Raw genomic sequence first — 56,735 nt, forward strand, 5'->3', positions numbered from 1 at the left:
AGAGGTCCTTAGACCGGGGAGAATCTGTCTGGTCCGAGCGGTACAGAATCCAGATTGGATTTACACCGTGGGTAGAAAAAACCCAAGCGGAAAGTTCCACGATATTGGGGACTACGCTTGGGCTATTTATTTTAGTGGATGCCGGTGATTTAGTTGATGGGCAAGAAACCGGAGATGGAGTTCCCGGAGAAGTGTTAAAAGGCAACAGGCAGATGAGTTTGGAAGGGAAAATGAGTATGAGTGAAGAAAAAAAAGGATTAAAAGGGGCAACGGTCTTATTAAATGCCTTACAGCAAGAAGGTGTTGACGTTCTTTTCGGTTATCCGGGTGGCGTGTTACTTCCATTGTACGATGCCCTTCTGGATAGTCCCATTCGACACGTATTGGCACGTCATGAACAAGGAGTGGTGTTTGCGGCGGATGGTTATGCTCGAGTTAGTGGAAAGGTAGGGGTTTGTTTAGCAACATCCGGCCCGGGGGCGACGAATCTCGTAACGGGTATTGCCAATGCCTATGCAGATTCTATCCCTTTAGTCGTTTTAACGGGGCAGGTTCCTACGGGTCTGCTCGGATGTGACTCTTTTCAAGAAGCGGATATTATCGGGATTACGATACCCATAACCAAACACTCTTATTTGGTTAAAGATCCGAGGGAGCTGCCGCGGATTGTTAAAGAGGCTTTTTATCTTGCTCGAACAGGCCGACCTGGGCCTGTGCTCATCGATCTCCCGAAGGACGTTTTAGCACAGGAAAATGTTGAACCCTTTCCTGCGGATATGAAATTGAAGGGGTACAAAGTGTTTGGCAGGGGAAATAACGATGAAATCGATGAAGTGGCGAAGGCACTTTCGGAATGTCGAAAACCTGTACTTTATGCCGGGGGCGGTGTGGTTACGGCAGGAGCAGAAGGAGTTCTGAGGCAGTTAGCCGAAACAGCAGATTTACCGGTAGTCACGACTTTGATGGGCATTGGAAGCCTGCCTTTCGGGCATCCTAATTTATTAGGAATGGTTGGCATGCATGGAACGGTGACGGCGAATTATGCCGTGGATGATTGTGATTTGCTGATTGCGGTGGGGGTACGCTTTGATGACCGGGTGACCAGCGGTTTAGGCCATCGTTTTGCCACTAAAGCAAAAGTCGTTCATATCGACATCGATCCCGTGGAGATAAGCAAAGTGGTAAAAACGCATATTCAAATTGTTGGGAATGCCCGCTCTGTCCTGGAAGAATTATTGGACATCTTACCGGGGTTCACTGTTCCTCAGGTTGCCGACTGGTGGAACCAATTACGTGTTTGGAAGAAAGATCATCCTTTGAGCTATGATTTGGACAGACTTACACCCCAAATGGTAATCGAATGTCTGGGAGAGCTTACTGATGAGCATACGATCATCACAACTGATGTAGGCCAGCATCAAATGTGGGCCGCTCAGTATTATCCGACAGTGAACCCACGCAATTATGCGACCAGTTGTGGACTGGGAGCTATGGGTTATGGACTTCCTGCCGCTGTAGGGGCGCAAGTTGCCCGTCCTGAAGCTTTGGTGGTTTTGATAACGGGAGACGGTTCCTTACAGATGTCGCTCCAGGAGTTAGGAACTATTGCTCAGAACAAACTTCCGATTAAAATTATCTTACTGAACAATGGCGTCCTTGGCCTGGTTCGCCAATGGCAGAAGAGTTTTTATGGGGGGCGGTATAGTCAAACACAGCTCGATGGCAATCCGGATTTTGTCAAAGTAGCGGAGGCCTATGGGATGCTGGGAATTAATGTCGATTCCACTGAGCAGGTTCAAAGTGCCATAGCGGAGGCAATCAAACATTCCGGGCCGGTGCTGGTGAATTTTACGATCTCCCCGGACGAAGCTGTATTGCCCTTAATTCCGCCGGGTAAAGATATTACTGAAATGATTGTGAGGTAATAACATGTTGCATACACTTGCAGTCCTAGTGGAGAACCACCCCGGAGTTTTAATCCGGGTAGCGGGCTTGTTCGCTCGCAGGGGGTATAACATCGATAGCCTGACAGTCTGTCAGACGGAAGATCCTGATATTTCGAGGATGACGATTGTCGTAGACGGTGATGATCAGGTCATTGAGCAGGTGAGAAATCAACTCAGTAAACTGGTGGTTGTGCATACAGTTTCGGATCTGACGGGGGAAAGTGTTGTTGAGCGAGAGCTGGCGTTAATCCGGGTTGAAGTCAGCCCGGAAACTCGAGCAGTGGTTTTCCAGACAGTCGAAGTTTTCCGGGGACGAATTGTAGATATGGGTAGAAGCACTATTACTGTTGAGTTGACCGGGGATATTGCCAAAATTGATGCGTTTGTTAACGCGATTAGTCCCTATGGGTTATTAGAACTGGTCAGAACAGGCAAGATAGCCATGTTGCGATCTGAATTATAAGGATTCTGGATGGTGTGGTATAGTATATATGATATCTGGTCTGTTTGAGGGAAAGACTCATAATTGAAAGGAAGTAAGCAAAAATGGCAAAAATGTATTATGAGGTAGATGCGAATCTGGAGTTGTTAAAAGGGAAAGTCATTGCGGTTATGGGATTTGGGAGCCAAGGGCATGCCCAGGCCCAAAATCTCAAAGATTCAGGACTTAAGGTACTGGTTGCGGACTTACCGGGAAGTGTCAACTGGAAGCGGGCGGTTGAGGCAGGCATGGAGGTTATGACGGTTCCCGAGGCAGCGGCACAAGCGGATATTATTCAAATTTTGCTTCCTGATGAGCTGCAAAGCAGGGTCTATCATGCAGAAATAGAAGAACATCTTACAGCCGGGAAAGCGCTCGTCTTTTCGCACGGCTTTAATATTCACTTTGGGCAAATTGTTCCTCCCGGAGACGTCGACGTCTTTATGGTAGCGCCTAAAAGCCCCGGTCACTTAGTACGCCGCACTTACACGGAAGGTGCGGGAGTACCGTCTTTGATTGCGGTCTTTCAAGATGCCACAGGTCAAGCCAAAGAATTAGCCCTGGCCTATGCCAAGGGAATTGGTTCAACGAAGGCCGGCGTGCTGGAAACAACCTTCAGAGAGGAAACAGAGACAGACTTGTTCGGGGAACAGGCAGTCCTTTGCGGAGGGGTTACCGAACTGATCAAAGCCGGTTTTGATACGTTGGTTGGAGCAGGTTATCAGCCCGAAATTGCTTATTTCGAGTGCTGTCATGAACTTAAGCTGATCGTTGATTTGATTTATGAAGGCGGCTTACAATGGATGCGTTATTCTATCTCGGATACCGCGCAGTATGGGGATCTGATAACCGGAAAACGGATTATTAATCAAGCAACTCGCCAGGAAATGGGAAAAGTTCTGGAAGAAATTCAAGATGGAAGCTTTGCCAAAGCGTGGTTACTCGAAAACCAGGTTAATCGACCGGCTTTTAACGCTATGAATCGCAAAGAAGAAAATCATCTGATTGAAAAGGTTGGGGGAGAATTAAGAGGCATGATGAGCTGGCTTCAAAAACACGAGTAAGTAGAGGTTTATTCACTATTGAAGCAAGCGTGTTAGGTTATCTCCCGGCCGTATACCGGGCGTTCGGACGGGGCTGGATTAAAATAAAAGCGGAAAATGCAGCTAAAGGGAGGGAGGAAGAGCAATGTCCATGACCATTACAGAAAAGATTCTGGCGCAACATGCCGGACTGGATAACGTCGTTCCGGGGCAATTGATCACGGCGAAGTTGGATTTTGTCTTGGCAAATGATGTTACAGCGCCTGTGGCGATCCAGGAGTTTGCCAAGTTAGAAACGAAAAATGTCTTCGATCGCAATAAGGTTGCTCTTGTTCCGGACCATTTTGCGCCCAATAAAGATATTGCTTCGGCGGAACAATGCAAATTGATGCGTGACTTTGCAAGAGAACAGCAGATTGAACATTATTTTGAAGTGGGACAGATGGGTATTGAACATTGTCTGTTGCCGGAACAAGGACTAACTTTGCCCGGAGACCTGATTATTGGCGCTGACTCCCATACCTGCACCTATGGAGCTGTTGGAGCGTTTGCCACAGGGGTCGGGAGCACAGATTTAGCAGCAGGGTTGGCGACCGGCGAAGCTTGGTTTCGGGTTCCGGAATCCATGAAGTTTATCTTCCATGGAACCCGGTTTCAAAAATGGGTCGGCGGGAAAGACCTGATCCTTTATCTGATCGGGAAATTGGGTGTCGATGGGGCTCGCTACCGAGCAATGGAGTTCACTGGCGAAGGAATAGCGGCCTTATCCATGGATAATCGTTTTACGATCTGCAATATGGCGATTGAAGCCGGCGCTAAAAATGGTATTATCGCGCCGGATGACAAAACGTTTGCTTATCTTGAAGGACGAGCATGTCGCTCGTATCCTTTGTACTATAGTGATCAAGACGCTCATTACAGGGAAGTCCAGGAATTTAAAGTATCCGAGATCCCTTTGCAAGTGTCCTTCCCTCATTCCCCGGAAAACGCTAAATCAGTAAGGGAAGCCAGTGGGATTAAAATTGACCAGGTTGTGATCGGCTCCTGCACGAATGGTCGCCTGGAAGATCTGCGGATCGCGGCGGACATTCTGCGCGGTAAGAAAGTGCACCCGGAAATCCGTTGTTTGGTTTTCCCTGGAACACAAACTATTCTACGGGATGCAATGCGTGAGGGAATTATTGACACCTTGATTGAGGCGGGAGCTGCCGTCAGCACGCCGACCTGTGGTCCTTGTTTGGGTGGTCACATGGGAATCTTGGCCAAAGGGGAGCGGGCCGTATCCACCACAAACCGGAATTTTGTGGGACGCATGGGGCACGTGGAAAGTGAAGTTTACTTAGCCAATCCTGCGGTCGCAGCGGCCTCTGCTCTCAAGGGTCAAATAGCCCATCCAGAGGAGGTGTCTTAGATTGGGAAGAGCGTGGAAGTTTGGGGATGACATAGATACGGATATCATTTTGCCGGCACGTTATTTAAATAAATCCACTCCTGAACATCTGGCGGCGCATTGCATGGAAGATGCGGGTACGTCTTTTGCTCAGGACGTTAAAGCTGGGGACATTATGGTAGGTGGGAAAAACTTTGGCTGCGGTTCCTCGCGCGAGCATGCCCCGATAGCCATTAAGGTTTGTGGTATAAAAGTGGTGATTGCTGAGTCGTTTGCCCGAATTTTTTATCGTAATGCGTTAAATATTGGGTTGCCGATTATGGAATGCCCGGAAGCTGTGGCGGGAATTTCTGAAGGCAATGAGATAGAAGTTGATATTGAGTCGGGTACGATTGAGAATCTCACGACCCATCACAAATATCAGGCAGTTTCCTTTCCTCCCTTTATGCAGGAATTAATTCGCAGCGGTGGGCTTGTTCCCTACGTGAAAGGGAGGAACAAAAATGCCTGATGTTTTGGTTCTCCCGGGTGACGGCATAGGAACAGAGATTACCCCGGAAGCGGTTAAGGTTTTACAAGCGGTGGTCAAAGGTCGCTCGACGAGCCTGAATTTTAATTACGGTTTAATCGGCGGAGCAGCTATTGACGAAGCGGGCAAGGCTTTGCCTGATGAAACGTTAGCGGCGGCACAGGCGGCGGATGCGATTCTCATGGGTTCAGTGGGTGGTCCTAAATGGGATACTCTGCCGGCTGGGGAACGTCCGGAATTGGGAGGGCTGCTTAAAATAAGAAAGGCCCTTGGTCTTTACGCGAATATCCGGCCAGTAAAAATGAGCCCCATGTTGGTAGATGCCTCAACGCTGCGGCCTGAGGTGGTCAAGGACGTTGATCTCGTCGTTTTGCGGGAACTGACCGGCGGACTCTATTTCGGGGAGAAGGGCAGAAAAACCGACCCGGCGAGTGCTTATGACATATTGATCTATTCTGAGGAAGAGATCCGGCGCATTGTCGAACTCGGCTTTCAAATGGCCGGAAAACGACGGGGGAAACTTTGTTCAGTCGATAAAGCGAATGTGCTGGAATCATCCCGTTTCTGGCGGGAAATCAGCAGTGAAATGGCTAAGGATTATCCCGACGTTGAGTTAACGCATATGTATGTGGACAATGCGGCCATGCAATTAATCCGTCAGCCGAATCAATTTGATGTGATTGTGACGGAGAACATGTTCGGTGATATCCTCACAGATTTAGCTTCAATGCTGGGCGGGTCGATCGGGATGATGCCTTCGGCCAGCTTAAATGGCACAAAAGGGCTCTATGAGCCGTCCCATGGCTCGGCACCGGATATTGCCGGGCAAAATATTGCCAATCCTTTAGCGACAATCCTCTCAGGAGCCTTAATGCTGCGCTATTCGTTTGATATGGAGGAAGAGGCTCAAATGATTGAGCGAGCGGTTGAAGCCGTCTTGGCAGACGGTTACCGGACGCCGGATTTAGCAAAACCTGGCGATAAAGTGTTAGGAACACGGGAAATGGGAAATGCTGTCGTTGAGGCACTTGGATCATAGACAAAGTCAAAGAAGCACCCTGTCGGGTGCTTCTTACTTTGAGTAAGAGTCCATATCCTCTCCATTTGAATTAAGTCTCCATGTTGAGTTATTAATGTTCGGGCGGATATGATATACTTTGTGAGGGAGGGAAAGATATGGAAGAAATCCTCAAAGAAATTCTCGCGGTACTCAAAGAGCATTCTACAATAATAAAAGAGAATTCAACAATACTAAATGAACATTCAACAATATTAAGAGAGCATACAACAATACTAAGAGAGCATTCGACAATATTAAGAGAGCATTCCACAATACTCAAAGAGCATTCAACAGAAATAAGGGACATTAAACGATCAGTTAAAACTTTGGAAATGGACATGACCGAAGTCAAAGACACGATTAACAAATATGTTTTTACAGACATCGCCAAACTGGAAAAACGATTGGAAATATTAGAAAAGAAAGTCGGTTAAGGAATAGGGTCGGAAAGGGCCTTCGAAGTGAGACTGTATGATGAGAGAGACCGTATGATGAAAAAAAATACTTCCTATAACGCTACAAACACTACAAACGCTACAAACTCCACAAACACTTCCCATAACGCTGAAGCGGGTCTTAAAATACTTGAAATTGACCCTTGGTTAGAGCCCTATAAGAAGGATATAATGCTTCGTATGAATTGTTACACACAGGTTAAAAAATCGCTTCTTGGCGAGGCCGGCAAATTCAGAGACTTCGCCAACGGTCATAACTTTTTCGGCTTTCACCAGAATGGGGGCGGCTGGTATTATCGCGAGTGGGCTCCCGCTGCGGAGGCATTGTTTCTAATCGGAGATTTTAACAACTGGAACCGGGCATCACACCCGCTCACCAAAAAAGAGGAAGGGCACTGGGAGATATTTCTTCCCGGAAAAGAAGCTCTCGCCCACAAATCACGCGTCAAGGTTCGCATCGTGTTCAAGGGTACCGACCGCGACCGCATTCCCCTGTATATTAGAAAAGTAATCCAGGATTCCAGGAATAACGATTTCAGCGGGCAGATTTGGGCTCCGGAGGAAGCGTACAAGTGGAGCGATGAAAACTTCCGTGTAGATGGCGAAAAACCACCGCTGATTTACGAGACACATATTGGCATGGCCCAGGAAAAAGAAGCCATTGGAACGTACAAGGAGTTCGAGGATAATATTCTGCCGCGCGTACAAGCGCTGGGCTATAATACCATACAGATAATGGCTATAATGGAGCATCCGTACTATGCGTCTTTTGGATATCACGTTTCCAATTATTTTGCTGCTTCATCCTGGTATGGAACGCCAGAGGAGCTGAAGTCTCTTGTTGATAAGGCGCACAGTTTGGGAATCGCCGTCCTGATGGATATAGTGCAGTCCCATGCGGTTAAAAACTTCGCCGAAGGCATCAACGAGTTTGACGGTACCGCGCATCAGTTTTTCCATTCCGGCAGTCGCGGCTGCCATCTTGCCTGGGACTCGAAGCTTTTTAACTATGGGAAACATGAAGTAATACACTTTCTGCTCTCCTGTATTAAATTCTGGTTAGAAGAATATCATTTTGACGGGTTCAGGTTCGACGGCGTAACATCGATGATTTACCGTGACCATGGTCTGGGAACTGCTTTTAATGAATATGGTAAGTACTTCAGCCTGAATACGGATATTGAAGCCATCACATATCTCCAGTTCGCAAATGAGCTGATCAAGGAAATCAGACCGGATGCGCTAAGCATCGCGGAAGACATGAGCGGTATGCCGGGTATGTGCCTTCCTGTAACAGATGGAGGAATTGGATTTGATTATCGCCTGGCAATGGGGATGCCGGACTTTTGGATTAATATTCTGAAGACTAATGATGACAATTGGGATCTATATCAGCTATGGCATGAGCTTACCACAAGTCGTCCGGGAGAAAAACGGATAGGCTATGTCGAATCCCATGATCAGGCCATGGTTGGGGATAAGACCCTTATTTTCAGGATGGCGGACAAGGAAATGTACTGGCATATGAATAAGGAAGGCCGGAGCTTAGGGGTGGAACGTGCAATTGCGCTGCATAAGATGGCGCGGTTAATCACAATATCTCTAGGCGCGGAAGGGTATCTTAATTTTATGGGCAATGAGTTTGGACATCCGGAGTGGATTGACTTTCCAAGAGAGGGCAACGGCTGGAGCTTCAAACATTGCCGTAGACTCTGGAGCCTGGCGGACAGTCCCTTCTTAAGATATGAAGACCTTAAGAACTTTGACAGCACTATGATAAAGCTTATGTCTGAAGAGGGTCTTATGGGAAGCGGAGTTCCCCAGCAGCTTTGGCTAGATCAGAATAAGAAGGTCCTGGCCTACAGGAAGCAAGATTTTATTTTCATATTTAACTTCCATCCAGCCAATTCATACGAAGACCTGGAAATCCCTATTCAAGAAAACAGCAGTTTTAAGGTTACGCTGGATACAGATGAAGAGCGGTTTGGAGGGTACAAGCGCATATCCCATGCTATCACATACGAAACCCATAAGCTGAAAATGAACCGGAACTTTACGGGCATTTCCATATATTCGCCCTGCCGCACAGCTTTGGTATTAAAAAAGCTTACTGATTATCATTCTTCACTGGAAATAAGGTAGCCTTCTCGCCCAAAAGGAACGAGGAGGCCGTTTATGTAGGATGAGCTAACTAAAGAAAGGGTGCGGTTTATGAACCAAAGTATTGGCTTTATCGGTGGGGGAAATATGGCGGAGGCCATCATCGGCGGAATCAAGAAAACGGATAGAGAGCTCCAAATTAGAGTTAACGAACGATTGGAGAAACGACTTCAATATTTGGTTGATAAGTATGGTATTAGAGCTTCCGGAGTTCAGGAACTTGCGGAAAACTCGGCTGTTGTTATTCTCGCGGTGAAGCCAAAAGACGTTCATGAAGTGCTTAAGGAACTGGAAAGTTATTCATTAAAAGATAAATTGATCATTAGTATTGCAGCGGGTATTCCCTTAAAGCTATTTTACAAGAATCTTCCCGGCGTTGCGGTTATCCGGGCCATGCCGAATACTTCAACAGCGGTGTTGCACTCTATGACGGGATTGGTTCGCGGAGAAAATGTAACGCAGGAACAGGCCGAGGCGGCTCAACAAATATTTGCGGCCATTGGTCGCATTCTGTGGATTCCGGAAGAAAAAATGAATGCTCTCATTGCCCTAAGCGGAAGTGGGCCGGCTTATTATTACCTTTTTACCGAAAGTTTAATCCAAGCAGGGGTTCAATTAGGCTTAAGTGAAGAGGAAGCTGAGCTGTTAGCCTGCGAAACCCTCGTTGGGGCAGCTAAAATGGTGACTGAAAGTAAGAAGACACCCGGAGAATTGCGGGAGCAAGTAACCTCCCCGAATGGGACGACTTTTGCAGCGTTAGGTGTTTTTAAAGACGATGACTTGCCTCGGATTGTGATGAAAGCAGCACAGGCCTGTGCCCGGCGCGCAGAGGATATGGAAGGAGAGTATTCCGTGTGACATTGCTTGACGTTCGGAGAGTAGTTATTAAAATCGGAAGCAGCAGCTTAAATCATCCTCAAGGCGGGTTGGACGATCATGCCATCGCCGAAATAGTGGCTGTGATCGCCGCACTAAAGGAAAAACGGGTCGAGTGCGTTATCGTTACCTCCGGGGCAGTAGCAGCTGGTATGGGGCAACTGGGACTACAAGTGCGTCCTCAGGATCTTGCGGGCAAACAAGCGGTTGCAGCCGTCGGACAAGGTGTGCTTATCGAAAGGTATGCCCGAAATCTGGAACTGTATGGTTTAGTGGGGGCTCAAGTTTTATTGTCTCGTATCGATTTAGCGGAAGCGTCTCGCTATCGAAACGCCCAAAATACGCTGGAAAAATTAATCCGCTTACAAGTCGTTCCTATTATTAATGAAAACGACACAGTTGCGGTGGATGAACTCTGTTTTGGGGACAATGATACCCTTTCCGCCTTGGTGGCAGGGCTCATTAGAGCGGATTTATTAGTAATTCTGACAGATGTTGATGGCTTGTATTCGACTAATCCGAAAATAGATCCTTTGGCTCAACTGATTAAAGAAGTTGCTGAAGTATCCGCGGTAGAGTGTATGGCGAGCGGGGCAGGAACGACCATGGGTACCGGAGGAATGGTCACAAAACTCAGAGCGGCAAAAATTGCCACACGTTTTGGGATTGGGATGCTCCTTTTGAATTTTACGCGGATCAGAGAACTTCTGAACCTTACTGAGGGTCAGGAGACAAAGGGGACTTATTTTCCGCCGGCAAAGCATCGTCTTACGGGGCGGAAACGTTGGATCGCTTATGCAGGTTTATCTGAAGGTAGCATACAAGTTGATGACGGTGCAGCTAAGGCTCTTGTGGAAGAGGGTAAGAGTTTACTGGCCAAAGGGATTATAACGACTGATGGGACCTGGGAGCGTAAAGAAATCGTGCGTATTGTCAACCTGCTGGGGGAAGAAATTGCCAGGGGAGTCGTTGAGTTGAGCAGTGATGAGGTGCAGCAGGTTAAAGGGTGGCATTCTGAAATAATACTCCAACTTATTCCTGATTTTGAAGGAGAAGAAGTGGTTCATCGTGATAATATGACTCTCATGGGGGACGCATGATCTTTATTCACTGTGTATTCTTCTTTATAAGCCCCGTCTTAGGACAGGGCTTAATTCTTTTTGAGATATAGGTTGTAATAAAGCAATAAGTGATCTGAGTATCTCAATCGTTTGTGAGAAAGCAGGGGGTATGATATAGTAAAATACAGAAGATCGGGGGATTCACGATGCTGCGGATGGCGATGAAATTAGAAGGTGTTAGCAGTTAGAGAAATATTAGTAGGGCAGAAAGCTTGGAGGGGGTAGAGATAATGAAATATATAGTAGTTTTAGCCGACGGAATGGCTGACTATCCAATTGATAAACTAGATCATAAAACCCCATTAGAATATGCAAAAACTCCCAATTTTGATTTCTTTGCCGCTAATGGAAAAATGGGAATGGTCAAGACCATTCCGGATACCCTTTTACCGGGAAGTGATACTGCAAATCTCTCAGTTTTAGGCTATGACCCGGAAAAATATTATAGTGGAAGATCTCCTTTTGAGGCTGCAAGTATTGGGATTCCACTGGAACTAACAGATATTACTTTTAGGTGTAATGTAGTTACCCTTACGGAAGAGGAACCTTATGAAGAAAAAGTCATCTTAGACCACAGCGCAGATGAAATAACTACGGTGGAAGCTACTGAATTAATAATAGCTGTTAATGAACATTTTAAAACTAAAGCTTTGGAATTTTATCCAGGAATAAGCTATCGACATATTTTAGTGTGGCACAATGCACCTAAGGATTATAAACTCATTCCGCCGCATGATATTTTAACCAGAAAGATCAGCGAATACCTGCCAACTGGGGGAGACAGCGCCGTACTTTTGGATATGATGAAGAAAAGCTACGAGTTTTTAAAGGATCATCCTATAAATATTAACAGAAAAGAAAGAGGGCTTAGGCCTGCAAATTCAATCTGGCTGTGGGGTGAAGGTCATAAACCTGCCCTATCAAGTTTTCTGGAAAAGTACAATACCAAAGGCTCAATTATTTCGGCAGTGGATTTAATTAAGGGAATTGGTATATGTTCGGGAATGAATATAATTGAGGTTGAAGGTGCAACAGGTAACGTGCATACAAATTATGTGGGGAAAGCAAAAGCTGCGCTTGAAGAGTTAGAGAAGGGACAGGATTTTGTTTATATTCATATAGAAGCGCCAGATGAATGTGGGCATAGAGCTGAGCTCGAAAATAAAGTACTATCCATCGAACTAATAGATAAGGAAATTGTAGGCACATTATTAGAAGGGCTAAAGGGGCAGGACTTCAAATTAATGGTTTTACCAGACCATCCAACACCGATATGTCTTAGAACTCATACTTTAGACCCGGTACCATTTGTCATATATGACAGTACAAAACATACGGGAAAACAAGCTGTTTTTAATGAAAAAAGTGCTTCTCAAACAGGGATATATGTTGAAAAAGGTTACAAGCTAATGGATACATTTATTCTTGATGAAGCAATTAGATAGGAATGAAATAATTTTAAAGGCTTTGAGGAGGTTTGCCATTCCTGTCAACATCTCATGTTATAATGAGATGTTAAGAAGTATCACCAGTAAGATGATGGAAGGAGGAGGTATTAGGATGGGAAGTTTGAAGGATAGAGTTGGCAAGGTATTTGACTCTGCTATGGAAACACTCGATGAAACTAAGAAAAAGACGGAAAAACTGATAGATAAGGCCGAAGAGAAAGCCAAAGAGCTGAAAGACAAAGCTGAGGATATGAAGGACATGGCTGAAGAGAAAGCCAAAGAACTGAAAGACAAGGCTGAGGATATGAAGGACATGGCTGAAGAGAAAGCCAAAGAACTGATAGACAAAGCTGAGGATATGAAGGACATGGCTGAAGAGAAAGCCAAAGAACTGAAAGACAAGGCTGAGGATATGAAGGACATGGCTGAAGAGAAAGCCAAAGAACTGAAAGACAAGGCCACAAAACTGATAGATTAATTGAAATCCCGCACCCTTCTTTTTAGGATGCGGGATACTTTTTTACAATTAACTCATTATGTCTATTGCATCTTCGACGCTGAGTAACAATCGCACCATTTTCAGATAAACTCATGATAACCATAGTAATGTATGCTAATGAGGGCGGAATGGGATTTTACGGTGTTGGTATGGCCTTAGATATCAGGCGTGATATTGTAGCCAGGTTTATTAAACTCATTATAGAGATTGGCAAATATGGGGCTGACGGTATTAAAATCAATATCAAGAATGGTTGGTTAGAGCAGCCACCCCAAGCAATAATTCACTCTATTTAAGAAAACCATTGAGGATTGTATCCTCTGCTTCCTTCTCCGAAAATCCCATGGACATTAGTTTAATTAACTGCTCAGATTCAATTCTCCCAATAGCAGCCTCATGAACAAGTTGTGCTTCACTATGATAGGCAGAAATCCTCGGGGTGGAAAGAACGACGGCATTATGCATAATAATAGCGTCGCATTGGATATGCCCCCGGCATTTGTTTTTCCCGGCTAAATCAAAATAGAATACTTGCTTGGAATTGTCCTGAGCAACGGACCGTGAAATAATCTGGGCTGAAGAAGCTGCACCAAATAGTTCAACATTGATCCTGGATTCCGCTTCTTGATCCAGGTTGGTTAAGAGACGTTCTGTGACCACAAGCTTGGCATTATCCATAAGTCGGATGTCAGTCTCTCTTTTAGTGCGGTCAACTCCCTTGATTTGAATCAGTTCGAGTTCGATAACTGCCCCTGCTTCCGCCTCAATAACCGTCTTGGGATTTAATACCCGATGTCCTGTTCCTTCACCCTGACCATAGTGTTTTTCGACATACTTGACTTTGGCACCTTTTCTAACATAAAAGGTGTGTATTCCGTCATGCTGGGATTTGTGGCTTCCGCAATTATGGATGCCACATCCCGCTATGATTTCCACGTCTGAGTATTCTCCAACTTCAAACGTATTATAGACAACGTCATTGAGGTTTTCTTCCGTCAGAATAACTGGAATATGAACGCTTTCGCCTTTGGTATAGGGCTTAATAATCACATCAATACCCGACTTATGCTGTTTGGCGACGATATCGATATTGGCGGTCGTATTTCGCTGTACCCCCCGGCCATTTTTTCGGATATTGAAAGCTCCTTGGGGTATTTCATGAAGATCGGCCACTTTCTCCAGCATCAGTTTATCCAACGCATTCAACATTTTGACCAACCCCCTTCTCACATTTTGTACTACACAAACAAGAATCGTTATTCAAGATTCCAGCAAGAATGATATCCCTTTCGGATTGTGCGCTGATCATCCCGTTGGACATTAAAATAATTTCATCCGCCAGTTCCATAATGCGTTCTTGATGGGAAATGATGACGATCGTGGTATCATATTGCATGTGGATATTGATAAATGTTTCCGCAAGCTTTTGAAAGCTCCATAAATCAATTCCTGCTTCCGGTTCATCAAAAATTGCAATCCTTAGATTCCGGGCAAGCACGGTTGCAATCTCGATCCTCTTCATTTCTCCCCCTGAGAGACTGGAATCAACGTCCCGTTCGAGATAGTCTTGGGCACACAATCCGACATGATAAAGGAGATCGCAAATATTAACTTTTTCAGGATTATGTGAGGCAGCCATATTGAGAAGATCCTTGACTTTGATGCCTTTAAAGCGTGGAGGACTCTGAAAAGCATACCCTATGCCCAGGCGAGCTCGCTCAGCAATTGTCATTTGCGTAATATCTTGTCCGTCGAGCAGGATTTTACCGCGGGTAGGATTATAGGCTCCCATGATGATTTTAGCCAGAGACGATTTTCCTCCGCCATTAGGACCCGTGACAACATAGATCTTTTTATCATAAAAGGTTAAATTTATGTTCTTTAGAATCTCAACACCTTTTTTTCCTTCCAGTTCCAGAGACACATTCTGCAAATCAAGCATGTCGATTCCTCCTTCGTACTTATACATATTAAAGAATACCATAGTCAGGACAAGTTCACCAGTGATGAGGTACTACATAAACAGAAAGGTTATTCGCCCTTGCAAAAAATAGCTCCATAATAAAAGAAAAATGTCATAGGAATGGTATATCTTTCCGTTATCATCTATAACAGAGGAAATTAATATCTAAAATAGAAGAGGGGGACAAATCATATGGAAGACGTCGAAATAAAAGGATTTGCCATTTCATGGGATATTACCGCCGACTATTTTGGTCAAACCGAAGGGGGCAAACCTAATGGCTGGGGCAAAGCTACTTTCCCCTCCGGAAAGACGTATAACGGTGAATGGAAAGATGGGAAAATGCACGGCATGGGCCAAGAGTTTTATAATAACGGCATTCTCAGATTCGAAGGCGAGTATAAGAATGGCTACAGGGACGGTTTTGGCAAGGCTTATTTGCGGGATGGCAAGTTATTTTACGAAGGAAATTGGAAAAATGGTGAACAAGCAAGAGACTAAACTAATTAGACTTATATATTTTATCTATTTTACCGCCTCAGGCGGGTTTTTTTTCTAAAGAATTAGTGTCATTGCAACTTGGCATAGTATTTGACCAGAGAATCCCAGAGGTTTGTTTTGAGTCTTGTATCCTCTTGACAAATCCCAAGCGTTTTTATAAGATATAAACAAAAAATAAGTATAAACATATAAATAGTAGGGTATAACCTTGGAAAAGAGGAGGTGAGGGTAATGAAACTCTCAACCAAAGGTCGGTATGGGGTTAGAGCCATGTTCGATTTAGCCCAGCATATGGATGAAGGCCCGACTTCTTTGAAAAGTATAGCAGAGAGACAGGGCATTTCTGAACATTATCTGGAGCAACTTGTTTCCGGTTTACGTAAAGCCGGTCTCGTCAAGAGTGTTCGTGGGGCGCAGGGCGGCTATTTATTGGGCCGAGAACCGGGTATGATAAGAATTGGGGATATCATTCGCGTGTTGGAAGGGCCCATAGCTCCTGCCGATTGTGTATCCGAGGAGAACCCTGAATGTTGCGCTAAAGCAGAATATTGCATGACCCGGACAATCTGGGAGAAAGTCCGCGACTCCATCGCCGAAGTTCTCGATGCCATCACACTTGAAACGCTGCTTGAAGATGCCAATAAGCGCGAAACGGACGAAAATTTTAATATGTACTATATAGACTAATTATTTTCATTTAAATGGGTACTGGGGAGGGAGTCCAATGAGGCGTATTTATTTAGACCACAGTGCAACGACTCCAGTTGATCAGGAAGTTGCTGCTATAATGACTACATATTATACCGAAAAATATGGTAATCCTTCAAGTGTTCACGGTTTCGGCAGAGAGGCTAAACAAGCTTTGGAGGAAGCCAGGCGCCAAGTGGCGGAGCTGATCGGAGCTACCCCTCCGGAAGTAACCTTTACCAGCGGCGGAACGGAAGCGGATAATCTTGCAATTCTGGGCATAGCCGAAGCGATGCGTAAAAAGGGGAAGCATCTTATCACATCCGCCATTGAACACCATGCAGTTCTCGAAACCTGTGAATACTTAGCGAAAAACGGATTTGAGCTGACCGTTATCCCGGTTGACTCAGAGGGGATTGTCTCGGTGGATGACATTCGCCAGGCCGTGCGGCCGGATACGATCTTAATTAGTGTGATGCATGCCAATAACGAAGTTGGAGCAATCCAACCGATTGTTGAGATAGGTAACTTGGCGAAGGAACTTGGCATTACATTTCATGTTGATGCAGTTCAGTCCCTTGGAAAAATACCTATTAATCTCCAGGAAATGAATATTGACCTGCTGACGGTGTCCAGTCATAAAATTTACGGACCAAAAGGGATTGGTGCTCTTTATATTCGCAAAGGGGTACGCCTTGTGCCTTTGGTTCATGGGGGAAGCCAAGAAAAGAGGCGCCGTTCGGGGACGGAAAACACGCCGGGAATCATCGGGTTTGGTAAAGCCTGCGAACTGATCGGCAAGCGGATGGTCGAAGAAGCCAAGCCGCAAACGAAACTGCGCGACAAACTTATGAACGGAATCCTTGAGCGCATTGAATACGTGAAAGTCAATGGACCCCTCGGAGAAAAGCGCTTGTCCAACAATGTCAATGTCAGTATTCGGTTTATCGAAGGGGAGTCCTTGTTACTTTCCCTGGATATGCTGGGGATTGCCGCTTCCAGCGGATCAGCTTGCACATCCGGTTCGCTTGATCCCTCTCATGTTTTGCTTGCTATGGGACTGGCCCATGAGATCGCCCACGGTTCCCTGCGCTTTACGTTAGGTCGGCAAAACACGGAAGAAGAGATTGACTATGTTCTGGAACAATTACCGAAGATAGTAGAGCGTTTGCGCATGATGTCCCCGCTTTATGATCAAATTATTCAGCTTAATCAAGTGCAATAAAAGGGAGTGGACTATAAGATGTATACAGAAAAAGTGATGGATCATTTTACAAATCCGCGTAATGTGGGTGAAATTGCAAATGCAGATGGCATTGGTGAAGTAGGAAATGCCAAGTGCGGAGACATTATGCGTATTTATTTAGATATTGAGGGAGACACCATTAAAGATGTCAAGTTCAAAACGTTTGGCTGCGGTGCAGCCGTCGCCACCAGCAGTATGGTCACGGAAATGGTCAAAGGAAAAACCATCGAGGAAGCTCTGGTAATCTCAAATGCGGCAGTAGCCGAGGCTTTAGGAGGGCTTCCGCCGGAGAAAATGCACTGTTCCAACTTGGCTGCGGATGCACTTCATAAGGCTATTGAGAATTATCGTAATAAACTGTTAACAAAGGAATAGCTGAATGTGATATTCATAAAGTAATTATTCCCAGGTTAAGGAATTTGGATAAATTAAAAGCTGCTACGATCATTACAAGAAAGTAGCTGCAAGCCCGCTGGTCGGAGTCGGCCCTGGGTATGGGCAAAAACTCCCGCTATTGGTCCAATCAACAGCAATTAGAAGATATTTAACATATTGAGGCAACCTTGAACAAATACAATAGCCCCGCGGCTTAGAAGCCCCGGGGCATTATTTTGATCAGTTATTATGCTGTTATGAATCATTTCATTTATGAATGTCTTCCGAGAGTGTCTGCTATGAATATGGCTTTTTGGGTTCTCAAATTTATCTTTCCGGTATAATCTAATATCCCTTTGCTCATAATAAATTAACGATAAAATGCTGGCGGGGGTTATACAATATGCAGACAACTCAAGATAATGCCCAAGCTAATACATTAAATCCTATTGCACAGGGGTTTCAAGAGGAAAACGCCCCTGCTCCAATTTTAAGCAAAAGCGTTCCTTACGACGAGAGGCTTTCCTCCTGGGAAATGAGCCAACTGAGGTTGATCATCAAGCTAATAGTTCTATGAAATGTATTCTTCAATACTTTGTGGCAAAAGCCCAAGATCCTGAGATTAAAGCTATGATGAACGACGCTCTTAATATAATACTTCCACAGCAGAGTACCATAACTACCCTTTTTAATTCCGTCGGCTTTCCCGTTCCCCATGGGTTTACGGATGAGGATGTAAAAATAAATGCGAAACGTTTGTATTCGGATAGCTTAATGTTATCATTTCACAGAGCAATAATTAGATTTAGATTGGTTCAATTAGCTCATGCCTTACCGTTAGCCACCAGACCCGATGTGAGAGACTTTTTTAACGATGCTTTAGTGCAGGAACAGAACCTTTTAAATAAAGCAGAAGACCTTTTGACAAAAAAAGGCATTAACGTAAGGCCTCCTTATACTCCAGTACCGGACAGGGTGAAGTATATTGCTGATAATTCATGGTATGGAAATTTATTTGGGAGTGAACGTCCAATAAATATATTGGAACTTACACAAGTGTTTAAACGTCTTGAAAATAAGCTTGTTGAAAATGCCATCCAACTGGGATTTACCCAAGTTGTTAAAGATCCAAAAATCAAGGCCTATTTTTCAAGAGGACTGAACATCTTTGACAAAGAGATAGAAAAATGGAGTAAAGTCCTGAACAAGGAAGATATGATACTTCCAATGAGTTGGAAAAGTGAGGTAACGGATTCCTCGGAGTCTCCCTTCTCAGATAAGTTAATGCTATTTCGAACGGTGTTAAATATTGCCTATTCAGTATACGCCAATGGTTTTGCTCTGGCCAATTGTAATAGAACAGACCTGGTTACTGCTTTTGCCAAGGTTGAATTAAACCTGTCGTCATACGGAAAGGACGGACTTGACTTAATGATAGCCAACGGTTGGATGGAAGAGATACCACTTGCCGTTGATCGTAAAGGCTTAAAACACTAACCTAAACAGTATACCACTATTACTCTTAGTTCTTTGATTTGGTAAAAAAGCAAGAACTACTATAAAAACCAGAACTGGCTGTAGTAAATATTCAGCTCCCACGCATATGATATGCGTGGGGGCTGACAATAGAGCTGAATAGCCTGATATCAAAGGCTTTGAGGCAGTAGCCCCTTTTTCCTTTTGCCCTTATATGTTTTAGTGCGTCCGAAAATAACCAAATCTTGCATCTTGCTTAATGGGACTTGAGTTTGTAGGAAAGGTCGATAAATAGCCGCGCTTATTCGGTTGCCGCCGGAATTAATCATTAAACTAATGACTTTGATTGATGATTTCCAGCCTATCGGCAGCTTGGGGGATCTTTTCCAGCCAGCCGCTGCTAATCATAAGATCCAGAGCGTCTTTGGCATAGGCCTGGAGAGCGATAATTGTACCAGCAAATGCGGTTACTATATCCGCCCGTACGCAATTGGCCAGGGAAATCCCCAGCATGGTCACACTGTTTCGCATCATCGTCAGAATGGCAAACATTATTAACTTATCGGTAAATGGAGATTCCGCACAATCTGTGATCTCATGTTCCCAGGTGACAGGGAGCGGTAAGTCTTCATCTTGCAGAATTTTACTCCATCCCTCAACTTGCTTGTCGACAAGCTGTTTTCCTTCGGACAAGAAAGCGAGCACTTTTTGGGACTGCACTACCTGGGAAAAGCCCAAAATTAATGCTCTCTCAATCATTTTGGTTTGCAGCCTGGTATGAACGTGAAAGATTTCCAAGGCATTCATTGGCCGTTTGTCCCCGATTAACCCGGCAAAAAAGGTGTCTTGATGAATATATTCCACCCGATCCGGCACCGGGATATTGGGTGGTTTAAACCATAAACCCTTACGTAATAGCGTTTCGCCGGCTCTGTTAAATAGGTCTTGAGTCTCATCGATACAAGCATTGTAGTATTCTTTTACATCTGTTCGAACTGCCCTGGTTGAGCCCATCAAGGATTCGACCAATTCAAAATTAACTAATCCCTGGATATAGACTAACATGAACCCATCGGAAAAAAGCCGCCTGGCGTTCGGTTCCACATCCTCATCATTGAAGGCTTGGGGAATAGGGAAGCCAACCGTGTTAAAAATCTGAGTAAGCTTATTTAAACGGGTATTCATTATTTGCAGGGCAAAGTCTAATACGCCATAAATTTCGGGGTCTTGGGTTTTGGCTGTAAAATATTGCAACTGGCATTTGGCGGCTGCATTATATAAATACATCTCCCACAGGTGCCCCATCTCGGCAGCGCTTAACCGTTCATCATTCGGACTGTCTTTAATGGCATTAAAAGGGATGGGTTGTTCAGTGATATGAGGAGTTCCAGGTTGAACGTTTTCCATGTTAACCTCCATTTAAATTATTTCCTTAGTTAGAACCCAGGCTAGTGCTTAAATCCTCGAATCTCTTTGCGATCGGCGGCATGAGGAATTTTTTCCATCCAGCCATTATGCATCATCAATTCCATAACGTCTTTCGCCCAGGCGGCATTTTCGGCAAGAGACTTGTGCATGGCGGTTACAATATCGGCGCGCGTGCAACTGGCAATAGCTATGCCATAATCGGTAAGCGTATAACCGATAACTGTCAGGACATGAAACGTCATTAATTTATCGGAAAAGGGTGATTCTGAGGAATCCGTCAACTCATGAATTAAGCTCAGCGGCAGGGGTAAATCTTCATCACGTAATATTTGCGTCCAACGGTGGATTTGCTTGTCCATGGTTTTCTTACATTGGTTTAATAAATCCTTGACTTTCTGGGATTGGACTGCCTGCATAAATCCAATTACTATGGGTCTTTCCAGCAGCTTAGCTTCCAGGCTGTTGAATACCTGGGCGATTTCCAAACCGTTGATCGCTCGTTTATCACCAAATAGACCCTTGTATAAGCTTCGGTCTGAATGAATATAATCGATTCTATCCGGTATAGGGATATGGGCCTCCTCAGAGAAGAAGCCTTTCTTAAGGAGAATTTCGTCTGTCTTTTTATGCAAATCCTGAACCTCATCAATACATTGAGTGGCAAATTGCCGCACATCCGGGCGGGTCGAGCCGACAAATGTATTAAAGTATTTTATGGCTCCGTACCTGTTGATGTATCTAAGATAGGCGAGCATAAATTGATCGGAAAACAACCTTTTGGCATTTGGCTCAACATCTGCATCGGTAAAACCATGGGGAATCGGGAAACCTACGGAATTAAACATTTGCGTATATGCGTTAAGATGATTTAGCGATAAACTTAAAGCATATTCCAGGACAGCGCGGATTTCCGGATCCTGGGCGGAAGAGACAAAATATTGGAGCAGACATTTGGCGGAACTGTCCGCCATATACCCTTCCCAGAGCTGGCCTTGTTCAAAAGCGGAGAGTCTCTCGTCACTGGGAGCTTGGGCAGGGCCATAAGGAATGGGCTGCTGTTTAATCTGATTAAAGTCCTGTTGCTGAGTTTCCATATTTACCTCCAATATAAGTTTTTTCAAAAACTACTAGTATAATTATTTTAACCACGCTTTGTGATATTATCAGTCGTTATGTAAATGGTGCGCTTATATTAAGCTAATATGGTGCAGGCAGCTTAAAGTAAAAGGTTATGCCAACTCCTATAAAGCCGGCCAACAACCATGCCACCGGGGCTCGTTTCTGATGGATAATCAGCAGAGGGAATAACAGACAGTCAAAGATAAGAGAATACCCCAGGTTCCAGCCATTATAGTGCTGCATATAGTCATATTTGAGCGCAAGCAACTCTAAGCCAAAATAAAGACCCACCCAGATCACGATGTAAACGATCTTCTTCCCCCAAGACCTTAATTGATTGAAAGTCGGAATAAATAGCAGAACTGTGCAAGGGTAGATTATCAGCGCAACTATCAAAGTAGTTAGAGTGCTGGAAAATAATTTTGCGGTATAGTGCCATAGTGGTTTTGCAGAAGAGACATAAAGATAGAGAAGATCACCAGCGATTAGAAAGAGCATTGTCGGATAATAAGACCGCCAATTTTTACAGTCTCCCCATTTGTAGCAGGCGAGAACAAAAAGGCACGCTAACAGCAAAATCATTAGAATTACCCTTTCAGGATTATTTTCACTTCACTGGCAACGCTGATGTACTTTCCGGGGCGTATAAACCCCCTAATAGGCGTATAATCCCTCTATAATAATTGTGAGTTTAATATATCCTTTGTCAGAGAATTTCATTCAATAGGTGTTGCTGCTTGCCGTTTACAATCTTCCAAAGTTCGACATTATCCCTAAAGACAGATAGTAAAGACTGTGGCATAATTAGATATGCAGATATGGAGAAAACTGGGAATATTAAGCATGTTTCACCTAAAGATGGCAGTTGGAGGTGTCCCTTGATGCAAACAGACAACCAGAAAGAGCAAATCCTCGACACAATGGAAGACGGCTTTTTCACTATAGATCATAAATGGCGTTTTCGCTGCATTAACCGGAAGGCTGCGCATATCTTCGGCTTGGAACCCAAGGAATTGGTGGACAAGGTTATCTGGGAAGTATCACCTGAAATTATCGGTACCAATCTGGAAAAAGTCTACCGTCAAGCCATGGAACTCCAAGCGGCGCAGCGTATCGAGATGCAAGGCCTGCTTACCGGCAGCTGGTATAATATCATCGCCTTTCCTTCGGCGGAAGGCATCTCTGTCTATTGGCAGGATATCAGTGAGCAGAAGGAAGCCGAAAACAAGCTTGCTTTTCAGGGGCAGCTGCTAGCTCAAGTAAATGACGCCATTATTGTCAGAGATGAACATAAAGTTATAACCTATTGGAATAAAACGGCCGAAAGGATTTTAGGCTGGGCTGCTTATGAGGTAATAGGGCAGCCGACGCAAGCGCTGTTCGAAAAAATTATCGAAAATCCAAAATGGGATAAAATATCAGGCGAAATACTTCAGGAAGAAATATACACAGGCGAATTAATATTAAAATGTAAAGACGGGTCTAAAAAAATCGTTAATATCCAGTCAAAGGCTATAAAAAATTTACAGGGGGAATTCAAGGGGACGGTTACTTCCTTTTGGGATATTACTGAGCGGAAGAAAACGGAAGCAGCGCTGGTGGAAAGCGAAAGGAAATACCGGGAACTGGTAAAATATGCCCCGGCAGGCATTAGCGAAGTAGATTTTCGAAGTAAACGATTATTATCTGTCAATGATGCGATGTGCCAATTAACAGGATATAGCAAGGAAAAATTGCTGGAGATGAGTCCCTTTGATATTTTGAATGACCAAAGCAAGGTAACTTTTCAGGGCAGGATTAGTCAATGGTTAAAGGGAGAAAAACCGGACCGATTTGTCGAATATATTGTTAAGGCCAAAGACGGACGGGAAATCTACGCCTCTTTGGATGTAACATTTACATTTGATGAAAATGGAAAACCACAGGGAGCGACGGTCATTAGCCATGATATTACCGGGCGCAAGCAGATCGAGGAGGCGCTGCGCGTAAGCGAGGAGCGGCAGGCGTTCCTGTTGAAACTCAGCGACGCGCTGCGTCCGCTGGCAGACCCGCTCGAAATCCAGGAAACAGCCATGCGAATCCTTGGCGAGCATCTGGGTGCCAGCCGCGCTTACTATTGGGAATCGGATCGCGACGACCTCGACTATATGACAACCGGCTGCGGCTATTCGGTCGATCCCATCGGGATGCTGCCCCGCTTCCGCGTGACCGAATATAGCCCGGCTTTCCTCGAAGCATATAGGAGGGCACAAACCGTTGCCGTAGACGACGCGGAGAATGATCCGCGCATCGACGAAACCCGGAAAGCTGCGTTCAGAGCGTTAGGACCGCCCGCCTTCGTGGGCGTTCCGCTGCTCAAGAACGGGATTCTTGCCGCTGTTCTCAGCATTCACCGGCGGCAAAATACTGATCTGCAACTCGGCTACGGCAGCCGTCACCGGCAAGACGGTCGAGGAGATGATCGGTCAGGACGACTATTCCCATTATTCCGATTCTGAAACTGCCCGGGCAATAATCGAGAACGACAGGCGAATAATGGATTCGGACAGGGCCGAGGTGGTAGAAGAGAGCGTATTTTTAAATGGGGATACGAAAATATATCTTTCCACCAAAACACCGTGGTACGATGCGCAAGGAAATGTTAAAGGTATCATAGGCGTGGCGCGCGACATCACCGCGAGCAAACGGACTGAGGAGGCACTGAAAGAAAGCGAAGAAAAGGCGCGGGCGCTTGTCATGGTACTAAAAAAAGCTGATCAAAACAAAAACGTTTTCCTGAACATGCTTTCTCACGAGCTCAGGAATCCTCTGGCCTCGATTATAATGAGTCTTACTCTTTTGGACCGCGTACCTCCCGCTGGGGAACAGGCCCGAAAGGCCCGGGAAATTGCTATGCGCCAAGGGGAACAGCTAACCCGCCTGGTAGATGATCTTTTGGATGTTACCCGCATTACGCAAAACAAGATTATCCTCAAGAAAGAAAATATTGAACTCAATCAGCTGGTGCAAAAGGCTCTGGAGGATTATCAGGAGCAATTTGCGGAAAAAGAAGTTGCGCTGGAAAGAAAAATAGGCTCAGACCCCATATATCTTGAAGCCGACCGGGCACGCCTGATCCAGGTCATAGGTAACCTGTTGCATAATGCCGTCAAGTTTACGGAAAAAGGCGACAAAACCCTGGTAACAGTGTCCATGGATCAGAAAACGCAGGAAGCGGTAGTTACGATAATGGATACCGGCCTTGGCATTAAAACTGAACTGCTGTCTGATTTGTTCGAACCTTTTATACAGATAGACAGTTCTCTCGTCCGAACACAGGGTGGTCTTGGCTTGGGTTTGGCTATTGTCAAAGGAATGGTGGAACTGCATGGCGGTAATGTGACCGGCCATAGTAAAGGATTAGGCAGTGGGACAAAATTCACCATTCGTCTGCCTGTCATAAGCTCAGATAAAGAGAAACAGGAGGATAAGCGAAAAGGAAAAACTGCATGTTCATTCAAAATCCTGGTTATTGATGATATCCCGGATATTGCCGAGATCTTATCTTCATTGCTTAGCTATTTTGGACATAAGGTCTTAATTGCTTTTAGCGGGCATGAAGGTTTAGCCCAAGCAAAAGAATTTATGCCGGATGTAGTAATCTGTGATATCGGCCTTCCCGGTATGAATGGTTATGAAGTGGCCAAAAGCTTACGTAACGATCAGGAATTAAAGGATACGTTCCTCATTGCCCTTTCCGGTTTTGCTCAGCCGGAGAATCTGGAACAGTCCAGGGAAGCCGGATTTGATAGGCACTTAGCCAAGCCGGTTAGCCTGGATACGTTGGAACAGGTATTAGCTGAAATTTCATTGTAATAATGCTTGTGAAATAGAAGACATCTTTATTAACTACGTAGAAGATTGCAAACGAAGGTAGGGGTGATGGCTTGGAGCTAAGATGGAAAGGTATTTTGGGGCAGTTGATGAAATAAATTAAAATCAGGAGATAACAAATGCGAGACAAACTATTTGTTGCCGTACATCGTGGGGGACTACTCACCAAAGATAATCATTACAAATTAATGAGATGGGCGAGGGAGTGTTCAGAACACGTATTATCATTCATTGACGGGGATATTGATGCGAGGTTAATTCATGCTCTACAGATTGCTAAAGAATGGGAAAACGGAAATGTACCTGTAGGTGATGCGATGAAGGCTTCAGTAAGCGCACATGCTGTGGCAAGAGAATCTTCTAATCCAATTTCAATAGCGGTTGCCCGTTCAACTGGACACGCTGTTGCTACTGCACATATGGCGGATCATTCACTGGGAGGACCATTATATGCTTTGAAAGCTGTGAAGCACGCAGGTGGGTCAGTTGCTAAAGAAAGAGAATGGCAAATCGAACAATTACATAAGTTGCAATTGCCTTCCGAAAATGTGGAGGTAGTTCTAACTACAATGATGAAGAAAGCGAAAAGCCTAAAAATCTAATCAACAGTTAACCTCGCCGAAATGCGACAAATCCTTGATCACTTCTCCGGCAGCAATCAGACCGGCCACTGACGGGACAAAAGCATTGCTGCCGGGAACCTGTCGGCGCTGAGTGCATTTCCGTGCCGTACCGGGAGGGCAAATATAATCTGCCTGGCAGCCGGTGGTCAGATCATCGATAGGCGTAAGTGTCGGCTCTTTCGAGTATACAACCTTCAGACTTTTGACACCGCGCCTGCGGAGCTCCTGACGCATTACTCTTGCAAGCGGACAAATAGAGGTTTTAAAGATGTCCGCCACCTCAAAAGCGGTGGGGTCAACCTTGTTGCCGGCGCCCATAGAACTGATAATCGGAACGCCAAGCTCCTGCGCTTTTAAAACCAGCTCCACCTTTCCGGTTACCGTATCGATAGCATCCACGATATAGTTATATTGTGAAAAGTCAAACTGGTCGGATGCTGCCGGGGTATAGAATATCTTATAGGTGTTCACAACCGCGTTGGGGTTGATTTCTAAAATTCGCTCCTTTGCCACATCGACCTTGTAGAGACCTATTGTTTTTCTGGTTGCGAATATTTGGCGATTGAGGTTTGTCAGACAGATTCGATCATCATCGATTAGATCCAACATACCGATACCACTGCGAGCAAGTGCTTCCACCGTAAATCCGCCGACGCCGCCCAGCCCGAAAACAGCCACACGCGCTTTGGCGAGCCGGTCCATTCCTTCTTTGCCAAACAGCAACTCGGTTCTTGAAAATTGGTTGAGCATGCAGTTTCTCCTTTGTCAAAATAGCGGCTATCTTCCGTCTTATTACTAGCAGCTATCTTCAGCCTAATTCTAAAGTGTTTCTTGATAATCAGCGTCATCATTTATCTTGGAGCCTTGAAAATAGGAAATATGGTTTTGCAGTAATCCTTTGAATTCTTTGGAAGCCCTTTTTTGCACCCTATACTACCATAGTCTAATGCCCCTAATATACTTGTCTTATTTTACTTGGTTATTATTTTACATCGTTATTACATAGTTAAATCATGTTTTACCCCAAGAAGCCGCAAGCTGTTCAATGTTACAATCAGGGATGCCCCCATGTCGGCTAGTATCGCCAGCCACAAGGTCAACCACCCGGGGAATACTGCCAATATTGCCACCGCTTTTATTACGAGTGAAAAAGTAATGTTTTGCTTAATAATGCTTATGGCTTTGCGGCTTAGAATCACAGTAAATGGTAATTTGGATAGATCATCAGCCATTAAAGCTATATCCGCCGTTTCAAGCGCTGTATCTGTCCCGGCACCCCCCATTGCAATACCAACCGTTGATAGGGCTAAGGCCGGGGCATCATTGATGCCATCGCCGATCATGGCCACTTTTCCGTATTCCTTTAATAATTCCTGGATGGCAGTTACTTTATCCTGTGGCAACAAATCAGCGCGGCATTCGTCCACCCCAACCTGAGCAGCCATTGCTTCAGCCGTCGTGACATTATCACCGGTCAACATTATAGTTTTGTTTAAACCTGCCCGTTTTAAAGCGGCAACTGCAGCCGCGCTCCCTTCGCGAACTTGATCAGCAACGGCAATAATCCCCAGGAAATTATCTTTGGTTCCCACGATCATGGCTGTTTTTCCTTCTTGTTGAAGTTTCTCCACTTGCTGAACGATGGAGGCGGTTGAAATTAACTGTTCCTGAAATAAACGTAAATTTCCGATAAAGACAGTTTGGCCGGCGACGGTTCCTTGACCGCCGCGTCCGGTTATTTCCTTAAAGTTTTCAGCCGGAGTAACCTCAAAGCCGCGGGACTTTGCCGCCTTGATAATGGAGACTGCCAATGGGTGCTCGGAAAGAGCCTCAAGGTTTGCCGCGACTTCCAGAAGGGTGCTTTCTGACAAAGCGCCGATTGGGATAACATCTGTCACAGTCGGCTCGCCTCTTGTTAAAGTACCTGTTTTATCAAAGGCGATTGCCTTTAGAGAACCCATTTCTTCCAGGTAAATGCCGCCTTTGATTAAAACGCCGTTTTTGGCTGCGTTGCTGATGGCACTGACAATTGCGACCGGAGTGGATACGACAAGAGCGCAAGGGCAAGCAACAACCAATAGGACCAGGCCCCGGTAGATCCAGGGCGCCCATGGATAGCCGAAAAACAGAGGTGGTATTAAAACAATGCCCACAACCAAAATCAGGACAATCGGAGTATAAACCGCAGCAAAACGTTCGATAAAAGCCTGAGATGGCGCCCGTTTACTCTGGGCATCTTCAACCATATGAATAATCCTGGCTATCGTGGTATCCCGCACTAATTTGGTAACTTCAATTTCCAGTGAACCATAAGAATTTAAAGTACCGGCGTAAACCTCTGCGCCCGGTCCCTTTTCTGCAGGAATAGACTCCCCGGTAATAGCGGCCTGATTGATTGCCGATGCTCCTTTTATGATCACGCCATCCATGGCTATTTTCTCGCCGGGACGGATAATCATGATATCACCGGTTATGATTTCTTCAACGGGAATTTCAACTTCGACATTTCCACGTCTGATTCTTGCCATCTTGGGCGCAATATCCATCAACCGGCAAATAGACTGACGAGCTTTATCCATAGTCCAGGCTTCGAGCATCTCCGATATTGCATACAAAAACGCAACAGTCGATCCTTCTTCATATTTGCCAATCAATACCGCGCCCAGAATGGCCACACTCATCAATACACTCATATTAAAATCACGACGTGGCAGAGCCATGGCCGCTTTGCGGAAATTGCCCCAACCGCCGCTCAGCATGGCTAATCCATAAAGGGGTAGAAAAACAAATGTCGGCATCCCTATTTTTTCAATAATAAAGGCAATCGCCAAGGTTATCCCTGAGATTATTGCCCTGCGTAATTCCCAATCTATTTGTTGGAGCGGAGCTTCCGTTGATGGCTGGGTGTATTCACTGTTTACAGTGTAATTCTCTTCCTTACCCAACTCCCTGATGCTTTCCAGGTCTGCGGTGCCTTCAACCACTAACTTGCCCGTTATCGTATTTAAATTGGCCTTGGCCACACCCGGCAGCCGTGAGACCGCCTTTTCAAATTTGGCGGCGCAGTCCATTCAGGTAATGCCATGGACTTTGAACTCCGAGATCCGTCGTGTCGGCAATTCTGTTTCTATCATCATTGGGAAGACCTCCTGCTTAATTTCACTAATTATCTGCTGCCTAATTCAAGGAATTGAGCAGCTTATTGGTTAGTGTGTCCGATATATTCAATAGCCTGCTTAAATAGGGCGCTGATATGACTATCGGTGAGGGAATAATACATTATTTTCCCGTCCCGTCTAAACTTAACCAGCTTATTAGTTCTAAGCATTCTCAACTGGTGAGAGACTGCCGAATCTGATACCCCAATAACTACCGCCAGATCACAAACACACAACTCTCGATTCAGCAGCGCAAACAGCATTTTTACCCGGGTGGGGTCGGACAAAGTCTTAAAGGTATCCGCTAAAAATTGGGCTTCATCATCCCCGATCATCTGCTGACGAACTTCCGAGACGGCATCTTCATGAATACATAAAAGGTCACATCGATCAAAATCTAATACCATATTAAACCTCCCTCTGTGGATTGAACAAATGATCAGCTGCTCATATATAAATATATATTATCCCTCTGCGATATTCAAGTATTTTATGCAGCGAACAAATAAATCAGTAGTGAACCAAGCCATACTTGGAAAATGTACAATATTGTTATCCTGGCGGATTCAGGAGAAAGATATCTTTCCACAGTTCTTTTCCAAGAAGTTTAGGGGGGAAATTCGTTATTCCTGAACATTAGCAACAGGTGAGATAAGCAGCCGACTGAGTAATAGTGATCTTAGACTACCTCTTTGTAAATAACTAATTAAGGTTTATGATATAAAGAGGATTAAGCATTAACGACGAGCATTCAGTGATCTTTGGAATCACGATCGGGTTTAAAGATGAAGGTTTCGCATACATGTTGATCGGATGAACTGAACGAAAGGAGTGCAAGTATGAAAGTAATTGCCATTAACGGAAGTCCACACAATGATGGAAACACCGCTGCAGCTTTGAAGCTCATGGCGGAGGAATTGAACAATCAGGATATTGAAGTGGAAATCATCCAGGTTGGTGACCAAGCTATCCACGGCTGCATCGGCTGTGGCTATTGTAGGGGTTCTGAAAATAACCATTGCGTTTTCGACGATGATTTGGTAAATGAAACTGTAGCTAAAATGCGGGAGGTCAACGGCCTAATTTTGGGTGCACCTACCTATTATGGCGGAATTCCCGGTGCCATGAAATCTTTTTTAGACAGGACGTTTTTCAGCAGTTCGAAGTATTTCAAGTACAAAGTCGGGACAGCCTTTGCGGTAGTGCGTCGTACCGGTGGGTTGGATGTGCATCATCAGCTCTATAACTACTTCAATCTTGCTCAAACAATTACTCCGCCGTCACAATACTGGACGGTCGCTTATGGACACGACAAAGGAGAGGTCTTGCAGGATGGGGAAGGTGTGCAAACCATCCGCAAAAACGCTCGGGCAATGGCCTGGCTTATGAAAGTCATTGATGCCAGTAAGGGTAAAATACCCCTTCCGGAAGAAGAAAAAAGAATCATGACCAATTTTGTTCGTTAAGATAGGAAAAAATTTAGGACCATGAGACTAAGGAATTCACACAGGAATTTGTTTGATTGGGGCATCTAATTTTGGCGTGAATAGAGGGAAATGCTGTGGATAATCGTTTAAGTGAGAAATTAAAGAATTTGCGCCGGAACCTTTTTCAGCTGGATTCAGCAGTCATCGCCTTTTCCGGAGGGGTAGACAGCAGTTTATTAGTCAAAGTAGCTTTTGACATTTTAGCGAAGCAATGCCTGGCAGTTATTGGTTCATCGGAGACTAATCCGCAAGCAGAATTAAAGGAAGCTGTCCAAATTGCCCAGGAAATCGGCGTTAATTACTTTGTATTAGCTACGGAAGAATTAAGAAACGAAGAATTTGCCGGTAACTCTATTCAACGCTGTTATTATTGCAAAACGGAGCTGTTTCAGAAACTAAATTCTCTAGCCAAAGAGAGAGGTTATGCTTGTATTTTGGATGGAGCCAATGCGGATGATGGCTTGGATTATCGCCCGGGAAGACTGGCAGGAAAGGAAATGGGCGTGCGCAGTCCTTTGGAAGAAGCAGGTATCGGCAAAGAAGAGGTTAGGCAGTTAGCCAAAGAATTGGAGTTATCGAACTGGGCGAAACCTTCTTTGGCTTGTTTAGCATCCCGCATTCCCTATGGGCAGAAAATTACTTTAGAAAGTTTAAAACAGGTAGAGCTGGCTGAAAGCGTTCTCAGACAGTATAATTTCCGACAGGTTAGAGTCCGTCATCATCAAACTATAGCTCGTTTGGAACTGCCCAAGGAAGATTTCCCCAGGCTGAGCGGGCCGGTTTTAGATGAGGTGGTCACTAAACTGAAAGAATTAGGGTTTATCTATATTACTTTGGATTTACAGGGATTGCGCAGCGGCAGTATGAACGAGGTGATGGACTCAGCTGACAGGTCAATCACTGCACCGTTTTCATGATCCATGCGCGAAAAGATTCCACGTTCTCAAAGGCGAAAGCCGGATGCATCGCTAACACTTTTGGAATCTGAGCGGTTTCCGCCCAGAGCGCACTAATCGGTAAAACACCGGCTTCTTTAGCAGCTTGCACATCATAGGCGATATCACCGACATAAACGACTTCTTTCGGGGTGAAATTCCAAAGGGCCAGGACTTGTTTAATATGTTCAGGTTTACTCGCTTGGTGCTCGGAGCCGGTAATTATCACCTCAAAAAACTGTTTTAAACCGGAATGTCTTAAGGAGATTTCCATGCTTCGGGCGCCCTTGCCAGAGACAAGGGCTAACTTCATTTTTCGCTCAAGCAGCAGAGTCAGGGTCTGAACGACTCCTGGAAATGGCTTAGCATAGGGCTCATGAATTCGATCATACTCATTTAGATAATACTGCAGAGCCTCTCTCCATGAATCAGGGAACAGTTTTTGAAAGACGCCTTCTTCGGAAGGCCCAAATAAAGCGGACATTTCTTTGTCGTCGTAAACACGCCCACTGAATTTTAGCAGGGTAGTATTCAGGCTGGTACGAACTACGGGCAGTGAATTAATTAATGTCCCGTCCAGATCAAAGATAAAGCCTTTAAGTTTCATTTTCTACTCCTTTTTGCTCGCTATAAGTTCCAAAAAATTTCTTCATCTATCTTTGTAACAGCGCGTACTAAGCAACTTGTTGAATAATGGAGTTGTACATTATATTATAAATTGGAACTTATATCAGTACATTTTGCTCTCAGTATTTTCTAAATATTATATACCAGATATATTCAGCACACACTCTTTCCATTTCTCAGTTAAGCTACAAATGTTGTAATAAGGTGTCACACTTTGCTCTTTGAGAGAGAAAGTGGCAAACAAGGCGGTTGAAAAATAGATGAGAATAGTTGCACTGGGGGATTCAATTACCGAAGGGTATCCTTTTACCAATCAGGAGTCTTGGGTGAAATATTTAGCCCAGGAATTACAATGTCCGGTGTTAAACCAAGGAATCTGCGGGGATTCTACGAGCGGTATGAGGGAGCGGTTTCGACGGGATGTACTTGCTTATACGCCGACCCATGTCATTATTCTGGGCGGGGCAAATGATGCTTGTGAAAGAATCCATCTGAAAAGGGTAAGCGCAAATTTTATTGCCATAGTGGAATTATGTAAGCAACATGGAATTATTCCTATTTTTGGGTTGCCTACGCCGTCCTTATTTATTGAGGAAGAACAATTCCTGAGTGAATATCGGAATTGGTTAAAAGGCTATGCGGATGCTTTAAATATTATGGTTGTTGATTTTCACTCCCCATTTTTGGACCGGATTGGAGCCGGTCAGGGTCCGCAGCTTTTCGTTGATGGAATCCATCCGAGTATTGAGGGTTATACTTTAATGGGAGAAGCGGCAGCCCAATGTTTAAAAAGCTTAAGAAAACCACCTGGTTCCATTCCTTTCAGACTGCAACCGGAAAGACAGATTGTGATCACGACGGCTGTTCCGGCCGAGAGGGATGCTGTGTTGCGTGGTCTGCGCTACGATCCCAGGTTTGACGTTTTGGTGGTGGGCGTGGGTTCGGTTGTTGCCGCAGTGAACACCGCAAGGGCTTTGATGACTGGCGATTATAGTTTAGTGATCAGCGCCGGTATCGCCGGAGGCTTTCCGGGTAGAGCTGAGGTGGGGTCACTCGTGGTGGCAAACGAGATCGTCGTCGCTGACTTGGGAGCGGAGAATCCCAAAGGGTTCCGCAGTTTGGCGGAGTTGGGTTACGGCTTTACCCAGATTCAGATTGACGCCGGCCTGACGGACCGACTATCCGGGGCGCTGCTGACGGCCAAGCTGCCCGTTAATACCGGTCCCGTGCTTACCGTCTCGACTGTTACTGGTTCGGCTGCGCGGGCCGAAGAACTTGCCGCAAGGATACCGGGAGCTACAGCCGAAGCTATGGAGGGGTATGGCGTTGGCTGCGCGGCGCTGGATCGCGCTTTACCAGTTCTGGAGATTCGCGCTATCTCCAACCTGGTCGGTCCGCTGGAGCGGTCCGCCTGGCGCATCAAAGAGGCTCTGGAGGTTCTGGAAGCTGCCGGTGCAGTATTACCGGAGGTGTTATTTTGAAGATTACTATCTCGCCTTGCCCCAATGACACGTTTGTTTTTCACGCCTGGGTACATGGACTAATACCCGGTGCACCCCAGCTGGACGTAAGCTACGCGGATATCGACATTACAAATACTTTGGCAGCAGGCCCCGGCGGACCGGATGTAGTCAAAATCTCGTACGCCGCACTACCGTGGGTCTTGTCTGAGTATGCCCTGCTGCCCTGCGGAGGCGCCTTGGGTATAGGCTGCGGGCCACTGGTGCTGACGTCAAATAGAGTAGATAGTAACAATAATCCGGCATGGCTATCAAGTAGACGGGTAGCGGTGCCGAGTGAACGATCTACCGCCAACTTGCTTTTTCGGTTATGGGCAGCCCAACATGTGCCCGGGGGAGTGGGCGAGATTGTCGTTCTGCCGTTCCAGGAAATTATGCCGGCAGTGCGGGACGGTTTGGTTGACGCCGGGTTGGTGATCCACGAGGCACGCTTCACCTATCCTTCATATGGACTAATCCTCTTGGCTGACTTAGGCAGTTGGTGGGAGAAAGATACTAATCTGCCAATCCCGCTGGGAGCGATTATCGCCCGACGGTCACTGGATCTGGCGGCAATCACAGGCTGGATTCAGGCATCGGTCAAATATGCCTGGGCACATCCTGAGGAATCGCAGGAGTATGTGCTGCATCACAGCCAAGAGTTGTCCCGGGAAGTAACCCAAGCGCACATCAAGCTTTACGTAAACGAGTTCACTGAAAATATTGGTGAGATAGGTTTTCAGGCGGTAGCATCCTTGCTAAGTAGGGCTTCTCAGGAAGGGCTGGTACCCAAGTCGGCCGGTCATCTTCTGGAAATAAGGAAAGGCGGCAAAGGAAAAAGACCTTAGATGATAGACAATTGCTACTATAACAAAAAATAAGTTCCGATTTATAATGCACAACTTCATAAGGTGAAAGAATACTAAAAAGGAGAAAGCAATTATGTGTTTGTTTTTTTTTGCCTATGATTGCCATCCGCGCTATCGCTTGGTATTTGCAGCTAATAGGGATGAATACTATCATCGACCGACTGAAACAGCCAACTTCTGGGAGACTCACCCCTGGGTTTTAGCAGGCAGAGACTTGGAGATGTTGGGAACCTGGATGGGGATTACGCGCTCCGGTCGTTTTGCAGCCTTAACCAACTTTCGGGATCCTTCGGCCAAGATTACAGATCCTAAATCCCGAGGGAAGTTAGTGAGCAACTTTCTATGTTCCACTGAATCTCCGGAACAGTACATGTCAGAGGTTACAAAGCAGCGGACTTATTATAATCCGTTTAATCTCTTGGTTGGCGACTCGGCAAAGCTCTTCTACTTTAACAAACAATCTGTGCAAGCTTTAGAACTGAAACCTGGGATTTATGGACTGAGTAATCATTTTCTAGATACGCCTTGGCCGAAAGTCCGGCAAAGCAAACAAGCTTTAACCAATTACCTGAAAAATAGAATGGTGATTGAACCGCAATATCTCTTTGAAATATTAGCAGATGCAGAACTTGCCCAAGATCATGAATTGCCAAAGACCGGGATAAGTCAAGAAAAAGAAAAATTCTTATCCTCAATCTTTATCCACGGGACTGATTATGGAACCAGATCTTCCACAGTACTCTTGATAGATCGCTATAATCATGTGATTTTCCGGGAGAAAAGTTACCTGCCGGTTCAGGAACAGCCTACCGAGGTGAACTATGAGTTTGACCTCAGTAATCAGCAAAATGAGACAAGACAACTACCTTATTGATTTTGACCGCAAAAGAGGATATAATATGACTAGATATTAGATAGTTGCCTAAATATCTAATATCTAATATCTAATCACGATTATGGGGGGGAGGAAGAACGTTTTATGCTTAATTTGCCATTCAAAGCACTTGCCGATCCGACCAGGCGGAAGATAATATTATTACTGAAAGAACGGGATCTGACAGCCGGCGAAATTGCGGAACAATTTGAGATAACCAAGCCAAGTATTTCTCACCATCTCAATGTCTTGAAACAAGCTATGCTGGTAACGGATGAACGAAAGGGACAAAACATATACTATTCGCTGAACACAACAGTATTCCAAGAGGTAGTTAAATGGTTTTTTAACGCAACACATGTTAATGAAGGAGGACTCGGAGATGTCAAAAATGCCAAAGATAAGTAGTATTTTAAAGCAAGACTGGTTGATCATCATTTTGATACTTTTAGGGTTCGCGCTCGGAATATATTTTTATCCTTTGCTTCCTGACAGGGTTCCAATCCATTGGAACGCGAGCGGAGAAGTAAACGGTTATGGAAGTAAATTGTTTGGTGCGTTTGGATTGCCGGCGATAAGTTTAGCGATGTATTTAATGTTTCTTGTACTCCCTTATATCGACCCTAGAAGAAAGAATTATGCCGATTTTAGATCAACTTACCAATTCCTGAAGTATATATTAATTTTATTTTTCCTTGGGATCGAGGTAATGACCTTTCTCATAGCTTCAGGGGTTATCGTAAACAAACCAATCTTGATTCAAATCATGGTTTCCTTGCTCTTTATCCTCATCGGCAATGTGATGGGTCGATTTAAGCACAATTATTTTGTCGGCATAAAAACACCCTGGACGTTAGCCAATGAAGAAGTGTGGAGAAAAACCCACCGACTGGCGGCACCCTTATGGGTCTTAGGCGGTGTAGTCAATATATTGTTAACCTTCCTGGATCTACATTTTAACGGGATCGGTTTCGTGATTATTATCGCAGTAATTTCAATTGTCCCGGCAGTTTATTCGTATATTGCCTACCAACAAATTGTAAAAAGTAGCAATTAGGCGAGTAGAAAAAAACCCACCCGAAAAATCAGGTAGGCCTCGTTAGTAATTCTATTTTTTACATTAAGTTTTGCTCCGAACTTGGAACAGTAAAAATTAAATTACTAAAGGTCAGTACATCTTTTAATTCAAGAAAGTTATAGTCACTTTTTTGGGCTTCTTCTATAAGGTCAGATATCGGGGTTGTCGTCAGGATGACATCTTGAGGTTGAAGTAATTGGTCAAGAAGTCCAAAGTGTTGATGGTTAAAGCGGATAGTAATGTGGATGTCATTTACCCAGGTTACTTGAAGGACGTAGGCGTCCTTATGTTCAGTTGCAAACCAATCATAGGTATACCTTGACAGTCCAGACTGATTGACAGCTCTGACCTCTTCCATAAATTCTTTGACGTAAAGAATAAGAACGTCACGGCCGTTTTCTAGTTTGCCGAAGGCAGATTGTTCAGGTGTATATGCTTGAGTAAACATAAAATCCCCCTCTTTGGACATGCAAGTCCTGGTCTCAGTCTCGTCTCATTATAATTGATGACCTTGATTTTACATATTAATTATAGACCATTTGTTGTAATTTGTCTTGTGCTGACCTCGAACATCCTGGTTCGGGTCATGGCGATGGACCCTTCCCGCCATACGGCATTTTATTTATTTATTGACATAGGTTATAACTCGCAGTAAATTTAGACTAAGTTATTTCTCAAGCGGGGGGCAGTGGAGAATGACCACAAATAGAAAGCTGACCGAAAGAATATTCAATTCCAAAACAGTAATCCTTCCTCGATTAAACCGCTTAAGTCCTTCCCTGGAAGGTACAGCCTTGAAGATCATGGAGGAATCCGGAGAGCTGGCTCAAGCCATAGGTAAATTCAGGGGGTTAAGCGGCGAGCGAAAACGATTGGATGAACAAGAAGCTATGCAGATGGTGGCTCGAGAATTGGTCGACGTGGCTCAGACAGCCGTAACTATGATGTTTGTTCTTGAAGAGCAATACGGGATAGATTTGGAAGCCATATTGGAGGAGCATATCACAAAATTAAGACAAAGGGGATATTGTGATTAGGGAATTTGCAAAACCGAACAGATATAACTGATCAGGGAATGGAGATACACTATGCTACTGGAGAGGATCTTCAGTATGTATTTGCTTGAGCGGGATAGTATCTGTATAATGTTTAAAGAGATGTCGGTTAGAAAGGGCATAAACAGAGTTCTTAGTGTCAGGTGGGGTTTTTACTCCACCTGACGGTTAGAAATCGTTATCCAGGAGTTGTACAGTTCTTATCTCCCTCTTAAAGAAGAGGGAGTCTTAGAACTGTTAGCTATCGGATGAATCAGAGGGGGAAATTTATATGTCTAGATTACCATTGATGCCATTGGAAGAGATGCCGGAAAAGACTCGCCAGATGATTTCAGGAGGTAAATCCCAACTGAGTGTTCTAAATGTCAATAAAATGGTCGCCCATGCGGAAAACAGTGCCCGCCATTTTATGCGGATGGGAAATTCCTTACTTACTCAAGCAAAACTTGATGCGCGTCTGCGTGAATTAGCCATTCTTCGGATTGCCACTCTTTGTGATTCCCGCTACGAGTGGTATCAGCATGAAATATTGGCTAAACAGGTTGGGATAACTGAACAACAAATCTCAGCTGTTAGGCTGGATAAGAATAGTCCCGTATTCAATGATCAAGAGCGTGCCGTCCTCAGATACACTGAGGAAGTCACAGTTAATGTGAAATCCAGCGAAGAGTCTTTCGCTGAGCTATCTCAGTTTCTCAGTAACCGGGAATTGGTTGAATTGACCCTCACAATCGGCTTTTATAATTTGGTGGCCCGATTTTTAGAAAATACCGGGGTGGAGATCGAGTAATAGAGCAAGCTTATAAATGAGTTCCATTAATGAATATTATTCACTAACATAATTTTGAGAGGCTGAGTCAGTAATTAGATGGGAGGAAAGATTATGTTAGATATTCTTTATAAGCGCCGGAGTATTCGGAAGTATAAAGCTGCGAAGTTAGATCCGGCAACAGTCCGGCAGCTTCTGCAAGCGGCGTTATTAAGCCCATCTTCCAAGGGGTTTCAATCCTGGCAATTTGTGGTAGTTGAAGACCCTGAGATATTGGAGCAATTGGCACTTGCTAAAAAGACGGCAGGGTTTTTAAAGGGTGCAGCCTTAGGCATTGTAGTCTTGGCTGACCCTGAAACAAGCGATGTTTGGGTGGAGGACACGGCTATTGCGTCAACGATGCTTCATTTGACGGCGGCAGCTTTGGGATTGGGATCGTGCTGGATTCAAATCAGGAAACGCCAGCATACGGAAACCGAATCGTGTGAAGAATATGTCCGCAGGATTTTGGGGATTCCAGAGAACCTCAAGGTGTTATCGATTATTTCCATCGGATATCCCGATCAGTCTAAGCCGCCTTATTCTGAGAGTGATTTAAAGTTTGACAAGGTCTCCTTAAACAAGTACGGTTCCAAATTTTAATACTTGGGTGAGTCTCTCAATATTTTAGGACGTCTTGCCAATTGCGATATTTACGCTTGACAATCATCAGAAGTAGAGTAAAATAGTAGAATATACAAAATACAAAACTGCTAAAATGACGATGAGAGGAAATAGTACAGTCCCGTTTTCCGTTTTAGAGAGCTGCCGGTTGGTGAAAGGCAGTAACGGAATAGGATTGGAACTCTTCCTCGAGTAGCCGACCGAAATTGATTAAAGTAGGCTCGGACGGAGCTTCCGCCGTTAAAAGGAAGGCGATATCGGATAACTCGAAGATCGTTGTTCGATGTTAGCAGTTCGATCCATGAAGGTCATATTTCGGATCGAACCACGAATCACGAACCACGAATATCGATTAACTCCCGTATCTGCAGAGAAGACGGCTGTTTGCTGTCAACTTGAGTGGTACCGCGAACTAACCCTTCGTCTCAATCAGAGACGAGGGTTTATTTATTTAAGGAGGAATTTACAAATGCGCAAGTTATATGTTTTTGATACTACCCTTAGAGATGGCGAGCAATCCTTGGGGATTACTCTGAATGTAAAAGAAAAATTGGAGATTGGCCGCCAGTTGGTGAAGCTCGGCGTGGATATTATTGAAGCCGGTTTTCCCGCCTCTTCGCCGGGGGATCTGGAGTCAGTCCGCACGCTTGCCCGGGAACTGAAAGGAGTGATTATTTGTGGCTTGACCAGGGCAGTCGAGCAGGATATCGATATTTGCGCCGAAGCCTTGCGCCTTGCTGAACATCCAAGAATTCATACCGGGATCGGGGTTTCGCCGATACATATGGAAATGAAATTGAACCTCAACCCGGACCAAGTCGTGGAGCGGGCGGTTTCAGCCGTGAAGTACGCCAAGAAATACGTGAGCGACGTTGAATTTTACGCGGAAGATGCTTTCCGCAGTGACCCGGCATTCTTGGCCCGGGTTATTGAGGCGGTTATCTCCGCCGGGGCCACCGTGGTTAATCTCCCCGATACCGTGGGCTATGCAAGTCCGTGGGAATACGGAGAACTTATTGGTTATGTTATTCAGAACGTTAAGAATATTGAGCAAGCAACCGTAAGTGTGCATTGCCATAACGATTTGGGAATGGCAACGGCCAATGCTCTGGCGGGTATCAAAGCAGGAGCCAGCCAGGTAGAAGGAACAATCAATGGGATAGGTGAGCGGGCAGGAAACACTTCCCTGGAAGAGGTAATTATGGCAATTTACACCCGGCGTGATGGATACGGGGTAAAGAGCAAGGTTAATACCCGGGAGATATCCGCCACCAGCAGACTTGTTTCCCGCATAACAGGGGTGACAGTGCCTGCTCACAAAGCAATAGTTGGGGCGAATGCTTTTATGCATGCTTCGGGTATTCACCAGGATGGGGTTCTCAAAGGCAGAGAAACCTATGAAATAATTAAACCGGAAACCATTGGCGTTCCTCAAAATTTAATAAGTCTTTCGGCAAGATCAGGCAGACATGCCCTTCAATATAGGCTTGAAGAATTAGGGTATTCAATAGAAGGTGCTCAACTTGATGATGTTTATCAAAGGTTCTTACAGCTGGCGGATCTGAAGAAAGAAGTGTTAGATCAGGATCTCTATGTGTTGATGGGGGATTCGGAAAATCCTGCGAGTAATATTGTACTCCAGAATATGTCTATTGCGACAAATGGTCTGGGGCAGGCTACAGCTACCGTAATTCTGGAAATAGAGGGAGAGGTGTTCACTGATGCCGCCTGTGGCAATGGCCCGGTGAATGCTCTTTTTAATACAATTGACAGGATAACAGGAAACTTGGCAACACTCGAAGATTATACCCTGAAGTCAGTGACTCGGAGCAGTGAGGCATTGGGAGAGGCCACTGTCAAGTTGCGTTATGATAATGGCCGGCTTGTGGTAGGAAAGGGATTCTCGACGGATATCATCCAAGCTAGTGCAAAAGCTTATATAAATGCCTTGGCGAAGTAACCCGCCAGGTTGAAATAGAAGGATAAACTCGTTTTCGCAGCGGTCAAGGCTATTTGCCACCGTTGGGCAATTTTGTATGTTGTATTATTTAATTGATCATAAATATAAATTGAAAATTAATATTGCCACGGTCAAGCTAAGGGGATATAATGATAAAATAGTTGTGCAATAAATTACAATTTGGAGGATTGACTTAAAATGGAGAGGATATTTAACTTTTTTGCCGGACCAGCCACACTACCCCTGGAAGTTCTAGAAGAAGCGCAAAGCGAATTGACTAATTATAAAGGCACGGGCATGTCAATAATGGAAATTAGTCATCGTGCCAAAGAATACGAGGTCATCAATACTGAAGCCGAAGCGCTCGTTAAGGATTTGCTTGACGTACCGGAAAACTATCGGGTTTTGTTTCTTCAAGGCGGAGCAAGCACTCAATTTGCAGCCGTGCCCATGAACTTAGTCTCCGCAGACAGTCATGCGGACTATATTTTGACTGGATCTTTTGCGGATAAAGCCTATCAGGAAGCATCGAAACTTGTGAAAACCAATATAGCTGCCAGTACAAAGGAAGAAAACTATAACCGCATTCCGCGCAACGATGAAATCAAGGTAAGTGACAATCCTGCCTACGTACACCTTTGCACCAATAACACTATCTGTGGTACCCAATGGCAGTCGTTCCCGGATGTGGGCAACGTATTTTTGGCTGCTGACATGTCGAGCGATATTATGTCACGTCGTTTTGATGTTTCCAAGTTTGGGGTAATTTATGCCGGTGCGCAAAAGAACCTTGGTCCGGCTGGGGTAACTGTGGTTATTATTCGTAAGGATTTATTGGAAGGGATTCCCACAAACATCCCCACAATGTTCCGCTATGATATACATGCCAAAAACGATTCCCTCTACAATACCCCACCTTGCTTTTCCGTTTATATGGTGAATCTGGTTCTCAAGTGGCTTAAGAAGAACGGAGGACTGGCAGCAGCGGAAAAACGCAATATGGAGAAAGCCTCCATAGTTTATGATGCCATAGATAATAGCGGCGGTTTTTACCGGGGTCACGCCCTCAAAGACAGTCGCTCACTGATGAATGTCACATGGCGATTACCTAATGAAGAATTGGAAAAAACCTTTGCGGCCGAAGCTGCCAAACAAGGTATGATCGGTTTAAAAGGCCACCGTTCAGTGGGCGGTCTCCGGGCGTCAGTCTATAACGCCATGAGTCTTGACGGCTGTAGGACTCTAGTTGATTTCATGAAAGTTTTCCAAAGCAAAAATGGGTAACAACATAAGGTCAAATGGTCAATCTTCTAAACTGTAGAATAGGAGAGAGCGTAATGGATAGCCCGCGTAAAGCTCTTGTTCTGCTCAGTGGCGGAATTGATAGTACAACCTGCACAGTTATGGCCTGTCGAGAATTTGGCCCTGAAAATGTTCTGGCTCTTAGCTTGATTTATGGGCAAAAACACGCTAAAGAAATTGCAGCAGCAAGAGAAGTGACTAAATATTTAGGCATTAAAGACCATATTATCCATCAACTTCCCGATATTTTCCAAGGGGGAGGGTCTACTCTTATTGACAAAGATCGGCCCAATCCGGAAACAACCTATGAAGAACTTCGGAAAAGTAAAGGCGTATCCCCAACTTACGTGCCTTTCCGCAATGCAAATTTACTGTCAGTTGCCACGACGATTTCCTTAGTTAAAGGGGCGGATACGATTTTTTATGGGGCGCATGCCGAAGATGCGAGGAACTGGGCATATCCGGATTGTACCCCTGAATTTAATGGAGCTATGGCAAATGCAATCTATATTGGTTCATATATGAAAGTTCGTCTCCTAACCCCACTTCAATGGTTAACTAAAAGTGAGGTAGTTGCTCTGGGGAAAAAAATTGGCACTCCGTTTGAGTTAACCTGGAGTTGTTATAACGGCTCTGAAAAAGCATGTGGGGTATGTCCCACCTGTATGGGACGATTACATGCGTTTGACGAGAATGGATTAAGAGACCCCATTGACTACGAAACCATAATCCAGCCATCACTTCAAAAGTAAGCATGTTATCACAGACATGGTCCAGAGCTACAACATTTGCTGTTGCTCCGGACCATGTCGGCGTTTGCACTATCTAATTAATTATACCTGCGTGCTCCGAGATAACGCGAGGAGTAAAAGCTATCACTAAAGCTGGATGTTTTAATCCCACTACTGGGGTTACTGGCATGGACAAAACGTCCTCCCCCCGTATAAATGCCCACATGGGAAGCACCCTTAGCATAGGTCGAAAAAAAGACTAAATCGCCTGGTTGAAGATCATTTTTGCTGACGGCAGCTCCCGAAGAGAATTGCGCATATGATGAATGAGGAAGAGTGATCCCGGAACCCGCTAAGACATACTTGGTAAAACCTGAACAATCAAAGCCTCTGCTGGTTGTTCCGCCATAAACATAGGGAGTCCCCTGTAAACTAAGCGCGCGACCTACGATGGAAGAAGTACCATTGCTCCCGCGAGAAGTAACAAAAGCTACATTGACCCGACTGCCAGGACCTTTAGCGATAACTTGATCGACAGGAGGTTGAAGGATCTTTTCGTCTAATACCTGCTTGGTAACGTCGATACCATTCTTTTGCACATATGAGTATGTCACTAATTTTGAGCCGTTACTACCCTCTTTAAGGACTTTCGTTTGCCCGATTCCTAAATGGTTATCAGCTTTTGTTACGATATCATAGGGAATTGTTTCCGGACCGGAATATGTTCCTTGACACACGACAGTAAGATAGGGTGTCGTATTAACAAGCTTTATTATTTGGCCTGGCTGTAACTTTGTGTCTTTGGTTGCCCCTGGATTACCGGCTAAGACTTCATCTGTCAACATATTATTTTTGCGGGCAATAAGCCACCAGGAATCATTGGACAGGACAGTATAATCCTTTGTCATTATCTTGCCATCCAGCAACACTTTTAAAGCTTGATCAATTTGTTTCATTTGATCCGGTTGGACTTCTATCGCTTCGACGCTGACCTTTTCCGCAAAATTAACGGAAGTGACCTTGTTTTCTGCACTCTGTTTAACATAATAGTTTTCATACTCTTTAAGAACTTTATCGGCATCTTCTTTGCTGGGCAAAACTGCCATAATAGAACCGTCTGCTTCTAACTTATAACCATCAAGATAATAGCTTAATTTATCTTCCAGTTTCTCTTCACTCAAAGTAGATTCCAGGAAGACTGCGGGAATTACCCTGACTTTTTCATAAGTAATTTGGTCATGTGTTTGGGCAATGAGCCCAAATGGCTTTCCGTGTTTTTGCAGAATTGTTGCAACGAGATCTTGACCGGTATTAACATTACGGACTAAGCCGATCTGTTGACCGTTAATCATTACGGCAGCTGCAGAAGTCGTTGTCGAAAGATAATAGGTGAGTACGCCGGTCAGGATAATTGTAAGAGATGCGCAACAGATGACTTGCTGGGATTTCCAGGATATTTTTCGTAGAGTGTTGTGGTAAAATTGTTGAATAAGCTTTTTTTTCTGAATCCCATTGAAATGTTTGATTTGGCGGGTTACCATACCTTTTAACCGGGACAGAACTGAGGAAAAATGCATACTTTTTACACCTTTCTTAAGCTTACGAGGTTAGTTGACGGATTCGGACTTCAGGTGCAAGCCCTACGCGTATAGTACGCGATTCACCCCCATAAAAGATCCCCCGCTCTGGAGTTAATCCAGATTAAGCTTTTGTTGTCTTTTTTCGTAGTACACCATAGGCACACCACAGTACATTATATTCGACGAAATATGCGAATGTCCTCTAAATTTATTTATGTAATTAATCAATTTCATAATACCCTAAAATTGCTATCTTCATCACTATATGTAGTACGAAAATCACACATAGTTTACTGCATGTAGTGGTTATGAGCTTCGAAATTATATTATGAAATTCATTCAATAAATGGCAAAAACCGGCTGCTATGGTTCACTTCCCAAGTTCTTGCCAATGCTCATAGGCCTCATTTAATTCTATGAGGCCACTTGATTTATCTTTAGCTTGAATAGCGCCCCTAAGCCTTGCAATATTTATAGAGAAAGCATTAATTTCATAACGTTCTGAACTAAATTGTACTCTAGTGACTATTTTATCCCATACTTTATTTAAATTTTCTGTATTTTGTTTAGCTGCTGTCCAATTTTCATGATTGACATCCTGTATAATTGTTTCAATGGATTGTGGAATATTGTCATCTCCCACTAAGGGCTGTTTTAATATATCACCGCTTAGCATGATCAGAACAAAGAAAACCAGTGTGACTATGGGAATAGCTATCACCATAAACCTTCTCATTCAATCATCTCCTTAGTATGGGCCCTTATAATCACCAATATCAGTAATCTTCTTAAGATGATCATCGTACCTGTCCACATATAAACTTCCTGCCGGATTTAATGTTACCAGGAAAACTTCTGATATATCACGAATGCCCTGTTTTTTGAGCTCTTTAAGCAGCCAGGTTTTGTCTTTGTTAAGCTGTCTTAGATTTTCTTCGATAATAATTCCATCGTAAACTAATTCAGTGCTTATTCCTGTCGGGGAAACGGCAATTTTCATGTCCTTAGGAGTTAAAGGTTGGTGTTCCGGCTTTAATAATATTGAAATCTGACCATTGGGTTCAATAATTGCAAAATCTACTTGTGTCACGTCAAAGACCCCTTTGTTCCTGAGAAGTTCTAAAACCTCTGAGATCCTATATTTCATTTTTCTTAAAACATTTTCCATAATCTTGCCATTCATTATTACAATAGCCGGTTCCCCTTCTAAATATTTCGCTGCATATCTCCATTTTGTTGATATTATTTCCATCAAGTATCCTAATGCACACCAGGTTAAAAGCCCTATCCAATGGGGCCAAGCCTTACTGGATAAATCTGTTGTTAAGGTAGCGGCAATAGACCCAATTGTAATCCCCAGCACGTAATCAAAAAAATTAAGTTGGCTTATTTGTTCTTTCCCAATTATTCTTGCAAAAATAAGGAGAGAAAAAAAGCCGATAAAAGCTCTAACAATGACTACTAAACCCTCATCCATATGCTACACCTTCCATTACTTCGATATTATAAATTATAGGGATATTATTTAACTTTAGGAATTCTTTATACCAGCAGGTAAAAAATATAAATATTTGTTCGACAATTTGTTTGAATTTAAGAAGGTAAAAGATTATTTAGGTCGAATAAATATAAGTTATGAAGATTTATTTGAGTTCAAAATATTCAATAGAGCGGGAGCTATGTTGAATATCAGATCTTATATAAAAACGGGAGGCTATATATGGAAAAGATTCGCTGCGTAATTATGAGGGGTGGAACGAGTAAGGGTGTGTTTTTTCGCGAAAATGACCTGCCTTGCGATATTGAAGAAAGAAAAAGGGTTATTCTGAAAGTGATGGGTAGTCCTGATAAGAGGCAGATTGACGGACTCGGTGGCGCGGATATACTCACAAGCAAGGTAGCCATTATTGGCCCGCCCAGTAAAGAAGACGCTGATCTTGACTATAGTTTTGGTCAGATAGGAATCAATGAACCAATAATTGATTGGGGATTTGTGTGCGGTAATTTATCCGCAGCAGTAGGCCCATTTGCCGTTGAAGAAGGATTGATCAAAGCACAGGGACTGCGTACATCAGTGAAAGTCTATTGTCCAAACGTAGGTAAGTATCTTACTATTGAATTTCCTACAAAAGAAGGCAAAGTGGTATATGAGGGGGATTACGTAATTGATGGCGTACCGGGTTCCGGGGCAAAAATCGCTTTAGACTTTTCAGATACGGCTGGGATGCTGACAGGTAAGTTATTGCCGACCGGAAACCGGAAAGATGTCATCGAGGTCAAGAATATAGGAAAAATTGAGGTTTCCATTATTGATGCCTCCATGCCTGTTGCTCATATCAGAGCCAGAGATTTTGGCTTAATGGGGACAGAATCGGCAGTAGAACTGGATGCCAACAAAGAACTTCTTCATACTCTGGAACAAATTAGGGTCGCTGTAGCCCGGCTGATCAAACTTGATGAAAATAACTACTTTATGCCGGCAGTTGCCCTGGTTCAGGAGCCTGTACCATGGAAAAACAGCAAAACCGGAGAAATGATGAACCCGGAAAATATTACGATTCTCTCCAAATTATATGGGGCAAGGATGATGCATAAGGCCTACCCGGGAACTGCCAGCATTGCAACTGCGGTGGCCGTCAGACTAAAAGGCTCGGTTGTTCATGAATTTATCCCGCCCAGTGCGGCGGACAGTGAAACAATAACGATTGGTCACTTTGCAGGCCTAATTTCAGTGGACGTAATATGTCGGGAAAAGGATTCGAAATTTTGGATAGAGAAAGCGGTGGCGCACAGGACGGCGAGGAGAATTATGGAAGGTTACGTTTACTTATGATAATATAAAGGCTTGCGATTTTTATTTAGAAAACTTATTTTGAATGGAGTGAATTTAGCTTTTTTGGTTGAGTTATAACTCAATTTGAAGTATAGTTGAATTTATCCTGGAGCTTAGTAAATACTAGATGTGCGATATTTGATGTGCAATATTGATCACGAACTATAAAACACGAACCACCGGCCACGAACCACGCACTTCGCACCTCAAATACGTGGCGATTAGCTATCGGGGGAAGACAAAAGGGTAGGAGATTTTCATGACAATTGTAGAAAAAATATTGGCTGCACACACAGGCATGCAATCGGTAAGGAGCGGAGAGTTTGTCAACGTCAAAGTTGATCTTGTAATGGCCAGCGACCTGACTGCACATATTGCAATTAAGCAACTGCAGGCGCTTGGCGCTCGGAAATTATTTGATCCTGGCAAGATTGTGTTTGTGATGGATCATTTTACTCCTAACAAAGATGTGGCTGCTGCTACGGAAATCAAAAAGATGCGGGAATTTGCTCGGGAAATGGGGATAGTTTTTGTTGAAGCCGGTGATATTGGGATTGAGCACGTTTACTTGCCGGAGAAGGGATTGGTTCTTCCAGGGGATGTAGTGGTGGGAGGAGATTCCCATACCTGTACCTATGGGGCGCTGGGCTCCTTCGCTACAGGTATGGGGTCGACTGATATAGCTGTTGCTATGGTTACAGGCGAAATCTGGATGAAGGTTCCTCCGACGATTAAGTATGTCTATAATGGGAAAACCAGTAAATGGGTTTCCGGGAAAGACCTCATGCTCTACACTATCGGACAGATCGGTGTCGACGGGGCCTTGTATTCGGCCATGGAGTTCACGGGGGAAACTATTCGTGATCTTTCTATGGACGGACGCTTTACGATGGCCAATATGGCCATCGAAGCCGGAGCAAAGGTTGGGCTTTTTGAGGTTGATGAGAAAACTCTTGCTTATGTACAGGAGAAGGCTGCTCGTCCGTTTACAGTTTATGAAAATGATGACACAAGTGAATATGCACAGGTAATTGAATTTGATGTGGAAAAAATAGGGCCGCAGGTTGCCTTGCCACATTCACCCAGTAATGCTATGGCAGTGGAAAAAGCCGGGGAAATAGAAGTTGAGCAGGTAGTAATCGGAAGTTGTACTAACGGCAGATTGGAGGATCTTTACTATGCTCACCTTGTTTTGCAGGATAGAAAGGTCTCTAAAGATGTGCGGTGTATTATTATTCCCGGTTCTCAAAAAGTTTACCTGGACGCGCTTCGCGCCGGTTACATAGAAACTTTCATCAAAGCAGGCGCTCTTGTCAGCCCTCCCACCTGTGGGCCATGCGTTGGAGGACACATGGGAATTTTGGCGGCAGGAGAGCGGTGTGTGTCAACAACAAATCGAAATTTTCAGGGCCGAATGGGTGACCCCCATTCCGAAGTTTACCTGGTAAATCCTGCAGTTGCTGCTGCTACTGCCGTTACAGGGAGACTCACTGACCCCAAAGAGGTGATGGGTGATGATTAAAGGAAGAGTACGGAAATTTGGGGCCGATATTGATACGGATGCAATAATTCCGGCCCGTTATGCAAATTTATCAGATGCGGTAGAATTGGGAAAACACTGCATGGAAAACATCGATCCTGATTTTGCAGGTCGGGTACAGCCTGGGGATATCATAGTAGCGGAGACGAACTTCGGGTGTGGCTCCTCCCGCGAAATAGCTCCGATGGCAATCATGGGGGTAGGTATTTCGTGTGTAATTGCCAAGAACTTTGCCCGGATATTCTTTCGCAATGCATTAAATATTGGACTTCCCTTGGTTGATTGCCGGGAAATGATCGACCTAACGAAAGAGGGAGATTACCTGGAGATTGATCTAGCTTCAGGGCTGATCAAAAATGTCACAGCTGATTTAATCTTTAAGCCTGTTCCTTACCCGCCTTTTATTAGTGAATTAATCAATGCGGGCGGACTCGTCAAATATACCAGAAAAAAGATTGGGGTAGAACAAGCATGAGAAAAACAAGCCTATTGAAAAAACTAATCCTGGATGAAGAGATTCTCGTCATGCCGGTGGCCCATGATGCAATTGCCGCCAAGCTTATTGAACTAACCGGGTTTAAAGCAATGGCACTCGGCGGCTACCCGACAACGGCAACGCTGCTTGGAAAACCTGACCTTTCTCTGATCACACTTATCGAAATGGTAACGCATGCGAAAAATATTGCGGAAGCCGCAGACATTCCCCTTTTTGTAGACGGTGACACCGGTCACGGCGGGGTCATTAACGTGATGAGAACGGTACGGGAATTTGAAAAAGCCGGGGCGGCCGGAATGTTTATTGAGGATCAGCTATTTCCGAAGCGCTGTGGACACATGGAGGGTAAACAGGTAATTGAAACCGATGAAATGATCGCCAAAATAAAGGCGGCTGTTGATGCTCGGGTAGATCCTGATTTTGTCGTTTGTGCCCGAACTGACGCTTTGGGAGTAATGGGTATCGATGAAGCCATAGAGCGGGGCAACAGATACAGGGAAGCTGGGGCAGATTTAGTCTATGTGGAAGCCCCAACCTCAAAAGAAGAAATGCTGAGAATTAACCGCGAGGTGGACGCGCCTACGTTGGCCATCCAGATTGAGGGGGGGAAAACGCCTTTCTTCCCGACCAAAGAGCTGCAGGAGTTTGGTTATAATGCAGTCGCCTATGCTCTCTCAACACTCTATGCGACTGCTTTCGCCGTCAGAGGCGTTCTGAAGGAACTCATGGATAAGGGAACGACAAGTGGTTACTGGGATAAAATGTTTGATTTTAATGAGTATAATCAGTTTTTGGGTTTGGAAGCCCTACGGGATAAGGAACAATCGTATAATAAATAACCTGTCCGAGTGAAGGGCAATCTCTTAAATCCTGCATTCCCAACCAATGTGCAGACAGGTAGGGAACTCGATCTCTAAACATTGTAGTAGACCAATATAAAAACCAGGATCAAAACCTGGTTTTTATAATTTTATTGAATTTTGTATTTTACAATAACACGAAAAATGTTTTCGCGAAAAAATAAAATGGGGTTGTAATAAAATGGTTTTCCATTTTTGTTACAACCCCGTACGAGTTTAAGGCATGCCAATAAATGCCTGCAAGGAGTATTATGCAGATTATGTTTCAGATGCCTCGGGCGCAGTGGGGAGCATTATGGAAATTCTGGTGCCGATATCCTGCCTGCTCAAAACTTCCATGTGCCCGCCATGCCGCTCCGTGATCCACTTGGCAATGGATAAACCCAGCCCCGTACCGCCCGTGGCTCTGGCGCGGGATTCGTCGGCGCGGAAGAACCGGTCAAAAATCTGAGGAACCGCCTCGGGGGCGATACCAATCCCTTCATCTTGTACGGTCAGCCGGGCAGAGCTGTCCGCACCGGAAACAGAAATGGTGATCCGTTTACCCGAGGGTGAGTATTTCATGGCATTGTCAATCAGGATCCGCGTCGCCTGTTTGATAAGGCTTTTATCCGCCATAATGAAAACGGGTGTAACATCAGAATCGTATTCGTGCCCACCGTCAATCATCTGCGTTTCCCGGAGCACTTCTATGGCCAGGGCGGACAGTTCAAAACGCTCTATTTGCAGAGCCATGGTGTTGTTGTCGCCTCGCGCCAGAAATAAAAGCTGTTCCACCAAGCCCTTCATATTCGCTGTTTCATCCTTGATGGCATCGATAGATTCCTGCAAAGTCTTTTGATCATTTTTCCCCCACCTATCCAGCAGATTTGCATACCCCTGGATGACGGAAATCGGCGTCCTTAGCTCATGGGAGGCATCCGACACAAAGCGCACCTGGGAACGGTAAGATTCGTTGATTCGGTCCAGCATCCCGTTAATGGCCGAAGCGAGGGTTTTCAGTTCGCTTTGCGTATCGCCCACTGAAATTCGCGTATCCAGCTTTGCGGCATTGATGTTGTCAAGCTTACCTGCCAGAACTTCCAGCTGCTCCGGTGAAAAGACGCCGTCGGTAGTCAGGTTTTGTGCTGTTTCAGCTAATTCTTCAATGGGTCGGAGGGTTTTTCGGATCATTCTTGCCCCCGAGAAAAAGCTGCCGAACAGCATTATTAGCTCCAAAATCAAGACAACAGCAAACAACTCTACAAATATCCGTAGGGTCTCCAAAGGGTTAACGGAAATACGATAAGAACCTCTGCTGTCTTCCAGCGTCACATTGTAGGTGACACCCTCTAATTGTTTCCAAAAGGTCAAGCCTTCCGAATCCGGCAGGGCAATACTCCTTACACCGGAGGCAGTCTGCTTGGAATGGTGGGGTTGGAAGGGTGTGGGTAGTTGAAACCCTTTCTGTTCTCCCGTGGGCAGCGAAATGCTTAATCCGGTGAGCTTAAGCCAGTCTTGCGCCTCCGGAGCAGGCAGCCCCGTTTGATTAAGCATTTCGGCCGCCGCTGTCACGGTCTGTTCGGTGTGCATAATCAGCCCTGCTGCAGACACCAGGCACAGAATCAGATCAAGGACCAGAAAAAGCCCCAGCCTACGAAAGAATAGTTTGAGGTTGAGCTTCGTGACGAGGGAAAACCGTATTTTATGACCGATACTGTTCGTAGGCTTGTTTATCGGCTTACGTTTCATCCTTAATCACATATCCCACTCCCCTAACGGTGTGAATCAGTTTAATATTGAACACCTCGTCGATTTTTCCACGCAGAAAACGCACGTAGACATCAACGGCGTTGGTTTCGCCCGCAAAATCAAAGCCCCAGACATTTTCGAGCAGTGCTTCCCGGGAAACTACCAAGCCCTTATTTTTCAGCAAATAGTGGAGAAGGTCAAATTCCCGCTTTGTCAGTTCAATAGGCTTGCCCAGCATGGTAACCGTATGGCGGCCCGGGTCCAGCAGTAAACCGGAGGCGGACAAGACCACGTCTTCCTGCATGTTTTTTCGGAGGGCAGTACGAATCCGGGCGAGAAGCTCCTCAATGGCAAAGGGTTTGGTGATATAGTCGCTCGCCCCGCTGTCAAGTCCGGAGACTTTATCCACTACGCTATCCCGCGCTGTCAACATGATGATGGGAACGGAGGAGGTTCGGCGAATTCTGCGCAGCACTTCCATGCCGCTCAACTTAGGCAGCATAATATCCAGCAAAATAAGGTCGAACTCGCCGGTTTCGGCGAGTTCAAGCCCTGTTCTGCCATCAAAGGCCTTTGTGGTAGTATAACCTTCATATCCAAGCTCCAGCTCGACAAATCGGGCTATCTTTTCCTCATCCTCAATAATCAGTATTTTCAAACTCATTGAAAGCCCCGCCGTTTCAAGTTAATTATCTTTGCTATTGATAGACTTCTTGAGGTTTAGGGCGGCGTCCGCTGCGCTATTCATCGCGTCATTGACAGTCTTCTCCAAAAAATCAGATCCGTTGAAACGATAGCGAAAACCAAAGAACAGTCCGACAATGATCAGGGGAACGATAATCCAGAAGGCGAATAAGAGCAGCACTACAAGGGCTGTGACAGGGAAAGACGCTTTGATTTCCTCGCCCTTGAGCACTTCAAAGTAATAAGCATTGCCCTTGCGGATCATCTTCATGAGGAATTTCCCCAATTTCTTCATCATAGAAGTAAAGGTTTCTCCACCGTTGCCGGACTTAGTTTGTTTTTCCCAGTGCTTAGTATTACTGGTCCCAACGTTTGGTTCTGCGGTTTTTTCGCTGCTGTAATAACCGCCTCCGGGCGGTGTGTTTACCTTTCCCTGTTTCTCCAGATAAATAATGGCGTCAAGCAAATCCCCGTTTGACATATCGAGGGCGGTTTTTGCCTCGTCGTAGCTTACGTTGGCCATGGCACGAAGTTTTTCCACTTGTTCTAAAGTTGTCATGGAATCTCCTCCTTTGGTTTTTTATTATGTGCATATTGAGTATGGATGAATTCTAACAAAGAAGACTTCAAGGAGAATTTGATTAACATTAAAATACGATTAAAAAGCTCTATTGCAGACGGAAACCTATTAAATATTCCGCTTTCTATAATTAATCATGTAGATAAGCTTATAGAATTGGGAATAAGATTCACAGGGTGACCTGTGCATCTAAGCGTTAGGCAAACAACCGATAATTTTATAACAGGAATTCGTATTGCCTTCGACCATATAGTATTCGCCGTATTTGTACTATGTTGCCGCTTACAATAAAGAATACGACATAGTTCTGCACTATCAGCAAACGATATTTTTTCGAACGCAGCACGGTATTCTTTGCCAGTGAACAGCGCAGGGGCATTTGTTCAAGAGAAGCGATGCTATCGACAATTTCATCGTAGATTTTTAGAGCAGCCTGTGGTGAAAGCTCATTTAGATAATTAATAACATCTCTTAGATCTTGCTCAGCTGAGGGGAATATCTTCAGTTCATACTTTTCCATGGACATTAGCCCTCAACTTTTTTGCCACTTCAAAGAAGTCCTTTCCTTCAGCACCGTTTGCAATCTCAGCCTCAGCTTCAGCCAACTTGCTATAGAGTTCAATTAGAGTCTGCTGTCGCTCATAGGTTTCTATACTCATCACCACCATATCACCTTTGCCGTTCTTAGTTATGAACACAGGCTGGCGTTCGTTATGGCAGAATTCAGAAATTTCGTTAGCATTATTACGCAAATCAGAGATGGGACGAATGTTCGGCATAGACCTCGCTCCTTGTTCTCAATATTCATGCATTTATTGTATCATAATTTTGAGTAAATATCAATTATGAAATTAACCCTCGGTTAACCGACCAAGACTAGCCTGCACTAGTAAGCACATGCTAACCCAGTAATTCTGTTCTGACCGGGAGGCGGCGTTTCGAATTTTCAAGCGGCAGTCCTGCTCGGAGAGCCACCAATCACACCCCAGCATACCACGCTCCAGGTTACTGGTAATCTCCGTAATGATCTTCTTGCTCCAACCTTTGTGCAGAGTATAGGCTATGACTCGATCAGCCAAGGCTTCGTAGGCGAAATTATGAAAGGTCTGGCTATCGTGATCATACTCCAAGTCCAGGATAGGAATTATCCCAGTCAGGTCGCGAGAAATTCTGGCCAGTAAGTCCTTTTCCTCGTTGGATGAACCGATATATAGGTAATACAGTTTGGCTGAGTGCTTTATACCAGATTGGCGCAGGATTCGGCCCAGTCTTTGGATTCGTTGCCGGGTACTGCTGGTGGAGGAGGCGATGATTCCGATGTCGGTTGAAGGTACATTCAAACCTTCATCTAGGGCGCGGCAGCTTACAAGGATGCGAATTTGCGCGTCGTGATATTTACGCAGGATTTCTTTGCGACTCCACTCGTCCATTTTGGAATGATAACGCCCCACCTGTCCAGGAAATAGGTACTGTAACTGTTCATAGATTGTGTTTGCCACAACAATGTATAGGATGAATTTCTCCTTTAGGTCTTTTTGAAAAGTAGAGGGCGAAGTAATCTCTACAACTAGGTCAGGGTTTCCTTTACAGCCTAGATGATCTAATTTGGTCTTATCACATACTATAACCAAATCCGGTTGCACAACGGTAGAAGTATGTTCCTCGTTCTCATGCTGTTGGGGTAAGCGGACATCGAAAGGCGCCGCATAAACCCGGCAAGTTTTCCCTTTTAAATAGTTATTAAAAAGCGTAAGCAACTGTCCGGAAATCTCCTGATGCCTGTGCCCGATACCATCAGAGAGCCCGCCTCACCTAAGTGGGAGAGTCATATTAACCACTTAGGTAGTCCGGGAAATTTTTTCTTGTAATATCTCTAAATATATGATAAATTCAAATATATCATATATACCATATAGGGGTAGGGGGTAAATGGCAATGGGGGAAAATATTTCGCGCAGAATCTTTTTCAAGAGGACCACAGCAGCTGGAATTTTAGGAGTACTTGCAGCAACAGGTCTAAACAAGCCTGTTCGGGCTGCAGGATTAAGTAGTGGTAAACTAGGTACCTTGATTGATTTAACCAAGTGTGACGGGTGTAGAAATTATGATACGCCATTTTGTGTCCAGGCATGCAGCAATCATAATCAAGAAAGATTCCCTGAACCCAAAAAGCCTCTAAAAAACTATTGGCCACAGAAGAAAGTTGAAGACTGGTCGAACAAACGAGATCTAAAAAGCCGCTTGACTCCATACAATTGGACGTTTGTTGACCATGTCAGTGTCGAGCATAACGGTGCTCTATATGAGGTCTATGTTCCAAGACGCTGTATGCACTGTGATAATCCAACCTGTTTAAAACTATGTCCCTTTAGCGTGATCACTAAAGATGAATCGGGAGCCGTGTCCATTGACGACGAATTATGTTTTGGAGGGGCCAAATGTCGTGACGTATGTCCTTGGGGCATTCCTCAGCGCCAAGCCGGAGTTGGGATCTACCTTGATTTCGCCCCGGATTTAGCTGGTGGTGGAGTCATGTATAAGTGCGATATGTGTGTTGAGCTTTTAGCTGAGGGTAAACAACCCGCTTGTATGAGCGCTTGTCCGCAGGGCGCCATCTCGATTGGTCCGAGAGAAGACGTAAGAAATCTTGCTTATCAAAAAGCAAAAGAAATCAGCGGCTATATTTACGGGGATAAAGAAAATGGAGGAACTCCAACATTGTACATTTCGGCCATTCCATTTGAGAAAATTGATGCTGCGATCAAAGCAGACAAAGTGAGTAAAAAAGATACTGCTCCAGGCCGTCCCGGTATGCCTGTCCATGTTGACAATTACCTTTCTTCGGGAAAAGGTATCTTTCTAAGTGCGGTAATAGCTCCATTTGCTGGAGCAGCGGTTGCCGGCTTAACAGCTTATAAAACTATGAAAGGTGATAAAGCTAAACGAGTACAGAACACCAAGAATAATCAAGGAGGGGGGTCTATCGATGACGAAAAAAACAAATAATCATAAGCAGAGCAAAATATTTAGACAAAGCTATGCCAATCGTTTTGTCCACTGGACAACTGCTCTTTCTGTCATGCTGCTTATTATCACCGGCTTAGGGCAGCTACCACTCTACTCTC

Annotated in this window: 60 protein-coding genes, 1 pseudogene, 1 riboswitch and 1 other annotated feature (1 of these 63 running past the window's edge); of the genes and pseudogenes, 42 read left to right on the forward strand and 19 right to left on the reverse strand. The window is 44.7% G+C overall.

Annotated features, from left to right (window positions below):
• Positions 1-236: 236 nt before the first annotated feature.
• The 13 genes from ilvB to AC6I5A_RS12990 all read left to right on the forward strand — a co-directional run bounded on the left by ilvB (position 237) and on the right by AC6I5A_RS12990 (position 13,304).
• Positions 237-1,925 carry a biosynthetic-type acetolactate synthase large subunit gene (gene ilvB / locus AC6I5A_RS12930; RefSeq protein ID WP_497900760.1) on the forward strand — a complete coding sequence of 563 codons (1,689 nt, stop codon included), beginning with the start codon at positions 237-239 and terminating at the stop codon, positions 1,923-1,925.
• 4 nt (positions 1,926-1,929) lie between these two features.
• A complete protein-coding gene (gene ilvN / locus AC6I5A_RS12935) occupies positions 1,930-2,409 on the forward strand; it encodes an acetolactate synthase small subunit (RefSeq protein ID WP_034616762.1) in 480 nt (159 codons plus the stop codon).
• 83 nt (positions 2,410-2,492) lie between these two features.
• Complete coding sequence (gene ilvC, locus AC6I5A_RS12940; RefSeq protein WP_034616765.1) at positions 2,493-3,491, forward strand: ketol-acid reductoisomerase; 999 nt, start codon at positions 2,493-2,495, stop codon at positions 3,489-3,491.
• A 124-nt stretch (positions 3,492-3,615) separates the two neighbouring features.
• Positions 3,616-4,881 (forward strand): 3-isopropylmalate dehydratase large subunit, encoded by a 1,266-nt coding sequence (gene leuC / locus AC6I5A_RS12945; RefSeq protein ID WP_034616768.1) that lies wholly within the window; start codon positions 3,616-3,618, stop codon positions 4,879-4,881.
• A 1-nt stretch (position 4,882) separates the two neighbouring features.
• Positions 4,883-5,371, forward strand: coding sequence for a 3-isopropylmalate dehydratase small subunit (locus tag AC6I5A_RS12950; protein ID WP_034616771.1), 489 nt, complete (start codon positions 4,883-4,885; stop codon positions 5,369-5,371).
• Positions 5,364-6,428 carry a 3-isopropylmalate dehydrogenase gene (leuB, locus tag AC6I5A_RS12955; RefSeq protein ID WP_034616774.1) on the forward strand — a complete coding sequence of 355 codons (1,065 nt, stop codon included), beginning with the start codon at positions 5,364-5,366 and terminating at the stop codon, positions 6,426-6,428. The genes AC6I5A_RS12950 and leuB overlap by 8 nt, the downstream gene beginning before the upstream one ends.
• A gap of 137 nt (positions 6,429-6,565) precedes the next feature.
• Entirely contained in the window at positions 6,566-6,883 is a 318-nt protein-coding gene (locus AC6I5A_RS12960) for a hypothetical protein (protein ID WP_052168098.1), read from the forward strand.
• A gap of 54 nt (positions 6,884-6,937) precedes the next feature.
• Entirely contained in the window at positions 6,938-9,046 is a 2,109-nt protein-coding gene (locus AC6I5A_RS12965) for an alpha-amylase family glycosyl hydrolase (protein ID WP_497900756.1), read from the forward strand.
• A 69-nt stretch (positions 9,047-9,115) separates the two neighbouring features.
• Positions 9,116-9,922, forward strand: a complete 807-nt coding sequence (gene proC, locus AC6I5A_RS12970) for a pyrroline-5-carboxylate reductase (RefSeq protein WP_034616908.1) — start codon at positions 9,116-9,118, stop codon at positions 9,920-9,922.
• Positions 9,923-9,924: 2 nt separating this feature from the next.
• Complete coding sequence (gene proB, locus AC6I5A_RS12975; RefSeq protein ID WP_034616911.1) at positions 9,925-11,040, forward strand: glutamate 5-kinase; 1,116 nt, start codon at positions 9,925-9,927, stop codon at positions 11,038-11,040.
• A gap of 251 nt (positions 11,041-11,291) precedes the next feature.
• On the forward strand, positions 11,292-12,506 hold the full coding sequence (locus AC6I5A_RS12980) for a cofactor-independent phosphoglycerate mutase (RefSeq protein ID WP_034616777.1): 1,215 nt from the start codon (positions 11,292-11,294) through the stop codon (positions 12,504-12,506).
• Positions 12,507-12,621: 115 nt separating this feature from the next.
• Entirely contained in the window at positions 12,622-12,987 is a 366-nt protein-coding gene (locus AC6I5A_RS12985) for a DUF3106 domain-containing protein (protein WP_034616779.1), read from the forward strand.
• Positions 12,988-13,076: 89 nt separating this feature from the next.
• Positions 13,077-13,304, forward strand: coding sequence for a DUF3231 family protein (locus tag AC6I5A_RS12990; protein WP_497900761.1), 228 nt, complete (start codon positions 13,077-13,079; stop codon positions 13,302-13,304).
• On the opposite strand, the gene AC6I5A_RS12995 is transcribed toward AC6I5A_RS12990, so the two are convergent.
• Together AC6I5A_RS12995 and AC6I5A_RS13000 are read right to left on the reverse strand one after the other, a co-directional pair.
• On the reverse strand, positions 13,297-14,217 hold the full coding sequence (locus AC6I5A_RS12995) for a SufB/SufD family protein (protein WP_034616782.1): 921 nt from the start codon (positions 14,215-14,217) through the stop codon (positions 13,297-13,299). The genes AC6I5A_RS12990 and AC6I5A_RS12995 overlap by 8 nt on opposite strands.
• Positions 14,198-14,950: an ABC transporter ATP-binding protein gene (locus AC6I5A_RS13000; RefSeq protein WP_034616785.1), complete on the reverse strand. Its 753-nt coding sequence runs from the start codon at positions 14,948-14,950 to the stop codon at positions 14,198-14,200. The genes AC6I5A_RS12995 and AC6I5A_RS13000 overlap by 20 nt, the downstream gene beginning before the upstream one ends.
• Before the next feature lie 213 nt (positions 14,951-15,163).
• Between AC6I5A_RS13000 and AC6I5A_RS13005 the strand changes: the two genes are divergently transcribed.
• The 6 genes from AC6I5A_RS13005 to AC6I5A_RS13030 all read left to right on the forward strand — a co-directional run bounded on the left by AC6I5A_RS13005 (position 15,164) and on the right by AC6I5A_RS13030 (position 19,277).
• A complete protein-coding gene (locus AC6I5A_RS13005) occupies positions 15,164-15,472 on the forward strand; it encodes a hypothetical protein (RefSeq protein ID WP_052168099.1) in 309 nt (102 codons plus the stop codon).
• Between the two features lie 231 nt (positions 15,473-15,703).
• Complete coding sequence (locus AC6I5A_RS13010) at positions 15,704-16,159, forward strand: RrF2 family transcriptional regulator (protein ID WP_034616788.1); 456 nt, start codon at positions 15,704-15,706, stop codon at positions 16,157-16,159.
• A gap of 37 nt (positions 16,160-16,196) precedes the next feature.
• Positions 16,197-17,384 carry a cysteine desulfurase NifS gene (gene nifS / locus AC6I5A_RS13015; protein WP_034616790.1) on the forward strand — a complete coding sequence of 396 codons (1,188 nt, stop codon included), beginning with the start codon at positions 16,197-16,199 and terminating at the stop codon, positions 17,382-17,384.
• 18 nt (positions 17,385-17,402) lie between these two features.
• Entirely contained in the window at positions 17,403-17,780 is a 378-nt protein-coding gene (nifU, locus tag AC6I5A_RS13020) for a Fe-S cluster assembly scaffold protein NifU (protein ID WP_034616793.1), read from the forward strand.
• A 403-nt stretch (positions 17,781-18,183) separates the two neighbouring features.
• The gene (locus AC6I5A_RS13025) at positions 18,184-18,357 is read left to right on the forward strand and encodes a hypothetical protein (protein WP_497900757.1); all 174 of its coding nucleotides are present in this window, start codon (positions 18,184-18,186) and stop codon (positions 18,355-18,357) included.
• On the forward strand, positions 18,354-19,277 hold the full coding sequence (locus AC6I5A_RS13030) for a DUF3231 family protein (RefSeq protein ID WP_034616797.1): 924 nt from the start codon (positions 18,354-18,356) through the stop codon (positions 19,275-19,277). The genes AC6I5A_RS13025 and AC6I5A_RS13030 overlap by 4 nt, the downstream gene beginning before the upstream one ends.
• A gap of 312 nt (positions 19,278-19,589) precedes the next feature.
• Here the strand turns inward: AC6I5A_RS13030 and AC6I5A_RS13035 are convergent, their stop codons facing one another.
• From AC6I5A_RS13035 to AC6I5A_RS13045, 3 genes are all read right to left on the reverse strand, one after another.
• A complete protein-coding gene (locus AC6I5A_RS13035) occupies positions 19,590-20,663 on the reverse strand; it encodes a DUF3231 family protein (RefSeq protein ID WP_052168100.1) in 1,074 nt (357 codons plus the stop codon).
• 41 nt (positions 20,664-20,704) lie between these two features.
• Positions 20,705-21,778: a DUF3231 family protein gene (locus AC6I5A_RS13040; protein WP_034616800.1), complete on the reverse strand. Its 1,074-nt coding sequence runs from the start codon at positions 21,776-21,778 to the stop codon at positions 20,705-20,707.
• 103 nt (positions 21,779-21,881) lie between these two features.
• The gene (locus AC6I5A_RS13045) at positions 21,882-22,385 is read right to left on the reverse strand and encodes a CBO0543 family protein (protein WP_052168101.1); all 504 of its coding nucleotides are present in this window, start codon (positions 22,383-22,385) and stop codon (positions 21,882-21,884) included.
• Between the two features lie 299 nt (positions 22,386-22,684).
• Here AC6I5A_RS13045 and AC6I5A_RS13050 point away from each other — a divergent pair, with 299 nt between their 5' ends.
• From AC6I5A_RS13050 to AC6I5A_RS13060, 3 genes are all read left to right on the forward strand, one after another.
• Positions 22,685-24,301, forward strand: a complete 1,617-nt coding sequence (locus tag AC6I5A_RS13050) for a PAS domain S-box protein (RefSeq protein WP_034616802.1) — start codon at positions 22,685-22,687, stop codon at positions 24,299-24,301.
• Positions 24,213-25,658 carry an ATP-binding protein gene (locus AC6I5A_RS13055; RefSeq protein ID WP_497900762.1) on the forward strand — a complete coding sequence of 482 codons (1,446 nt, stop codon included), beginning with the start codon at positions 24,213-24,215 and terminating at the stop codon, positions 25,656-25,658. Before AC6I5A_RS13050 ends, AC6I5A_RS13055 begins: the two co-directional genes overlap by 89 nt.
• Positions 25,659-25,795: 137 nt before the next feature.
• On the forward strand, positions 25,796-26,278 hold the full coding sequence (locus AC6I5A_RS13060) for a putative immunity protein (protein WP_034616803.1): 483 nt from the start codon (positions 25,796-25,798) through the stop codon (positions 26,276-26,278).
• Here AC6I5A_RS13060 and AC6I5A_RS13065 read toward each other — a convergent pair whose 3' ends face one another.
• The 3 genes from AC6I5A_RS13065 to AC6I5A_RS13075 all read right to left on the reverse strand — a co-directional run bounded on the left by AC6I5A_RS13065 (position 26,279) and on the right by AC6I5A_RS13075 (position 29,864).
• Complete coding sequence (locus AC6I5A_RS13065; RefSeq protein ID WP_034616806.1) at positions 26,279-27,049, reverse strand: tRNA threonylcarbamoyladenosine dehydratase; 771 nt, start codon at positions 27,047-27,049, stop codon at positions 26,279-26,281.
• 248 nt (positions 27,050-27,297) lie between these two features.
• A complete protein-coding gene (locus tag AC6I5A_RS13070; RefSeq protein WP_034616810.1) occupies positions 27,298-29,370 on the reverse strand; it encodes a heavy metal translocating P-type ATPase in 2,073 nt (690 codons plus the stop codon).
• 128 nt (positions 29,371-29,498) lie between these two features.
• Positions 29,499-29,864 (reverse strand): ArsR/SmtB family transcription factor, encoded by a 366-nt coding sequence (locus AC6I5A_RS13075; protein WP_034616812.1) that lies wholly within the window; start codon positions 29,862-29,864, stop codon positions 29,499-29,501.
• 432 nt (positions 29,865-30,296) lie between these two features.
• Between AC6I5A_RS13075 and AC6I5A_RS13080 the strand changes: the two genes are divergently transcribed.
• Positions 30,297-30,923, forward strand: coding sequence for a flavodoxin family protein (locus AC6I5A_RS13080; RefSeq protein ID WP_034616815.1), 627 nt, complete (start codon positions 30,297-30,299; stop codon positions 30,921-30,923).
• A gap of 95 nt (positions 30,924-31,018) precedes the next feature.
• Positions 31,019-31,861 (forward strand): ATP-dependent sacrificial sulfur transferase LarE, encoded by an 843-nt coding sequence (larE, locus tag AC6I5A_RS13085; protein ID WP_034616818.1) that lies wholly within the window; start codon positions 31,019-31,021, stop codon positions 31,859-31,861.
• Here larE and AC6I5A_RS13090 read toward each other — a convergent pair.
• On the reverse strand, positions 31,842-32,486 hold the full coding sequence (locus AC6I5A_RS13090; protein ID WP_034616821.1) for an HAD family hydrolase: 645 nt from the start codon (positions 32,484-32,486) through the stop codon (positions 31,842-31,844). The genes larE and AC6I5A_RS13090 overlap by 20 nt on opposite strands.
• 280 nt (positions 32,487-32,766) lie before the next feature.
• Here AC6I5A_RS13090 and AC6I5A_RS13095 point away from each other — a divergent pair.
• The 6 genes and pseudogenes from AC6I5A_RS13095 to AC6I5A_RS13120 form a co-directional block, all read left to right on the forward strand.
• A pseudogene (locus AC6I5A_RS13095) lies at positions 32,767-33,267 on the forward strand (GDSL-type esterase/lipase family protein); the annotation flags it as partial.
• Positions 33,268-33,987, forward strand: a complete 720-nt coding sequence (locus AC6I5A_RS13100; RefSeq protein ID WP_497900763.1) for a futalosine hydrolase — start codon at positions 33,268-33,270, stop codon at positions 33,985-33,987.
• Positions 33,984-34,853 carry a 1,4-dihydroxy-6-naphtoate synthase gene (locus AC6I5A_RS13105; RefSeq protein ID WP_034616824.1) on the forward strand — a complete coding sequence of 290 codons (870 nt, stop codon included), beginning with the start codon at positions 33,984-33,986 and terminating at the stop codon, positions 34,851-34,853. Before AC6I5A_RS13100 ends, AC6I5A_RS13105 begins: the two co-directional genes overlap by 4 nt.
• Before the next feature lie 94 nt (positions 34,854-34,947).
• Positions 34,948-35,748 carry an NRDE family protein gene (locus AC6I5A_RS13110; protein WP_034616827.1) on the forward strand — a complete coding sequence of 267 codons (801 nt, stop codon included), beginning with the start codon at positions 34,948-34,950 and terminating at the stop codon, positions 35,746-35,748.
• Between the two features lie 105 nt (positions 35,749-35,853).
• Positions 35,854-36,156, forward strand: a complete 303-nt coding sequence (locus AC6I5A_RS13115; RefSeq protein WP_034616830.1) for an autorepressor SdpR family transcription factor — start codon at positions 35,854-35,856, stop codon at positions 36,154-36,156.
• Complete coding sequence (locus AC6I5A_RS13120) at positions 36,131-36,805, forward strand: SdpI family protein (protein WP_497900758.1); 675 nt, start codon at positions 36,131-36,133, stop codon at positions 36,803-36,805. The genes AC6I5A_RS13115 and AC6I5A_RS13120 overlap by 26 nt, the downstream gene beginning before the upstream one ends.
• A gap of 58 nt (positions 36,806-36,863) precedes the next feature.
• Here the strand turns inward: AC6I5A_RS13120 and AC6I5A_RS13125 are convergent, their stop codons facing one another.
• A complete protein-coding gene (locus tag AC6I5A_RS13125; protein WP_034616833.1) occupies positions 36,864-37,274 on the reverse strand; it encodes a hypothetical protein in 411 nt (136 codons plus the stop codon).
• A gap of 247 nt (positions 37,275-37,521) precedes the next feature.
• On the opposite strand from AC6I5A_RS13125, the gene AC6I5A_RS13130 reads away from it, so the two are divergent.
• The 6 genes from AC6I5A_RS13130 (at position 37,522) to queC (ending at position 43,327) form a co-directional block, all read left to right on the forward strand.
• Positions 37,522-37,863: a MazG-like family protein gene (locus AC6I5A_RS13130; protein WP_034616837.1), complete on the forward strand. Its 342-nt coding sequence runs from the start codon at positions 37,522-37,524 to the stop codon at positions 37,861-37,863.
• Between the two features lie 289 nt (positions 37,864-38,152).
• Positions 38,153-38,671, forward strand: a complete 519-nt coding sequence (locus AC6I5A_RS13135) for a carboxymuconolactone decarboxylase family protein (RefSeq protein ID WP_034616840.1) — start codon at positions 38,153-38,155, stop codon at positions 38,669-38,671.
• A 93-nt stretch (positions 38,672-38,764) separates the two neighbouring features.
• Positions 38,765-39,292 (forward strand): nitroreductase family protein, encoded by a 528-nt coding sequence (locus tag AC6I5A_RS13140; protein ID WP_034616843.1) that lies wholly within the window; start codon positions 38,765-38,767, stop codon positions 39,290-39,292.
• Positions 39,293-39,404: 112 nt separating this feature from the next.
• Positions 39,405-39,744, forward strand: a binding site (T-box leader).
• Between the two features lie 38 nt (positions 39,745-39,782).
• Entirely contained in the window at positions 39,783-41,273 is a 1,491-nt protein-coding gene (locus tag AC6I5A_RS13145; RefSeq protein WP_034616845.1) for a 2-isopropylmalate synthase, read from the forward strand.
• Positions 41,274-41,471: 198 nt separating this feature from the next.
• Complete coding sequence (gene serC / locus AC6I5A_RS13150) at positions 41,472-42,557, forward strand: phosphoserine transaminase (RefSeq protein ID WP_034616848.1); 1,086 nt, start codon at positions 41,472-41,474, stop codon at positions 42,555-42,557.
• Positions 42,558-42,571: 14 nt separating this feature from the next.
• Entirely contained in the window at positions 42,572-43,327 is a 756-nt protein-coding gene (gene queC / locus AC6I5A_RS13155) for a 7-cyano-7-deazaguanine synthase QueC (RefSeq protein WP_497900759.1), read from the forward strand.
• A 77-nt stretch (positions 43,328-43,404) separates the two neighbouring features.
• Here queC and AC6I5A_RS13160 read toward each other — a convergent pair whose 3' ends face one another.
• The 3 genes from AC6I5A_RS13160 to AC6I5A_RS13170 all read right to left on the reverse strand — a co-directional run bounded on the left by AC6I5A_RS13160 (position 43,405) and on the right by AC6I5A_RS13170 (position 46,363).
• Entirely contained in the window at positions 43,405-44,883 is a 1,479-nt protein-coding gene (locus AC6I5A_RS13160; protein ID WP_034616853.1) for an NlpC/P60 family protein, read from the reverse strand.
• Positions 44,884-44,887: 4 nt separating this feature from the next.
• A riboswitch (cyclic di-AMP (ydaO/yuaA leader) is annotated at positions 44,888-45,024 on the reverse strand.
• A gap of 232 nt (positions 45,025-45,256) precedes the next feature.
• Positions 45,257-45,622: a DUF4363 family protein gene (locus AC6I5A_RS13165; protein ID WP_034616856.1), complete on the reverse strand. Its 366-nt coding sequence runs from the start codon at positions 45,620-45,622 to the stop codon at positions 45,257-45,259.
• 12 nt (positions 45,623-45,634) lie between these two features.
• Entirely contained in the window at positions 45,635-46,363 is a 729-nt protein-coding gene (locus AC6I5A_RS13170) for a YetF domain-containing protein (protein WP_034616859.1), read from the reverse strand.
• A gap of 243 nt (positions 46,364-46,606) precedes the next feature.
• Here AC6I5A_RS13170 and AC6I5A_RS13175 point away from each other — a divergent pair, with 243 nt between their 5' ends.
• From AC6I5A_RS13175 to AC6I5A_RS13190, 4 genes are all read left to right on the forward strand, one after another.
• Positions 46,607-47,719 (forward strand): 2-methylaconitate cis-trans isomerase PrpF family protein, encoded by a 1,113-nt coding sequence (locus tag AC6I5A_RS13175; protein ID WP_034616861.1) that lies wholly within the window; start codon positions 46,607-46,609, stop codon positions 47,717-47,719.
• 253 nt (positions 47,720-47,972) lie between these two features.
• Positions 47,973-49,241, forward strand: coding sequence for a 3-isopropylmalate dehydratase large subunit (leuC, locus tag AC6I5A_RS13180; protein ID WP_034616862.1), 1,269 nt, complete (start codon positions 47,973-47,975; stop codon positions 49,239-49,241).
• Complete coding sequence (locus AC6I5A_RS13185) at positions 49,234-49,734, forward strand: 3-isopropylmalate dehydratase small subunit (RefSeq protein WP_034616864.1); 501 nt, start codon at positions 49,234-49,236, stop codon at positions 49,732-49,734. The genes leuC (AC6I5A_RS13180) and AC6I5A_RS13185 overlap by 8 nt, the downstream gene beginning before the upstream one ends.
• Positions 49,731-50,594 carry an isocitrate lyase/PEP mutase family protein gene (locus AC6I5A_RS13190; RefSeq protein ID WP_034616866.1) on the forward strand — a complete coding sequence of 288 codons (864 nt, stop codon included), beginning with the start codon at positions 49,731-49,733 and terminating at the stop codon, positions 50,592-50,594. The genes AC6I5A_RS13185 and AC6I5A_RS13190 overlap by 4 nt, the downstream gene beginning before the upstream one ends.
• 279 nt (positions 50,595-50,873) lie before the next feature.
• On the opposite strand, the gene AC6I5A_RS13195 is transcribed toward AC6I5A_RS13190, so the two are convergent.
• From AC6I5A_RS13195 to AC6I5A_RS13220, 6 genes are all read right to left on the reverse strand, one after another.
• Positions 50,874-52,346, reverse strand: a complete 1,473-nt coding sequence (locus tag AC6I5A_RS13195) for a sensor histidine kinase (protein WP_034616869.1) — start codon at positions 52,344-52,346, stop codon at positions 50,874-50,876.
• Positions 52,336-53,010 (reverse strand): response regulator transcription factor, encoded by a 675-nt coding sequence (locus AC6I5A_RS13200; RefSeq protein WP_034616872.1) that lies wholly within the window; start codon positions 53,008-53,010, stop codon positions 52,336-52,338. Before AC6I5A_RS13200 ends, AC6I5A_RS13195 begins: the two co-directional genes overlap by 11 nt.
• Before the next feature lie 21 nt (positions 53,011-53,031).
• Positions 53,032-53,589 carry a DUF4342 domain-containing protein gene (locus AC6I5A_RS13205; protein ID WP_034616875.1) on the reverse strand — a complete coding sequence of 186 codons (558 nt, stop codon included), beginning with the start codon at positions 53,587-53,589 and terminating at the stop codon, positions 53,032-53,034.
• Between the two features lie 238 nt (positions 53,590-53,827).
• The gene (locus tag AC6I5A_RS13210) at positions 53,828-54,130 is read right to left on the reverse strand and encodes a type II toxin-antitoxin system RelE/ParE family toxin (protein ID WP_034616878.1); all 303 of its coding nucleotides are present in this window, start codon (positions 54,128-54,130) and stop codon (positions 53,828-53,830) included.
• Complete coding sequence (locus tag AC6I5A_RS13215) at positions 54,117-54,389, reverse strand: type II toxin-antitoxin system Phd/YefM family antitoxin (RefSeq protein ID WP_034616881.1); 273 nt, start codon at positions 54,387-54,389, stop codon at positions 54,117-54,119. The genes AC6I5A_RS13210 and AC6I5A_RS13215 overlap by 14 nt, the downstream gene beginning before the upstream one ends.
• A 72-nt stretch (positions 54,390-54,461) precedes the next feature.
• Entirely contained in the window at positions 54,462-55,400 is a 939-nt protein-coding gene (locus AC6I5A_RS13220) for a Uma2 family endonuclease (protein ID WP_497900764.1), read from the reverse strand.
• 145 nt (positions 55,401-55,545) lie between these two features.
• On the opposite strand from AC6I5A_RS13220, the gene AC6I5A_RS13225 reads away from it, so the two are divergent.
• Positions 55,546-56,616 carry a 4Fe-4S dicluster domain-containing protein gene (locus AC6I5A_RS13225; RefSeq protein WP_034616884.1) on the forward strand — a complete coding sequence of 357 codons (1,071 nt, stop codon included), beginning with the start codon at positions 55,546-55,548 and terminating at the stop codon, positions 56,614-56,616.
• Positions 56,597-56,735: the 5' end (the start) of a cytochrome b/b6 domain-containing protein gene (locus tag AC6I5A_RS13230; RefSeq protein WP_052168103.1), read on the forward strand. The gene runs 650 nt beyond the window's last position; the window shows 139 of its 789 coding nt (coding positions 1-139); its start codon is at positions 56,597-56,599; its stop codon lies beyond the right edge, outside the window. Before AC6I5A_RS13225 ends, AC6I5A_RS13230 begins: the two co-directional genes overlap by 20 nt.

The sequence above is a fragment of the Desulfosporosinus sp. Tol-M2 genome (assembly GCF_059735615.1).

Excerpts from the sequence above, each read along its gene's own strand:
- AC6I5A_RS13210 (WP_034616878.1), bottom strand. The coding sequence starts at position 54,130 with ATGGAAAAGTATGAACTGAAGATATTCCCCTCAGCTGAGCAAGATCTA.
- AC6I5A_RS13200 (WP_034616872.1), bottom strand. The coding sequence starts at position 53,010 with ATGAGTTTGAAAATACTGATTATTGAGGATGAGGAAAAGATAGCCCGA.
- leuB (WP_034616774.1), top strand. The coding sequence starts at position 5,364 with ATGCCTGATGTTTTGGTTCTCCCGGGTGACGGCATAGGAACAGAGATT.
- AC6I5A_RS13225 (WP_034616884.1), top strand. The coding sequence starts at position 55,546 with ATGGGGGAAAATATTTCGCGCAGAATCTTTTTCAAGAGGACCACAGCA.
- AC6I5A_RS13035 (WP_052168100.1), bottom strand. The coding sequence starts at position 20,663 with ATGGAAAACGTTCAACCTGGAACTCCTCATATCACTGAACAACCCATC.
- AC6I5A_RS13195 (WP_034616869.1), bottom strand. The coding sequence starts at position 52,346 with ATGAAACGTAAGCCGATAAACAAGCCTACGAACAGTATCGGTCATAAA.
- AC6I5A_RS12960 (WP_052168098.1), top strand. The coding sequence starts at position 6,566 with ATGGAAGAAATCCTCAAAGAAATTCTCGCGGTACTCAAAGAGCATTCT.
- AC6I5A_RS12980 (WP_034616777.1), top strand. The coding sequence starts at position 11,292 with ATGAAATATATAGTAGTTTTAGCCGACGGAATGGCTGACTATCCAATT.
- AC6I5A_RS13100 (WP_497900763.1), top strand. The coding sequence starts at position 33,268 with ATGGGAGAAGCGGCAGCCCAATGTTTAAAAAGCTTAAGAAAACCACCT.
- AC6I5A_RS13120 (WP_497900758.1), top strand. The coding sequence starts at position 36,131 with ATGTCAAAAATGCCAAAGATAAGTAGTATTTTAAAGCAAGACTGGTTG.
- AC6I5A_RS13125 (WP_034616833.1), bottom strand. The coding sequence starts at position 37,274 with ATGTTTACTCAAGCATATACACCTGAACAATCTGCCTTCGGCAAACTA.
- AC6I5A_RS13145 (WP_034616845.1), top strand. The coding sequence starts at position 39,783 with ATGCGCAAGTTATATGTTTTTGATACTACCCTTAGAGATGGCGAGCAA.
- AC6I5A_RS13060 (WP_034616803.1), top strand. The coding sequence starts at position 25,796 with ATGCGAGACAAACTATTTGTTGCCGTACATCGTGGGGGACTACTCACC.
- ilvN (WP_034616762.1), top strand. The coding sequence starts at position 1,930 with ATGTTGCATACACTTGCAGTCCTAGTGGAGAACCACCCCGGAGTTTTA.
- AC6I5A_RS13190 (WP_034616866.1), top strand. The coding sequence starts at position 49,731 with ATGAGAAAAACAAGCCTATTGAAAAAACTAATCCTGGATGAAGAGATT.
- AC6I5A_RS13135 (WP_034616840.1), top strand. The coding sequence starts at position 38,153 with ATGTCTAGATTACCATTGATGCCATTGGAAGAGATGCCGGAAAAGACT.
- proC (WP_034616908.1), top strand. The coding sequence starts at position 9,116 with ATGAACCAAAGTATTGGCTTTATCGGTGGGGGAAATATGGCGGAGGCC.
- AC6I5A_RS13205 (WP_034616875.1), bottom strand. The coding sequence starts at position 53,589 with ATGACAACTTTAGAACAAGTGGAAAAACTTCGTGCCATGGCCAACGTA.
- AC6I5A_RS12995 (WP_034616782.1), bottom strand. The coding sequence starts at position 14,217 with ATGTTGAATGCGTTGGATAAACTGATGCTGGAGAAAGTGGCCGATCTT.
- AC6I5A_RS13065 (WP_034616806.1), bottom strand. The coding sequence starts at position 27,049 with ATGCTCAACCAATTTTCAAGAACCGAGTTGCTGTTTGGCAAAGAAGGA.
- AC6I5A_RS13070 (WP_034616810.1), bottom strand. The coding sequence starts at position 29,370 with ATGGACTGCGCCGCCAAATTTGAAAAGGCGGTCTCACGGCTGCCGGGT.
- AC6I5A_RS13025 (WP_497900757.1), top strand. The coding sequence starts at position 18,184 with ATGCAGACAACTCAAGATAATGCCCAAGCTAATACATTAAATCCTATT.
- AC6I5A_RS13075 (WP_034616812.1), bottom strand. The coding sequence starts at position 29,864 with ATGGTATTAGATTTTGATCGATGTGACCTTTTATGTATTCATGAAGAT.
- ilvB (WP_497900760.1), top strand. The coding sequence starts at position 237 with ATGAGTGAAGAAAAAAAAGGATTAAAAGGGGCAACGGTCTTATTAAAT.
- AC6I5A_RS13090 (WP_034616821.1), bottom strand. The coding sequence starts at position 32,486 with ATGAAACTTAAAGGCTTTATCTTTGATCTGGACGGGACATTAATTAAT.
- AC6I5A_RS13170 (WP_034616859.1), bottom strand. The coding sequence starts at position 46,363 with ATGGATGAGGGTTTAGTAGTCATTGTTAGAGCTTTTATCGGCTTTTTT.
- AC6I5A_RS12985 (WP_034616779.1), top strand. The coding sequence starts at position 12,622 with ATGGGAAGTTTGAAGGATAGAGTTGGCAAGGTATTTGACTCTGCTATG.
- AC6I5A_RS13130 (WP_034616837.1), top strand. The coding sequence starts at position 37,522 with ATGACCACAAATAGAAAGCTGACCGAAAGAATATTCAATTCCAAAACA.
- AC6I5A_RS12965 (WP_497900756.1), top strand. The coding sequence starts at position 6,938 with ATGATGAAAAAAAATACTTCCTATAACGCTACAAACACTACAAACGCT.
- leuC (WP_034616768.1), top strand. The coding sequence starts at position 3,616 with ATGTCCATGACCATTACAGAAAAGATTCTGGCGCAACATGCCGGACTG.
- AC6I5A_RS13080 (WP_034616815.1), top strand. The coding sequence starts at position 30,297 with ATGAAAGTAATTGCCATTAACGGAAGTCCACACAATGATGGAAACACC.
- AC6I5A_RS13030 (WP_034616797.1), top strand. The coding sequence starts at position 18,354 with ATGAAATGTATTCTTCAATACTTTGTGGCAAAAGCCCAAGATCCTGAG.
- queC (WP_497900759.1), top strand. The coding sequence starts at position 42,572 with ATGGTCAATCTTCTAAACTGTAGAATAGGAGAGAGCGTAATGGATAGC.
- AC6I5A_RS13175 (WP_034616861.1), top strand. The coding sequence starts at position 46,607 with ATGGAAAAGATTCGCTGCGTAATTATGAGGGGTGGAACGAGTAAGGGT.
- AC6I5A_RS13185 (WP_034616864.1), top strand. The coding sequence starts at position 49,234 with ATGATTAAAGGAAGAGTACGGAAATTTGGGGCCGATATTGATACGGAT.
- AC6I5A_RS13215 (WP_034616881.1), bottom strand. The coding sequence starts at position 54,389 with ATGCCGAACATTCGTCCCATCTCTGATTTGCGTAATAATGCTAACGAA.
- ilvC (WP_034616765.1), top strand. The coding sequence starts at position 2,493 with ATGGCAAAAATGTATTATGAGGTAGATGCGAATCTGGAGTTGTTAAAA.
- AC6I5A_RS13000 (WP_034616785.1), bottom strand. The coding sequence starts at position 14,950 with ATGCTTGATTTGCAGAATGTGTCTCTGGAACTGGAAGGAAAAAAAGGT.
- AC6I5A_RS13165 (WP_034616856.1), bottom strand. The coding sequence starts at position 45,622 with ATGAGAAGGTTTATGGTGATAGCTATTCCCATAGTCACACTGGTTTTC.
- AC6I5A_RS13115 (WP_034616830.1), top strand. The coding sequence starts at position 35,854 with ATGCTTAATTTGCCATTCAAAGCACTTGCCGATCCGACCAGGCGGAAG.
- AC6I5A_RS13045 (WP_052168101.1), bottom strand. The coding sequence starts at position 22,385 with ATGATTTTGCTGTTAGCGTGCCTTTTTGTTCTCGCCTGCTACAAATGG.
- AC6I5A_RS13040 (WP_034616800.1), bottom strand. The coding sequence starts at position 21,778 with ATGGAAACTCAGCAACAGGACTTTAATCAGATTAAACAGCAGCCCATT.
- nifU (WP_034616793.1), top strand. The coding sequence starts at position 17,403 with ATGTATACAGAAAAAGTGATGGATCATTTTACAAATCCGCGTAATGTG.
- AC6I5A_RS13005 (WP_052168099.1), top strand. The coding sequence starts at position 15,164 with ATGGAAGACGTCGAAATAAAAGGATTTGCCATTTCATGGGATATTACC.
- AC6I5A_RS13050 (WP_034616802.1), top strand. The coding sequence starts at position 22,685 with ATGCAAACAGACAACCAGAAAGAGCAAATCCTCGACACAATGGAAGAC.
- serC (WP_034616848.1), top strand. The coding sequence starts at position 41,472 with ATGGAGAGGATATTTAACTTTTTTGCCGGACCAGCCACACTACCCCTG.
- AC6I5A_RS13010 (WP_034616788.1), top strand. The coding sequence starts at position 15,704 with ATGAAACTCTCAACCAAAGGTCGGTATGGGGTTAGAGCCATGTTCGAT.
- AC6I5A_RS13110 (WP_034616827.1), top strand. The coding sequence starts at position 34,948 with ATGTGTTTGTTTTTTTTTGCCTATGATTGCCATCCGCGCTATCGCTTG.
- nifS (WP_034616790.1), top strand. The coding sequence starts at position 16,197 with ATGAGGCGTATTTATTTAGACCACAGTGCAACGACTCCAGTTGATCAG.
- AC6I5A_RS13140 (WP_034616843.1), top strand. The coding sequence starts at position 38,765 with ATGTTAGATATTCTTTATAAGCGCCGGAGTATTCGGAAGTATAAAGCT.
- AC6I5A_RS13160 (WP_034616853.1), bottom strand. The coding sequence starts at position 44,883 with ATGCATTTTTCCTCAGTTCTGTCCCGGTTAAAAGGTATGGTAACCCGC.